The organism is Sphingomonas phyllosphaerae (assembly GCF_036946485.1).
Classification (GTDB): Bacteria; Pseudomonadota; Alphaproteobacteria; order Sphingomonadales; family Sphingomonadaceae; genus Sphingomonas; species Sphingomonas phyllosphaerae_E.
In genome coordinates, this window is the sequence record NZ_JAQIJA010000006.1 from 1 (window position 1) to 57186 (window position 57186).

Genomic DNA, 57186 nt, shown 5'->3' on the forward strand with positions numbered 1-57186 from the left:
GGACTGACGGTAGAATGGGTGCTCGACACTCACCCCCATGCCGATCATTTCTCGGCCGCGCCCTACATCGCGGGCAAGACCGGGGGCCGGACCGCGATCGGCGCGAAGGTCGTCGATGTGCAGAAGCTCTGGCAGACGATCTACTGTCTGACCGACCTGCCCGTCGACGGCAGCCAGTGGGACACGCTGTTCGCCGATGGCGAGGCGTTCCAGATCGGCTCGCTCGACGCCCGCGTGATGTTGTCGCCGGGGCATACGCTCGCCTCGATCACCTACGTCGTCGGCGACGCCGCGTTCGTCCATGACACGCTGATGGTGCCCGACAGCGGCACCAGCCGCGCCGACTTCCCGGGCGGCGACGCGGGCGCGCTGTGGCGTTCGATCCGGACGATCCTCGACCTGCCGCCCGAGACCGCGACCTATGTCGGTCACGACTACGGCAAGGACAGGCGCGAGGTGGTCGGCCGATCGACCGTGGCGGACCAGCGTCGCGACAACATCCATGTGCATGACGGCATCGACGAGGCGACGTTCGTCGCCACCCGTGAGAAGCGCGACGCGACCCTGCCGCTCCCGGACCTGATGCTCGCTGCGCTCCAGGTGAATATCCGCGGCGGCCGCCTGCCGGAAGCGGAAGCTTGCGGCACAGCGTTCCTCAAGGTGCCGCTCAACCACTTCGGCGCGGTCAAATGACCGAACCGCTACCCACCCACGCCCGGCGACGATGGCGATGCTCAGCGTATTATTTTCGGCATTACCGCCGCGCTGCTCGTCCTCGTCGTCACCTACAAGGTCGGTCAGTCTGACGCGCCAGTGCGGGCACCGGACGAGGCGGCAGCGGACGCCAGCTTCTCCCCCACCGGCGGAAAGCACCATCCCTGCCGGGCCGGACGGCGACGCCATCCGTCGCGGTCGCCTGATCTTTACCGCCACCTCGGCCGATGCGGCCAGTACGTCGGCAACGGCCTGACATGCAGCAACTGCCACCTCGATGCCGGGCGCAAGGCGGATGCCTCGCCGATGTGGGCGGCCTGGGTCGGCTACCCGGCCTATCGCGCGAAGAACGGCCGGATGAACACGATGGAGGACCGCATCCGCGACTGCTTTCTCTACTCGATGAACGCGCCCGCCTCGAAGGCCGGCACCCCGCCGCCCTACGGCGACGATATCTACCGCGATCTCCAGAGCTACTTCGCCTGGCTCGCGACCGGCGCGCCGTCTGGCAAGCTGCTGCCCGGTCGCGGGTTCGTGAAGCTCGCCGCCACTCCGCTTGGGCACGATCCGGCTCGCGGCGCGACAGTGTTCGCCGGCCAGTGCGCTTCGTGCCACAGCGCGAACGGGCAAGGAGAGGCGAACCCGGACGGCACCTACACTATCCCGCCGCTATGGGGGCCACGCTCCTACAACTGGGGCGCGGGCATGACCGGGGTGGCGTCCGCGGCCGGGTTCATCAAGGCCAACATGCCTTATGGTCAGGGCAACACCCTGACGGACCAGCAGGCGTGGGACGTCGGCGCATATGTCGATAGCCGCGAGCGCCCGCGTGATCCGCGGCAGTCCGCTACGGTCGCAGAGGCCCGGGAGCAGTTTCACGCCAAAGGCGATTATTACGATCAGACGGTCGACGGGAAAGTGCTCGGAGGAAGCTGACCGGATTTCTCTGGCCGCGATCGTGCTGCCCGGACTGGGGAATGACCGGGAACGGTCGGGCCTTACGGAAAATGATCGAATTTCGGGAATGATCGGCGGTGGCGAGCATTCCGAGGGGTTAACGTTACGACCTTGATTTCACGGTCGCCCGATCGGCTATCCGTGCTCGGCGCTGGCGGATTTTCCACGGCACTGCGACCATGACAAACACCATCAAGCCGACAAAAATCCAAACCTGATCGTTCATGCCCTGCAACCACGCGATGCAGATGACGCAAGGCACCGCGATTATCGGCGTGATCTTGGTAGACCACCAAAGGACCGCCCCCCACCCTGGCCGATCCCAGACGCTCTTATCGAAGTTGAGCAGTATGAGCGTTGCCAAGACCTTCGCACCTAGTGTGACAGCCACGATCCAACTCAGAAGATCGAGTAACGTGGAAAAGCCGAACGTCATCATTGAAGGATGATGCAACGGCGGGAGGTGTGTAATAAGGTGTCGCCTTCGCTATGCGCCGTCGCTCTCCCGCGCTTCCCGATTGGGAACCCTGCCAGGGAAACACGCCACTTCAGCGCGGCGAACAGACGGGCTTGCCGGCGGGATCGAGCAGCGGTTCCCGTTTCACCTGCCCGGCAGGCGTCGTCCCCCGATAGACGGCGCATCCATTCGCATCGCGCTCGATGCGGGCATCCCGATAGCGGAATCGTGCTTCCGCGGCCTGGAAGGCCGTGACCTCGGCGCTGGGGAGCGCGTCGTTGCCATAGGGGTGCTGGGCGGGCAGCATGTCGTTGCCGTAGGGACGCCCGGCGGGACGGTTCGTCGCGCAGGCAGACAGCGCCGCAATCATGGCGAGAGGCAGGACGGACTTCATGGTTTCTCCATATCGTGGATGCCGGAAACGCTGACGGCGCTTGGATATATCCTGCCCGGACGGCGATCGGGTAACGGACGGTCACGGCCGCGCGCCCAGCGCCGCCATCATGCCGGGCGCCGGCACGCAGCGCTCGGCTTCGATGTAGGCGAGCAGCGCCGTGATGCCGCGGTCGAACACCTGCGGCTGCGGCGCCCGGCGGAACACGCCGCCCGTGACCCACGGCGCGACCTGTTTCCACGCCGCGGGCATGTCGAGCGCGCAAGGGGCGGGCTTGCCGTTGGCGGCGCGCTTCCAGCTCCAGTAAGTCCAGCCGACCACGCCGGGCGTCGCCTCGATCATGCGGATCGTCTGCGCGGTGGTGGCGTCGTCGGCCATGCCGAACTCGCCGACCCACACCGGCGCGTTCAGGCGGCGTGACGCCTCGGCGGCGGCGGACAGCCGCTCGGCGCGGCGATCGAACGGGAACGTATAGATGTGGGTCGAATAGCCGACGTTGCGCCCTAGCGGCCGCGTGAACACCGACAGGTCCGAGCCGAGCCTGTTGCCCTCCACCCAGATGATGTGGTCGCGGTCGACCCGGCGGATCGCGGCGATGAGTTCGCGATAGGCGGCGACCAAAGCCGCCCCCGAGGGCGCACTGGGCTCGTTGATGAGGTCGTAGCCCGCGACGGTGTCGTCGCCGGCATAGCGCCGCGCCACCTCGGTCCAGAGCGCCACCAGCCGCATCTGGTGGCGGCGATCCTTCCAATAATCCGCCTTGCCGAGCGTGGTGTCGGCGGTGAGGAGGCCGGCCTGCGCGCCGGGCACGGCATGCATGTCGAGGATGACCTTGAGGCCATGCCCCCTGGCCCAGCCGAGCAGCCGGTCGATATGCCGGAAACCCTGGCCGTCGCAGGCCAGACAGTCGTTGTCGGTGACGAGGCTGCGCCAATTGATCGGCAGGCGAATGACGGTGAAACCGGCGCGCGCCATCGCGGCGATGTCGCCCTCCTTGATGAAGGCGTCCTGATAGCGGCGGTGGAAGCGGCGCGCCGCGTTCGAACCGGATACCTGCGCGACGCGATCGAGTATCACGCTCTCGCCGCCGATCAGCGTGCCGCCGAACATCCAGCCTTCCCACAGCAGCCAGTTGCCGACGTTGACGCCGCGCAGCGCGACCGGCCGGCCGGCACCGTCGACCACGGCGGTTCCCTCGATCTGCCAGGGCCGGGCCGAGGCGGCGGCGGGCGCCGCCAGCAGGATCGCGCCGGTGATCAGGGCAGCTATACGACAAGTCTTCATATCGACCTCCGTCGCCATTATATGAGCAGTCATGAACCATAAAGCAATGGGCGAGGAAAGGCGATCCCGCGATCTGCGCGTCCGGCGCACCCGCCGGCGGCTTCGCGAGGCATTGGTCACGCTGCTCGCCGACCACGAATTGTCCGCCATCACCGCGCGAATGGTCGCCGACCGGTCGGGCGTGGGCTATGCGACCTTCTTCCGCCATCATGCCGACGTCGAGGCGCTGCTGTCGGACGTCGCCGCGACGCTGATCGCCGAACTGGCGCCGCCGATGCTGGCGCTGGGGGCGGCCGGCGACGTCCGCGGCATCGTCGACGCCATCGTGCGCTTCGTCGACGCCAACCGCACGACCTGCACGGCGCTGCTGGTGGCCGCCGCCGACGCCACCCGCCGCGATCTGCTCCGCCTGGCGCTCGCGGCGGCCGAACAGGGCACCGCGCCGGTGCCCGCCTGGCTGCCCCGCCCGCTGGCGCTGATCCATCAGGTGAGCGCCACATTCACCGCGGTCGGCTGGTGGCTCGAACATGCGCCGTCGCTGCCGGTCGCCGAGGCCGGCGAGATCATCTATCACCTGGCGTTCGAGCCCACGGCACCCGCAATGCCACCGGGGTAACCATGCCCGGATTCCGGTCATCGACACGCAGCATGAGGAATAGCCGGTACGACGATCACGACTTTCGAGGCATTCCCACAAGGATGGTAAATCGGGAAGCTGCGCGAAGCGTACCGACAAACAGCACGTCTGGACGATACCTAGGTGGATACATAGGTTATCATAGGAGGGCCGAGCGAACGGTTGAATAATTAGCGCGGAGTTACGATGGCTGGACAGACGAAACGCGATGCGGAACTGCTGGCTCTGATACGTGAGGCTGATCGCCTTAAAGTGCTGCGGATCAATCATCAGGGCCGGCTTGTCAGCATGACCAAGGCTAACGAGCTGCATGTCGAAGTCCTGGCTGGTGCCTTGCTCTGCGCTGTTGAAGCGGACGATGTAACGAAGGAAGGGTGGCGCTAAAGGGGCGCAGAGTTCTTTCGCGAACGTGAGCGCCGACGTTCTAGCGTGCAGCCCTCAGACGGGTAGACGGGGCGCTCGAATTACGCCGCTTCTGATATTGCAGCCTGTTCGGCCTCGATGCAGGCAAGCGCCAGCACCATAACCATGCGATCACCAAGCATGACGATGCCTTCGATCGCATCGCGGGTACGCGGATCGCCGCAGTCGGGGGGCGGCTGCATGGTGTCGCGGTCGACCATGACGATGTCGCTGACCGCATCGACGATCAGTCCCTGAAGCTGGCTCCCGAGCTGCACGACGATGATGACGTGGCGCGATGATGGCGTGGTCGCGCCCCAACCTAGGAGCATCTTGAGGTCGAGCACGGGCAGCACGACACCACGCAGGTTGACGACGCCGCAGACGTGGGCCGCCGTGTTGGGAAGCGGGGTCGCCGCCGACCAGGCGCGGATCTCGCGGATCGCCATGGCGTCCACGCCGAGCATCTGGTCGTCGAGCTGGAAGGTGATGAGCTGCTGGGTCATGATGTGCCCCTTCAGAACTCGGACCAATCGTCGGCAATCGCGGTGTTGCCCACTGTCCGTGGCACCGGCTTCACGATCCGACGCGCGGCCGACGCGGCGCGGTCCTGAAGCTGGTGGACAGGCGAGGCGACTGCGACCGGTGCATCGCCGGTGCGGAAACGCGCGATTTGGCGGGTGAGCCCGTCCGCCTCGGCGGCGAGGCTGCGAGCGGCTGCGGTCGCCTCCTCGACCATGGCGGCGTTCTGCTGGGTCACGCCGTCCATCTCGGCGACGGCGGTGTTGACCTGCTGAAGCCCGGTCGCCTGCTGCTCGGTCGCCCCCGTGATCTCGCCGACCAGAACGCTGACCTCGCCGATCTTGCCGATGATGTCGTTGAGCGCCGTACCCGTCTCGCCGACGAGCCTTACGCCTGCGGTCACCTCATCGGCCCGATCTTCCACCGGTACCGTCACATCCATCCGGCCCTTGCCAAGTTCGCCAAGGGCTGCGGTCATCGCCGAGACGGGCTTGGCGACCTGCCGAACCAGCGTCATCAGGATCATGCCCAGTGCTACGAAGCACGCGAGCACCGCGCCGATCAGGAGCAGCCGGGCATGCGCATAAGCCGCATCGCCCTGGTCGCCCGCGGCCGTGGCCATATCCGCCTCAAACTTCGCCAGATCGCCCGCCGTCCTGGACGCATCATCGAAAGTCTGCTGCGATTTGCCGCGCATCAATGCGGTCGCCTCGGCGTTCTTGTTCTGGCGCGAAAGGGCGAGCAGCGCCTGATCTTGCTGAAGATAGGCATTCCACTGCGAGCGGAACTTGCCAAGCAGGGCACGGGCTTCCGGACGACGAAGTTTCTCGTCAAGAGCCTTGAAGTCCCTATTGAACCGCCCCGGGTTTGCCGGAGGCCATGGGTTGTGAGTTACGCTGCCATACCGATGATGTCCGCGGCAGCATAATATCCCTCTTCGGCTTCGGCAGGCGGGATGTTGCCGATGGGTTCCAGCAGCCGGCGATGGTTGAACCAGTCTACCCATTCGAGCGTGGCGTATTCGACGGCTTCAAAGCTGCGCCACGGTCCATGCCTGTGGATCACCTCGGCCTTGTAGAGGCCGTTGATCGTCTCGGCCAAAGCGTTGTCGTAGCTGTCGCCGACGCTGCCAACCGATGGCTCTAACCCGGCTTCGGCGAGGCGCTCGGTGTACTTGATGGACACGTATTGCGACCCCCGGTCGCTGTGATGGATGAGACCGCCCCGATGGGCCGGCCGGCGATCATGGAGAGCCTGCTCCAGGGCATCGAGGACAAAGCTGGCATGCGCCGTTCTGCTCGCCCGCCACCCCACGATCCGCCTGGCGTAGGTGTCTATGACGAAGGCGACGTAGAGGGAAGCCCGCCCAGGTCGCGACGTAGGTGAAATCCGACACCCACAGCATGTTCGGCGCTGGCGTGTAGAACCTGCGGTTGACGTGATCCAGCGGGCACGGCGCTGCCTTGTCGCTCATCGTCGTGCGAACCGGCTTGCCCCGGATCACGCCCTGTAGACCCATATCGCGCATCAGCCGCTCGATGGTGCAGCGGGCGACCGGGAAGCCCTCGCGCATCATCTGCCGCCAGACCTTGCGGACGCCGTAGACCGCGAAGTTCTCAGCGAACAGGATTCATCCGCATGATTCCGTCCGGCAGCGGCGCGCGGCGACGTGGCCGCTGGCGCTTTCGGAGCGCGTGCCGTCGCTGAAGATGCTCGCCGGGCCGGACGTGCCGGCGCGTTCGCCGCAGGTCGCTCTGAGCTGGTGCATGTCCTGGAGAATCGGCCAGAGCTGCATCCCATAGCCCCCCATCAGCCCCATCGCGCGCTCCACTGGATCGAGGCGGCCGAGCGCGGTGCCGGATCGCTCCTTCAGGTCCGCGAACCGGAAGTCCGACGCGGACGTGCTGTCCACGATGCGCGGGCTGTCGAGAAAGTGGGTGTGGCACTTAGCCGATGCCAGCACGCCCGCGGCCTCGCGATCAGACTTGCGGAGCTGATGGTTGGCGACGCGCGCGTCAGCAGCGCCTATAACGGCCCGATCCGGATCGTCATCAGATGTGATCTCCACGCAACATAGTTGCAAAAACTGGTTCGCGTTGAACTGAATCAGGATGAGCCGGGTTGTGCCCACCACGAAGGGGAAACGACAGGAGGAGACATGCGGCATGTCTTGGTGATCGAAGACCAGTTTTTGTTGGCGCAATGCTACAAAGACCTCGCGATCTACGCGGGCGCGTCTTCCGTTGAGATCGTCGCCGACGAGGCGGCGGCAATCGAGGCGGCGAGGCACCATCCTCCAACCGTCATCATTTCCGATGTAGACTTGGAGAAGGGCGGGCGCGGGCCAGATGCTGTCGCGCGCATCCATGCATTGTGCGGCACGGTGCCGGCAATTTTCGTCACCGGCAATCCCGAAGACCCTGACGCGCGGGCGCTAGCGACGGCGATCCTCACGAAGCCGTGCACCGCCGACCAATTCGCGCGGACCTTCAACACGATCGCGGCCGATCGCTGGAGCGGTCGTGGCGCGTCGAACCGTTCAGCCGGCCGCGGTATGCGAAGGGGCGATGCTGACGCCGGCTGAGATGCGCCTTGTCACCAGCGGCGCTCGGCAATCTGGTGCGCTTCCAACTCATGCCCGGCCACCGATATAACAGTGTCGAAGTGCCGACCCTGATCGACAGTATCGCCTTCGCCGGGCTGATTCCCGATAAGGCTTTCGATAACAACGCTCTCGTCGCCGAACTCAACGATCGCGGCGCACGGATCGTCATCTCGCAGCATCCTGCCCGCGCGCAGAATGCGGCAATCCGGAGCAAGGCTGACGTGGAACAGCGGCTCACACTGCCGCTCGCCCAGGCTTCGTCGGCTTCCGGGCCGGAAGTGATGACCGACCCGCCAGGACGGACCAGTGCCGCAAAATGCGGGATCATGGCCCGCTGATCGTCGCAACCGAGATGGAAGAAGCTATGCTAGGCGATGATGCCGTTGAACCGGGCGGGGAAATCGAAGCGTCGCATATCGTTCACCAGCCAAGTGCCTTGGGACAATGTCCACGCCGGTGACGGCGAATCCGTGGCGCAGTAGCTTGGCGTCCAGCGAGCCAGGCCAAAGCCGTGCGTTTGTAGAGCGGGATGATGGCACTTGCGCCAGCGATCGGATCATTCACGTTTTCGGTCGCCGGGGCTCGCACGACGCGCCGGTCAAGCACCTGTTGTTGGCCGCTGATCTGGCCCCCGTTTCACCGGACGGGTTCAAGCGGTTGCAGAAACCAATGCGCGATGTTCGCGCGGTGAACGCATTTTGAGTCCTGAATGGGGGTGGTTGTCGTTATAGTCCTCGATCCATCCGGCAAGGGATGTCAACGCGGTGGGAGCATCCGGCAGCGGCGAGACGCGGACGTAATCGCGTTTGAGGGTATGGACGAAGGCCTCCGAGATGCCGTTGGACTGCGGGCTGCGGACAGGGGTGAAGCAGGGCTTGAGACCGAGTTGCCGGGCAAAGGTGCGTGTTTCGCGGGCGGTATAGGCCGAGCCGTTATCGGACAGCATCTCGACCGGCACGGGCGCGCGCATGGTGCCGAAGCGGGTTTCCACGGCTTCCAGCATGATGTCGCGCACGTCCGAACCGCTGATGCCCGCATTGGCGACCGCACGCCAGGTGATGATCTCGCGGTCATGGGCGTCGATGATGAAGGCGCCGCGCACGACCTCGCCGTTCCAGCAGGTGAGCTCGAAGCCGTCCGAGCACCAGCGCAGGTTTGAGCGGATCGTCACCACGACGCCGTCATGGCCATGGTCGGCCCGCTCGGTGTAGCGCCGCGCCAGCAGCAGGCGATCCGCCGCCATGATGCGATAGACGCGCTTGTGATTGACCGGCGCCAGTCCTTCGGCGCGCTGCTGTCGATTGAGGACCGCCGCGATGCGGCGGTAGCCGTATGTTGGCCGCTGCGCGGCGATTCTGGCGGATGCGGGGCAGCAGATCCGCGTCGCCGGCCCTGGTGTACGGCCCGCGGACCCGGGTGCTGCCGGCCAGGCGGTCGTACACGGTTGAGCGACCGACGCCGAGCGTGCTGGCGACCAGGCTCACCGGATGCTCTCCGGCAGCTGCGAGTGCATGAGCAAGCTCGCTTTTTTTGGGCGCGAGCGCTCCAGCGCTTCCTTCAGTATCTCGACCTCCAGCGTCTTGCGACCGAGCTGGCGCTCCAGTTCGCGGATGCGGGTCGCCGTGAAATCGGTGCGGCCGTTGCGAACATCGTCGATCAGCGACTTCAGAGATTCGCGACCAGCGATGTTGAGGCCGCTGCGCCCCTCATCAGCATAGGTGCGCACGATGTCGAACCCACGCCGCGCTGCATATTCGCTGATCGCGTCTGCCTGATTCTCGGTCGAGTAGCGTTGATGATCGGTGGACATGCGAACGTAGCGAGCGGCCCGCGTCTTAGCCGGCGGCCCACTATCAAAACCTTCAGACCGCTCCGCTGCTGCCACGAGAATGTAGCTCTGCTGTGTTGGATTAGGCCAGCCGTATCCCGTGCAAGAGGGGATGTCTTGGACCATGAAGGCGCGAACTTTTCAGTCCCACCGTGACGGGGCGCCACATTCGACGCTCGATGCCGCGATGTTCGCGCGCGAGATCGCCGCGGCGCTCGCCGTCGAATTTGGCGACCGGCCGCATAAGGTGAAGGAGCTTGCTCGGATTACAGGTTGCAACGAGCGCACCGTCAAGAACTGGTTCCAGGCGCGCAATAGCCCCAGCGGCGAGTGCCTCGTCACTTTGATGCGCCATTCCGACCAGGTGCTTCGGCTTGTCCTCCGCTACGCGGACCGCGACGATCTTCTCCGAGTGATTGACGTTTCCGAGGCGAAGGCACGGCTTGCCGAGGCCGTGACTACCTTGGACGGCCTATTAGACGGTCGCGAAGAGGGATTTAGAGGGGAATAGCGTAGACATAGTGCTCATCCGGGTCTGGCGCGGCCCGCCACCCGGTCCTGTCTCATCGCCTCAGAGCGACGTCTCTCAAGAATTTCCGCGGGAAACTGGGCCGTTCTCACGCGACCCCGTACCGCCGAGAATTGCCTGATAACCGACCTTCCGGGAAGGACAGGGCGCTTTCTCCGCGCCGCCGGGGGGCAGTACCAAGACCACTGATCCGCTGTTTGCCCGTGCTCCCTGTTCGGCGATGGTGTCGGTAATCGGCACCGACCGAGCTCAATCCATCAGCCTTCCTCCGCGCGCTTTACGCCGGTACAAGGTGCTGCGATCGGAATTCTGTGTTCCCTGATCTTGAGCGATTAACAGGGAATAGGCGCCGGGAACAGGCGACGTGCTCATCTCCGCGCCGTCAAAACGCGAGCTTTTCCGCGGCTTCCAAAGTCAAATTCCCTGCTGTCGATAACAGGGAATTGCGTGGGCCGAACAGGGAAGAAAGTCGATGCAAGAAGGGAGCGGCGTATCCAAAGCAGAGATTTGGTCGGAAGAGGTGAACCTAACTGTTCGTAAGTGCAAGCGATTGACAACAAAAGTAATACGTCATTATCGCTCGCTCGCCCTGATTGCCTTTTCATCTTGGTGGTGGCATAAGGGGCGCTGGAGTTGAACCTCCGCCCGAGCAGCATCGCCTAACGGTACAGCAGCATCCGGGATCACTTTGGGATGCATGGCGAACAGCTTGCATCCCGCCTGCTGAACAACCGACCGGTTGGGCAGGCGAGTGATCGCGCCTGTCTGCTGACGCCCGGTCCTCGTCCCGTCCTTCCGCCATACATGAAGGACGAACCATGAAGACCTCACCTCGCTCTCGCAAAGGTACCGGCGCTGCTGCAGATGATGCCGCGCTACGCGATCTGTCGCGAGCCATCGAACAGCGGCTCGGACCCATCGAATATCGCCGGCTGAAGGACGTCATCCCCTATGCGGGGAATCCGCGCCAGCATCCCGAACGCCAAATCGTGCAGCTCATTGCGTCGATACGCCAGTTCGGCTTCACCATGCCGCTTCTCGTCGTGGAGGCCGGCGAACTCATCTGCGGCCATGCCCGGCTTGAGGCTGCCCGCCGTCTTGGCATGGAGGACGTGCCGGTGCTGGTGGCTCGTTGCTGGAGCAAGGCGCAGATCAAGGCCTATCGCCTCGCCGACAATCAACTCGCGCGCGCGGCGACGTGGGATGAAGACCTGCTGCGCCTCGAGATTGCAAGCATCATCGAGTTGGACGAGACACCCATCGAGATCCTCGGCTGGTCGACAGGCGAGATCGACGTGCTGTTGGACGGGGCAGGGGTCGGGGACGATCCCTCCGACCCGGATTATGCGCTGCCCGAGCCGCCGACCACGCCGGTGGCGCAGCCCGGCGATCTTTGGCTGCTCGGCCGCCATCGCCTGCTATGCGCGTCATCGCTTGAGCCATCAAGTTGGGAGCGGTTGATGGCCGGCAACGTCGCAGCCATGATCCTGACCGATGCCCCGTACAATGTCCGCGTCAACGGTCATGTCTCAGGCGGTGGCCAGCATGCCGAGTTCGCGATGGCATCCGGCGAGATGAGCGAGGCCGAGTTCATCCGCTTCAACGTGTCGTATCTCGCCAATATGGCAGCGCATCTGAAGGATGGCGGGATCGCCATGGCGTTCATGGACCATCACCATCTGTTCGAACTGATGACGGCGGCGCGCGAGGTCGGGTTCAAACACCTCAACCTGTGCGTCTGGGCGAAGACGAACGGCGGCATGGGCAGCCTGTATCGTAGCCAGCATGAGCTCGTGATGGTGTTAAAACACGGCACGGCCCCGCACACCAACATGGTGGAACTCGGAAGGCATGGCCGCTACCGAACCAACGTCTGGAGTTGCGCTGGCGCCAATGCGTTCGGTGCGTCACGCGACGCTGACCTTGCCGATCATCCGACGGTCAAACCGGTGGCGTTGCTTTCCGAAGCGATCCGCGACGTGACCCGGCATGGCGAGATCGTGATCGATGCGTTTTCGGGCTCGGGCAGTACGATCCTCGCCTGCGAACGCACCAAGCGCGTGGGCTACGCCGTCGAGATCGAGCCCAGGTACATCGACGTCGCCATCCGGCGCTGGGAGGCGATGACCGGCGGCAAGGCCTTACTCGAGACCAGCAGCGAAACCTTCGATGCCACGGCGCAGCGGCGCGCGAACGAACGGCTCGTCACTGCCTGACATTAACCGATGTGCAGCCGGTCGTGCCCCAGCAAGACGGCGGGCACGATTGTCATCGCTTCAATGATGGACGATAAATCATGCCCGAACTCTTGCATTCGCACGCCATTACTGCGGCTAACCCCGTTCCAATGAACCGCCCGGACATCGTTGCGCGCATCCGCACGCGGCAATCTCCTGTCGCGGCGCCGCGGCCATCCAACGATGTTCCGGCGCAACCCGCTGTCGCCAAGGCTCAAGGTGCACAGCCGGCAGATACTGCAGCCGGCAGCCACGCCGGTGAAAGCTACGAGGTCGGTTACAAAATGCCTCCGAAGGAGACCCGCTTTAAAAAGGGCCGCTCGGGCAATCCGAAGGGCCGCCCCAAAGGGGCTCGTGGTGTCGATGCGGTGCTGAAGGAGATCATGAACGAGAAGATCGCGGTCAAGACTGCGGGCGGGCGTCAGACAATGCGCCGCAAGGTCGCCATGTTGCACCGCGCCGTCGATCTCGCGCTCGCTGGTAACACGCGCATGATGGAACTCATCTTGCGCCGGTTGGACAGCGCCGAGACGCGCGAGCTTGCTGACGTGATCCGCAACGATGCAACGACGGCGTCTGCGGCTGCTGCCGTTACATCTTCGCAGCCGCCGGTCGACTTCGACGAACACGACGAGGCCATCCTTTCAGCGCTGCGCGATATGGTTGCTGCTGAGCAGGGGACGCCGTCATGACGCGGCTGAACGATCTCCATGCCGCCGGCATGCGGCAATATTTGCCGCTATTTCTCATGCGGGTCTACGGCGACCTCCATGCGGGCGCCGAGCCGCTGACGCTCTCTTGGTATTTGCGGGCGATCACCCATGCACTGAGCGATGCATGCGAGACGTCGGGTGCCCGGCTTGTGATCACCGTACCGCCGCGGCATCTCAAATCCATCGCAGCGTCGGTTGCACTGGTCGCCTGGCTGCTTGGCCGGGATCCGACGCGGCGGGTCATGGTCGCAACCTACAGCCAGGACCTCGCCCGCCTCCACGCGACCCAGTGCCGCGCGATCATGCAGACGGACTGGTATCGGAAGCTCTTTCCAGGAACGGTCATCGCCGATGACGGCAACCGCATGCTCGAGATCGTCACCACCAAAGGCGGCAGCCGCAAGGCCGTCTCGGTGGGCGGCAGCGTCACCGGCCACGGTGCGGACGTCATCATCGTCGATGACTGCCTGAAGGCGGATGATGCACGCAGCGCTGCCAAGCGCGAGGAGGCAAAAGACTGGTTCAACGGCACGCTCGCAACGCGACTTAATACACCTGGCGGCGGCGCCATCATCTCGATCTCGCAGCGCCTGCATGAAGATGATCTTGCCGCGCACCTGCTCGACAAGGGCTACGCGCATCTCTGCCTGCCGGCCATCGCGGAGCGCGACGAACACCTCGCTATCGGCAAAGGCGTGTTCCACCATCGCCGCGTCGAGGAGTTGCTTGACCGGCCAGGCCTGACCCGGGAAATGCTCGATGCCCAGCGGCGCAACCTCGGCCCGCAGGTGTTCTCCTCGCAATACCAGCAAAACCCGGTCGTGCCCGAGGGCAATGTCGTCCAGCTCCACTGGTTCGGAAGCTATGAGGGTGAGATTGATCGCAACCGCTGCTTCAAAGTCGTGCAGAGCTGGGACACGGCGCTGAGCGATGCGCCGGGTGCAGACTATTCCGTCTGCACCACCTGGGGATATCTCCATGCTAAATGGCATCTTCTCCACGTGCTGCGCCAGCGGCTCGCCTATCCCGATCTCCGACGTGCGGTGCTGCGGATGAACCGGCAGTGGCAACCAGACGAGGTCATCATCGAGGATGCCGGTACCGGCAAAGCGCTTTGGCAGGAATTCCGGGCCGGTGGCGAACTGCGCCCGATCATGTGGAATATGACGCAGGACAAGGAAAGTCGCCTTGTCGGTGTCACCGCCCAGCTTGAGGCAGGCTTGTGTGTGTTGCCGACCGATGCGCCCTGGCTGGAGGACTTCCGCCGCGAAGTGCAAGCCTTTCCCCATGGCCGTCACGACGACCAAGTTGATAGCATGACCCAGTTCCTCGAATATCATATCCGCAAGTCCCGCTTGCTTCTCGTCGAGCGGGACGAAACCGGGCGACCATTGCGCATCAACAGACCGAGCCGGATCACCCGACGTTGAGCCTGCCGCTGGTCAGCTGTTGTCGGATCCGCCGCGCGGCAGGCCGTCCGGGTAGGTTTCGCCAAAGGGCCGCCATTGCGCGGCAGGATCCATTGTCAGATACTCGAACCACAGGTCCCCGGTCCCATGGGCGTGGACCAACGCGCGCCATGGCTCGGGTCGTTCGAAGCGCTCGTGCAGCAGACGATGGCACGAGCGGCAGACATGATAGGCAAGCAGCGGCTGACTATAGTCCTCGTCGTGCAGCCACACTGGGTTTTCGGAGCCGGGTGCCGGCGTGCAGCGGCAGATCAAGCAGGTAGCGGGTCTTGGTATCGCCCCAGTACGAATGGCGTCGCGCTGAATTTGCAGCGTGGCAATCCGCTGTTCCGGGCTCCAGCCATTGTACCAGCCCATCTGTTGACGTGGGTTCAACGAGCGCGCTCGACAATGAGGCGGCGGCCGGTGGCGGTATCAAGGTCGAGACGGGGTACGTCGCTCTCCAGTACCCTGGCCATCGCCGGTCCTATGCCGCCGAGCACAATGCCGTTGACGCGGGTGATGACCATGCCGGGCGCGAGGCCGGCACGCTCACCAGGGCCACCGGCCACCGCCGCAACAACATAAGCGCCCTCCGGCATGCTCCTGATCGTGAGTCCCAGTGCGGTTACGGATAAGTCCGGGGATACGTCCATCAGCTTTGCGGGTGGCAGCATGCCTTTTTGGACCAGCGCCTCGCACATCACGTTGACGAGACTGTTGCTCTCCCTGCCGCTAATGTCGACCGTCTTCGCCGCGTCATGGTCAATGACCACCACGAAGTTGACGACCGGATAGCGGTCCTCAACCGGGCTGGCGGCACGCAGACGACCGCAGGACAGGTAGCCAGGGAAGCGCCCCTTGTGGCGCCATCCGCCCTCCATGTAGCCGTTCGGCCATTCGATCGACCAATTGCCTACGGCGGGCAGTCTGCTGCGGATTTTGGGATCTGCAAGCCGGGCGCGCACTGCCGTCTCGCCAAGTTCCTTGTAGCGGGTCCAGTCCGGCTTAGGGCCATAAACATATATGTCTCTGGCTATCGCGGGCGTTGCCAGGGCAAGCCACGACAGCGCCGCGAGGACTGAAGAGCGGCTCATGGCTTGCTCCCCAGCTTGATGATTCTGCCACCGACAAGGGCCAGCGCCGCATTGCCGCCGGCTGCGTCCATGACCTTCAGCATCGCATCGCCCATGCCGGCAAGCGGGATGGCATTGACACTGGTGATGACCATGCCGGGGGTGAGCGCTGCAGCGGCGGCCGGCGAGCCGGGCGCAACAGCGGTGATATAGGCGCCATCGGGCATTGCGCGGAGGGTCAGACCCGACGCATTGCTGGTCGTAGCTGCGGGGCTGCTGCCGGCAGCGGATAAGGCCGTGGTGTTGGCCGCTTCGGGCAGGCGAGGCAGTAGCCCTGCCGCCACTGCCTTGTTGCAGCTTTCTGCGATCATACCGCCGGCACGGGTGTCGAGTTCGGCGAAGATTACCCGGTCATAGTCGATGACCGTTACAAAGGTGACCGCGCCGGCATATCCGCCCATCCGGTTGCGGGCGTTGACCGTCCCGCAGGCGACGTAGCCTGCGACCCGGCCTTGCAGGAACGGCTTCCATTCGCCCTTATGATATTGGCCGAGCCAAGTGATACGCGCAGACTCCGGGTCGACCAGCCGGCGTGCGATGTCGGCTTCGGCGATGGTGCGATATTGCTCCCACGTCGGGGCTGGGCCGTAGAGATGCTCGACCTTGTCCCTGGCGATGACGGGCGCGGCGATGAGCGTCAGCGCTGCCCCAAGCAGCAGATGCGGTGTCCGCGTCATGCCGCGAGCTCCCGCTCGGCCCCGAGCAGCCGGGGCCGCAGGCTGTTGACCATCTGGTTGGCGATACGCGCCATCCAGTTGCGTTGCTCGGCCTCTGCCGCGTCATCCCAAGGCGCAGGCGAGGATGTCGTCAGGACGATCTCCGGTGCATCGCCGAACCGCCAATCGGGGGGAGCGAGGCCCTGCCGGGTGAATTCCGCGTCGATGCCCTCGCGTTCTGCTGCCAGGCCTTCGAACAGTGCCCGGCCTTCGGCGTTCGGAAAGCGGACCTGGGCGCCGATGTCGCCCGCGCTGCTGCTGCGATAGACGTTGACGTAGAGGCCTTGCGGCAGCGGCACCCGTATCCAGCCGGTGCCGCCGCTGCGGGCGGGCGGCTGTCCGGGGTCGTCGAAGCGCATCTGACCAAGCAGGCGGTCGACGAAATTGCGCCATCTCGCGCTCGCATCGCTAGCGACGCGCGGCAGCGGCGAGGCGGCGCGAACGTTTTCGGTGGGAATCACCGCGGTGTCTTCGATGGTGATGCCGGCCACCTCGCTGCGGATCACGTGGCGCTCGATGACCGTCGTTTGGGCGAGCAGCCGCGCTTGCATGATGAGATGTTCGGTGCCGGCGGCATCAATGTGGCGGTATTCGGCCATCTCGATGAGGCCGAAGTCGAATGCGAGGCCAGGCTGATTGCGGAGATATTCACCGATGCGCTTCGTGCCCTCGGCGATGCCGTCGCCGACGACGAGCAGGAGGAAGCGCCCGGCGGCAAGATCACGGGCAACCCGGTCGACGAAGTCGGCTTCCGGCAAATTGCCCCTGGCCTCCTGTGCCAGCGTGTAAAGAACGTTGCCCTGGCGGCGGGTGGCGATACTGACCTGTCGCTGCAAATCCTCGTAGCTGAAGCGGGCAAGCTCGCGGGCATAGTCGAGGATCTGACCGACGACCTCTCGGCGAGCTTGCGGGTTGCGCCAGAGCTTGCACTCGACGACGACCAGCCGGCCGTTCTCGTCGATCAGGAGGACGTCGACGAAGCCGACGCCGGGAATGGCGAGCTCGCGGGTGACGGTGGTGAGCCGCCCGTAGCTTCGATCGAGATCGTGGACCGGAAGCAGCCCGGGATGCGCAGCGATAAGGTCGCGCAACGTCGCCTCGCGTCGCGCTTCGCCTGGCGGCACGCGGTGCACCACCTGCGTTGCGTCATCGTCTATCAAAACCAGCGTCATGGCGCATGTCTCCCTGTCGGGTGCGCCGCTTTCGCCGATGGCTTCCTCGTCGCACCTATGTCCTCTCGGAGCGACGGCCCGAAGCCGGATGTTGGAAACCTGTTACGCACAGGCGCATGCGCCTTTACCGTTGCCGGCTGGACATGCGCGCATGCCACCCGGCCCCGACAATGGTCGTGACCGAGCATGCGTAAAGGGGTTTCCACGCCCCACCCCCCGGCTTTCACGAGGGGCAGGACCGTGATTGCTCTGGTTGCGCCAGCAGGCAAGTGGAATGTGGGCAGATGCTGCGGAAAAGGACGGCAGGCGCGGACAAGCAGGCGGTCGCACGAATGACAATGCCGCTCGCGGGCGGACGGCATCGTGTCGGACAGCGAAAAGGATCTTAGGCCGATTGCGCGCGCCCGCAGATTGGACGTTGGCTCCTTATCGGCGCGCGCCCGTCGGCAACAGCAATGCCTTCTGCGCCTGCCAGTCGGTCGGCAGCGGATCGCCGAGCGTGAGGCTGGCAACCGTCACGCCCGCACGCTGCCGTCCAACGAGAATGGCCGCAGTGACCGCGGGCGCTAGGAAGGCGAGGCGAACCACGCGGCTGAGATAGGACGGGGTGACGCCCTCCTGGGCCGCCAGCGCGCTCGTGTTGATCGTGCCAGTTCGCAACGTCGCCCACCATCCGCGTGCCTGGATAAGCAAGCGGATTAGGGTCGGGTCGGGTTTGCCGGCCGGGACCGCGCCACTGTCCTGTACAAGCCGGAGCGCTCGACCTGACCGGGTGAGGCGGGCCGGACAATGCAGTTCGATCATGTCGGCGGCCTGCGGATAGCGGTCGGCTTCCAGGGTTGCGGCCAGGGCAACGCCGTCGATGATGATCGTGACCTCGCTGGTCGTCACCTTTACCTGCCGCACGAGCTTTTGCAGGGCAGGGGAGCGGCGTTCGCTGAGCGAGCCCGCGACAGCCTCGCAGCGCCGATGAAGCGGCGCGATATCGTCTGCGCCGAAGTCGAGCTCGGCGATCGCGGCCAGCGCTAACGGGTCGCTGAACATCGCAGATGTTTGTTCGACGATGAGGGGTTCGATCTCACGCGCGGGCAGACGAAGGCCGGTATCGTTGAGCCCCCGGTGCAAAGCTCGGCTGACGTAATAGCGGTGCCTGACCTTGCCCTTGTTGGCGTGTGTCGCGATCAGCGGTTCGCCGGCAGCGTCGACGATCTTACCGGCTAGCAGGCTGGGGCTTGCCGCGCGGACCCGGGTCCGGTGGCCCTGGACGTTGCCAGCGAGCAACTCCTGCACTGCCTCAAAGTTGGCGATGTCGATGATGGCGTCATGTTGACCGGGGTACACGTTTCCTTTGTGAGGGATGCGGCCGGTGTAGATGACGTTTTTGAGAATTGCGTAAAGGTCTCCGCGGCTGAACTCGCGCCCGCCGACCGGCTTGCCGCCAAGCGTCACGCGTTTGGGCAGCATGATCCGCTCGGCCCGGACTTCCGCCTCCAGGGCCGGTACGCTGCCGACCCGCAGGTATCGCGCGAAGATGTCGCGGATGAGGGCGGCCTCCTCGGGAATGATCGTCAAGCTGCGGTCACGCGGCGCATAGCCCAGAGGCGGATTGCCGCCCATCCACATGCCACGCGCTTTGGAGGCGGCGATCTTGTCGCGGATGCGCTCGGCGGTCACTTCGCGCTCGAATTGCGCAAACGAAAGCAGCATGTTGAGCGTCAGCCGCCCCATGCTTGTCGTGGTGTTGAACGACTGCGTCACCGAGACGAAGCTCGTGCCCGCCGCATCGAACGTTTCGACGAGCTTGGCGAAGTCGAACAGCGAGCGGGTCAGGCGATCGACCTTGTAGACGACGATGATGTCGACGCGTCCCGCCGCCACCTCGGCGAGTAGCCGCTGCAGCGCCGGGCGCTCAAGCGTACCGCCGGACAGGCCGCCATCGTCATAGATGTCGGGAAGGGCGGTCCAGCCCTCGCTCGCCTGACTGAGGATATAGGCAGCGCAAGCCTCGCGCTGCGCATCGAGGCTGTTGAAGCTCTGCTCTAACCCCTCGTCGGACGATTTGCGCGTGTAGATCGCACAGCGCACCGTTTTCATGCCGCCACCACCTTCTTGAGACCGAAAAAGGCGGGCCCCGACCACCGTGTGCCGGTGATGGCGCGGGCCACCTCGCTGAGCGAACGCCACTCGCGCCCATCCCAGCGGATGACCTCATCCTCGCCGACTTCGACGACATGCACCTGACCCTGCCATTCGCGCACCAGCCGCATGCCGGCACGAGGGCATGCGGTGCGAGTGCGCCCGCGGGCGAGCTGTTCGAGCGCCTGGGTGGTCGCGCGCGTCAGCCCGCCCTCGCGCCGCGCCTGGATTTCCCAGGCGAGCGCGAGGCGCAGCATGTTGGTGCCGACCTTCGGCACGGGCGTGCCGACCAGCCGTGTCCAGCGGACACGCAGGTCGCCGAGCGCGAGCGCATCGAGCGCGGCGACCTCGTCGGTGACCGTCATCACGCCGCCTCGACGATACGGTAACAGGTCGTGCCGTCACGCTTGCCCTTGGTGATGGTGTGACCCTTCTTGCGTAGGCCGGTCAGCGCGGCACGCGTCGTGTGCGGGAGCCACCCGGTCTCGGCGATGAGGTCGGGAAGGGTCGCGCCGTCGGGGCGGGTGAGCAGTGCAATGACCGCGGCCGTCTTGCTCGATGCGCGTGACGCCCGCGGCGCGTCTTGCGCAGCCGTGATATTAGCCGCCTTCTTGTCAGCCTCTGCCGCGCCCGCAGCCGCTTGGTCCGCAAGGTCAATACCGATGGCAGCGCCACCGGCGGGCGTGATAAACACGCCATTGGCCATGTCGTCTCCGCTGCGACGCGCCGCGGCGAGGTCGTTCGTCTCACGCTCTGCAGCAAGGCCATGTTTGATGAGCGCGGTTATCGCCTTCGCCGTGCCGCCGCCAGGCTTAAGCGAAGTGGGCAGGGGCAGCAGGCTGCCGCTGTCCCGCTGCGCGGCGGTGCTGAGCAGGACGCGCTGGGTGTCGCTGAGATTGGTCATGATGCTGGTCCTTCGTGTGCGGAGCAGCGCCGTGCCGCTCCCACCAGCCACAGCCCCGGCGAGAGGCTCATCCGGGGCAGGCAGGCGAACCACCCGCCGGTCGTCCTGTATCGCTGCTGTCGCTCCGATGCCGCCGGAAGTCGACCGGTCGTGAAGTGCTTTCCTCGGAATTCAATTGGTGGATTCTGGTGGGAACCAGCCAGTCCGGTTACGGGTGCTTAGAGGGCTAGGCGGACGCTTGTTCATCCGAACAGCAACGACAGCTATGCGCTCCAAAAGTGGTCTTTAACCCACCGCGTCTTCGGTCTCGAAAGCAGACAGGGCCCCTCTTACACGCCCGTTGTCGCAGCGCGTCGCCTGTCATCACCAAAGACGCTGCGTGAAAAATCAGCCGATCCGGTGTGAACTAGCGCGTCTATCTGGCTGCGCCCTGAAAAGATGCTAGGCTCATCTCCAGCAGGGGGATGTGGCATGGTTGGATACGAGTGCCCGAAACAGACTGTATCATCGACGTCGCGATTGCGCTTGTGCCGCGCATTGCTGACCTTCGCTGAGACTTCATTCTGTGCGGCGGAGAGATGATGCAGTCCGTACCCATCACGCGTCACTTTACGGCCCTCCCTTCGCCTTATCAGAATGAGGATGTGCCGCTTGAGGACATGTGGCCCAGCTTGTCGCATGGCGGACGCAAGCGGTGGGACACGCTGCTGGAGGAATATCGCGTCGTCATCCTGGCCGATGCAGGGGCAGGCAAGACCCATGAGCTTCGAACCACCGCCGAGCGCCTCGTTGACGCCAACAAGCCGGCGTTCTTTCTTAGGCTCGAGGATCTCGGCTCGAACTTCAGCCAAGCTTTTGAAATCGGCACTGCCGAGAGTTTCGACAGGTGGTTGGCTGGGACCAGCGAAGCATGGTTCTTTCTCGATTCTGTCGATGAGCTGCGCCTGTCGGAGCCTCGCGCCTTTGAGGCGGCGATCCGACTATTTGCGGCTCGGCTGCAAGGCGCGCTCCAGCGAGCCCATATCTACATCACCAGCCGACCCTATGCTTGGCGCGCGTCCCTCGATCGCGCGCTCATCACAGAAATTTTTCCCCACCAGCCTTTGCTCGAGCAGGGACTCGGCAGCGTCGAGGACGACCAACTCGACGGCGCGGAGGGGCTAACTGGCGGCGCCGTTGCGCCGGTAGAACGCGCGCCGGCGTCCAGGTCGGACGGCAATGAGGACGAGATATCGGACGATGCCGACGGCTCCCGATCCGGCTTGTCAGTCTATCTGCTTGCGCCGCTCAACGACATCGACATTCGTCAATTTGCCGCCGCGAGCGGCATAACTGACCGCGACGCTTTCCTGGCGGCCCTGGAACACAGAAATCTCCTTCCGCTGGCACGCGCGCCGTTCGACCTAGGCGACCTGATCGCCACTTGGAAAGCGAACGGCGCGCTGGGTAATCGTCTCGAGGTTTTGCAGGGCAGCGTTTCGCGGTTGCTGGCGGCGAACTTTTCCGATGCCGACCGTGAACCGGCTCACGCGGCGGTGCGACTGCTGGCCGTGGCAGCGAGCTTGACGGGTTTGTCCAGCATCCGATTGCCCGGTGTCGGTAGCGTCCAGGCGATCGATGCCGAGCCTCTGCTGGTCGGATGGAACACTCGCCGGATTGAGCAACTTCTGACAAGCGGCGTGTTTGGGGACCCGATCTTTGGCGAAGTCCGTTTCCGCCACCGTGAAGTCCGCGACCTTCTCGCCGCAGAATGGGCGGAGACAGTATTCGGTCGCAGCGCGGGGCGCGCCGAGATCGAGCGGCTGATCTATGCTGCTCCCTATGGCGTCGACATTCTCACTCCCCGCTTGAGGCCGCTCCTGCCGTGGCTGATCGTGTTCGACGCCGTGGTTCGCGACCGCGTCCTGACGGCGCATCCTGCAGTCGCCATCGAAGGCGGGGATCCGGCGAGCTTGCCGCTAGCGCCACGCCAGGCGCTGCTTTCGACGCTGATGGAGCATGTGGTCGATCCCGCATCACTCCTTAGAGGCCTCGACAATGCCGCGATCGCCCGCATCGCGCAGGCTGATCTCGAAGACTTCGTTCTCGCACTGGTCGAGAAATATCTGGCCAACGATGACGCCATCTTTGTCCTCGGGCGACTGGTCTGGCAAGGCAGGCTAGCCGCATGCCTTCCTCCGTTGATCGAAGTGGCGACTGATTCGGACCGCGGCATTTACGCGCGGCTGGTGTCGATCCGCGCGGTGATGACGATCGGCACGCGCGACCAGATCCACCTGCTCTGGGATGCAATCAATACTGGTTCGTCGGCCATTCCGCGGCGACTGCTGGCCGAACTCGCCGAAAATGCAGCGGTTGAGAACCAGACGGTCGCTCTTTTGCTTGCATCGATCGAGCGCCTCGAACCCCATCAGCAATTCGAGGCGACGGGCTTGACGCAGGCCGTTAATCGCTTCGTGGAGCACGCCGAAGTGGATGGAACGGATGAGTCTGGCGGTGCCCTTGGCCTGCTGATCAAGGGGCTGCAGTCCCTGTTCGAGCAGCCACCCTATGTGGAGCGCGGGGAGTGCCACGTCTCGAAAGAATATCAGTGGCTGATGAGTCCGGCGCTTCACGTCGTGGAGCGGCTGATTGAAGCCCGCTCGCCGGCCGCGCTGTCCGCTGATTCGCTAGCGATTCTTGCCGGGGTGCCAGCGCTGCGCTTTTGGCGGCAGGACGATTATCAGGACCGTAAGTCGAAGGTCGACGTCCTGGTCCCGGGCTGGCTTGAGCTCAACGACGCTCTGTTCTGGCATACCGTCGACGCCTACCGGGCCGCCAAGCAAGCCTCGGGCGGGCAGTTGACCGACGACTGGCCGATCACGTTCATCGGGCATTTCTGGAGTTTCGACGCAGCGAGCTTCGCACGGACATTAGCGTGGGTAACGACGCGCGACGATGGCGACGATAAATTGGTAGCCCTCGCCCGCAGCTTCACGACGTTCGCGCAGAATGAGCGACCAGATGCGTGGCTGACCGCGATGCGCGATGCTGTTGCCGGCGATGCATCGCTTGGTGCGGCTCTGGCGATCAAGCTCGATCCGCCAGAGTCGGAGACGTTTCGCGAGCACCGGAAGTGGGAGCGCAACCACAAGCGCGAGCTTGCCAAGCGCGATCGCCGCGACAAGCGCGACAAGGGGACCTTTGTCGCGGAAATCACCGCCAATCCCGCCATGGTCCGCAATCCGCCCGGCGTAAAGCGCGGACAATTTGCACGCATCCACTATAATCTGCTGCGCGAGATCGAAGGTGAGGGATTGCGCCAGAACCGGGCGCAGGGCGCCGACTGGCAGGCGCTGGTCCCGCAATATGGTCGCGAGGTTGCCAAGGCCTATCGCGACGCCGCGATTGCCTATTGGCGCGGCTACAAGCCGGGTCTGCGATCGGAGGGGAACGATATTAACCAGATCCCCTACGCCCTGATCTTCGCGATGGCCGGGCTCGACATCGAACTCTCGCGAATGGGCGCGGCGGCGGCGCTCACTGCAGCCCATGCGCGGCGCGCCTTTCGATACGTCATGTGGGAACTGAACGGCTTTCCGCGTTGGTTCGAGGCCCTTTACCGCGCGCGACCGAGGATCGGCTTCGACTTTCTTTGGGCCGAGATCCTTTGGGAACTCCGCAACACCCCGCCCAACGAGACGCTTCACTATGCACTGAGTGACCTCGTCTATTATGCGCCCTGGCTGCACCGGGAATTCGGCGACGCATTGCTCAACTGGCTCCGGTCCAACCAGGCTCCCAGCCTGACAACGCTGCGCCACGTGCGAACGATCATCATGAGCGGCAAGGGCGCGAGCGACGCCGACGTCGCACTGCTCGCGCGACAAAAGCTTGGCGACCCTGAAACGCCGGACGACCAGAAGCCAACATGGTACGCGATGTGGGTCGACAGCGAGCCGGGAGCCGCGATTGCTTCGCTGGGCGATCTGTTTCGAGCGGGAACACTGGCCGATCACCTCCAGTTCGCGATGGCGTTCATCGTCGCGCTGCTCGGCGGACGCGATGATGGGAGTGCGGCGAATGGGTTTGGCAATTACAAATCACCTACCTATCTCAAGCAGCTCTATTTGATGATGCATCACGAGATTCCGGTCGAAAACGATCTTCGACGTGCTGGCACCGGCGTGTTCTCGCCAATCTTGCGCGACGACGCCCAGGACGCGCGCGAGCGGCTTTTCGAGCTCCTCAACGAAATCAGCGGGGCCGTCTCCTATGATGCGATCCTTGAGCTCGCCGAGACCCATCCCGCCGTTCGATACCGAATGTCGATGGCCGCCGCAGCGTATGCCCATGCGGTCGCGGACGGTGATATTGCAGCATGGAAGCCGGGTGAAGTCGTCGCCTTCGCCCGCCGCATCGAGGCGTTACCCGTGCTGACAGGAGGGGCAAGTGCAGCAGATTGACCGTCCGGACGAACCCCCCGCCGCTCTCATGTCACGCGCAGCGCAATCGGGTCGGGAACGAATGCGCGAATTCTTTTCGCTTCCGGCAAAGCGACGCGCGCAGACACCGGTTCCGCCGCCGGGCCTGCGCAGCGACGATAGCGATCTTGTCACCGCGCTGGCTCGAATGTCGTACGGCCGCTGCGCTTTCTGCGAGGCTGAGGACGAGCTAGTTGCCCATCGTTTGCGGCCCGCCGGAAACGCGTTGCCGCAACGCGAGGACAGCCGGAACACGAGCCATCTCTATTATTTGTGGCTCGGCGATGCTTGGCAGAATTTTTTTCCGATCTGCCGCGGCTGCATACCAAAAGAGCCACAATTTCCTGTTGCGGGGGAGCGCGCCAAGCTTCCTCAAGGACCCCAGCTTAACAATTATCTGGAACGCGGCGGTGGTGTGTGGCCGTCCTACCCGCCGAAGGAGGAGCCGCTGCTGCTCGATCCGGTCAGCGACACGGGCTTCGAGCGACATCTCATCCCCAAGCTGAACGGCGAAATCGTCGGAGAATCGCGGCGGGGCGAGCTCACGACGGTCATCTATGAGCTAAACCGCGACGATCGAAAGGGCCAGCGCTACCAAACCTATGCCGCGCGGATCGACCGGCTCCTGTCAATGGTCCGCAATGAGCCAGAGGAAACGCAGGGCAATGACTGGCAGCACCTGTTCGATTTCCAGAGGATGGAATTCGGCGGCAGCTGGTTCCTGATGCTGCGGCGTATCGCGCGCTGGGTCGGCGGATCGAGGGGCGTGAAATGGCGCACGTCGCGTGCCCATATTCGGACCTTCTTCTTGAAGCTGTCTGCGACAAGTGATGCGCCCGATCGCGTGCGCGACGCGCTTGCCGCGATCGCGCGTGAGGATGAAGGCTTGCGCGCGGGTCGGTGGCGGCTAGCTGCGATCTATTCGCTGCGGACGCCCATCGCCGCAGTGGAGATCTCCAATTTTAAAGCGATCGAGAGGCTCCAACTCCGATTCACCGCACCGCCACCACCCGATCTCGATATGCCGGGACCAACGGCGCCATCACTCGTCATTCTCGGCGAGAACGCCACCGGCAAGAGCTCAATTCTCGAAGCCATTGCTCTTGCGCTGACCAGCGGGCCGGCGCGCACCGCGCTCGAATTGCCTTGGTCGCAGCTTGTGCTCGATGCCTCGCAAATGGGGGGAGACCGTAAGACGAGTCCTAAGCGCGCGGATATCAAGGTCACCCTGGTCAACAACCAGTCTATCAGTCTGACAATCGATCAGGGCTCGCCGATTGTGAGAAGCGAGTTCGGCAATCAACAGGTTCCGGTATTCGCCTATGGTGCGTTCCGCCGATATCTTATCCAGTCACGCCGTTCCGCGCCTCACAAGCACATCCGCAACCTGTTCGACGGGAGCACGCTGTCCAACCCCGAGCCGTGGCTCAAAAGCCTGCCCGCGGACACTTTCAATCTGGTGATCCGGACGCTCCACGACTTGCTGTCGATCGAGGGCGCATTCGATGTGATCCAGAAAGTCGGCAGCCAGCTGCGGATGGTCACCTCGATCACCGATCCCGATGGCCAGGTGCGCTACAACAAGGCACCGCTGCAATCGGTATCGTCGGGCTACCGATCAATGCTGGCCATGGTGTGCGACATCATGCGTGGTCTGCTGGACCCGCAAGTCTATGAGAAGTTCGAGAGCTTCGAGACCGCGCAGGGCATCGTGCTCATCGATGAGATCGAGGCCCATCTGCATCCACGCTGGAAAGTCCAGGTGATGACCAGCCTGCGCAAAGCCTTGCCGGGAATGACTTTCATCGTCACCACGCACGATCCGCTGTGCCTGCGCGGCATGAGCAACGGGGAAGTCTGCGTCCTCCAGCGCGTGGCGTCGAATGACAGCGACCAGGCAAGCAATCTGCCGATCCTCGTTGAACAGATGGCGGGCCTGCCGGAAGTCGCCAACATGCGCATCGAGCAGCTGCTGACCTCGGATTTCTTCCAGCTACTGTCGAGCGATGACGCAAGTTCCGATCGCCGGCTCGCGCACATCGCCGAGTTGATCCGAAGCAGGGAAGACAAGAGCCTGCAGGGCACGGATGCCGTGGTCCTTCAGAAATTCGAAGAGGACATCGCAATGGCGCTGCCGGTGGGCTCCAGCGAAGTCCATCAACTCGTGCAAGGCGCGGTAGCAGAGTATCTGCAGAAGCGCCGTGATGCGAGCAGCAAGACATTGGCAAAACTGCGAGACGACGCGAAGGCCGAGATCCTGCGCGCGCTCGAGACGCTCTAACCGTGCGCAAGGTCGCACGCGATGCGGTGCATGCCCCTAAGTCCCTCCTGCCAGGGGAGGCGGGACCGAAGGAATTGCTTGCCGCCGTGGAGCATCGCGGCAAACCACAACCGAAAAAGGCGTTCGAATATAAGGCATATAAGCGTGCTGATGTCCGGCGCGCGCTTGAACAGCTCTTCCACGGCAAATGCGCTTACTGCGAAACATCCTACTCCGCGACCGCGCCAGTCGATATCGAACATTATCGCCCGAAGGGCGCGGTTGCGGAGGATCCGGCGCATGGCGGCTATTGGTGGGTCGCCATGGACTGGGACAATCTCCTACCCAGTTGCATCGACTGTAACCGGAAGCGCGGGCAGCGGATCTTCGAGGTCTCTACCAACCTCGAAGAACTTGCGCGCACCTCCAAACCGATCAGCGGTCAAGCTGGCAAAAAGGATAGTTTTCCACTCGCCGGCTCGGGTGCGCGGGCAGTCTACAACGCAATGGACTTCAGCGACGAACATGCCCTTCTGCTGAACCCGTGTCGCGACGACCCGGCCAGTAGCCTAGCCTATAGCTTTGATCCCAAATACCCCGCCGGGTTAATACTTCCTGCTGGCGACCAGCCTCACGCCGAGCGCGGCGCTGTGTCGATCCAGGTCTACGGTCTCAACCGCCAGAAGCTGGTCGAGGATCGCACGCGGTTGTTGCGCCGTCTTGAATATCTCGGGGACATGGTGATCGATCTGGCCTCGTCGATCCAGGAACTGGAAGACCCCGCAGTCGCAGCGACGCTCGCCGGAACACCCGCCGCGGGTGTCGCCGCCCGCCTAAGACTTCTCCGGGATCGCACCCTCGCCGAGATCAAGGCCACGACCGCCGATGACGCGCCATATTCGTCCATGGCGAGAGCCTGGTTCGGCCGGTTCAAGACGCAGTTCTTGACGGCGTGACGTTCATCCTGCATCCACTTGCCAAAGATTCCGGTAAGCATCGGATCGAGGCGGTGAACCTGGCGCCAAATTTCATCGATCATGAGCTGCGATGATCGTGCGCGCTTGCCGTCACGCATCGGCGTGCCAAACTGTCGCGCATAGAGGCCTTGCGCCACGAGTGATCTCAATGACCGCTTGAGCGATAGTGCCGTTAAAACCGGTTAGTCCGCTGCCGCCTCAGTTCAGCCGTGACGCAGCATCTGAGCGATTGACCGATTTTGGGCGGCGCTCAAACGGCCGTGAATGACGGCTTGTGGGTCTTTTGAGTGGATGGGCGGCCTTCCGAACCGGTTTCGAACAGCCTCTTCAAAACTCGAGCATCACGGCGTCATCGCGGACCGTCCCGCCCCTGGCCTCGCGATCCACGATCACGACGCGGGCATGCGCGCGATGGAAGCGACGGAAATCGGCAGCAGCCGCGCGGTCGGCGAAGACTACTGCGGTCTGCGCATCGGCGGGCGCAGTCAGTGTCCCCGGTGGCGGACCCTCGTGCCAGCCGTTTGAGAGCGCCCAGTCCGAGACGATGGAAGAGAAACTGCGTCCAACGTATTCGAACCCGCTACCCCTTTCGGGGATCATGGCTCCGGTGATCCCGCATTCCACGCGGCCCGTACCATCCGCGTGAAGCGCGAAGTATTCGATGCGGGCGCTCTCCAGATCGTCGCGCACGAGCTCGCGGCAGGCGTCAGTCAGCTGACTGGAGAGAGGACGTGGGGCGCCTGCCACCGCTCTTATGAAGCTAAAGTCGGTCTCGGTCCCATCCGTCCGGATGATCCAAAACCCGAGGGTGTGGCCGCCGTTGGTAAAGTTCCTCCGAACTTCGAAGCGTCGGACGCCGACACCCTCCTTCGCTGGGCCGTCGGCGACCAAAAGATCGTGCCGTCGAATTAGGGCGAGCAGATCGTCATGATCCGTTTCGGCGGTGACAGTCCCTCCGACGGGATATCGGTCCCGGATTTCCCTGAAATAGATCTCCGCGGCCTTCTGGGACGGCCACATGCGGCCGTTGTCGAGACTTACAGACTTCTTCGGCATCGCGACCCAACTTGGTTAACGTCCCAGCACCATAGCCGCCTTGACGGGATCATCAAACGATCGGCATCATGCGCTTAGGTGGTGAACCGCCTACCGGTCGGAAACTCGCCTTTATGCCATTCGACAGCTTGATCGATCCAGCGACGGCCTCCGATGCAGGGGGAGTTGCCGGACGACGCGGGCAGAAGCACCAGGACCACGTCGCAGCGAGCTACGTCATCGCGATGCTATCGGATCCGGGCATTGCGCAGATCGAATGCGAGACGGCCGACGACATAACCATCCGCCGCTCGGCTGCCGACGGCGGGACCGACAATGAATATGTGCAGGTAAAGACGACCGACAATGAGGACAAGTGGACGGCGACGGCGCTCCTGGCGCGCGAGGATGGCAGGGAGGGGAGCTCGATCGCCGAACGCTCGCTTGCCTGCGACGCCCACCCGGGCGAACCGTCGTTCCGCATAGTCACGAATCGGGAGCCGAGGGGCAACCTTGCCTCGTTCAAGAGGCCTCCTGGTTCGAGGTCCCCCACCGACGCGGCCCTCCAGGCCGCCAGCGCATCAATCGCCAAGAGGTATCCCAGCTTCAGGTCTATCAACGGCCGTAGCCTCGGCGACTGGTGCGACAGGCTCCTGTGGGAGGTGGAGCCGGATCTCGCGAGGCTTGCAGACCGGAACACGCTGGAACTGCACAAGCTCGCGAACAAGCAGGGCGAGCGACCGAGCACCGTCGACGTGGAGGCGGCCTACGGACAGCTGCTGAACATTGTGATCGACGCGGGCGATGCGTCCCGCGTCCTCACACCCGAACGCAAGCGCATCTCCCGGGAGGCTGCCCGGGCATGGTGGCGAGGTCGCATCGCCGCCTTCGCGGCGGAGACGCGGAGGACCGTCAAGGTCTACCGCGTGAGAACGGACGAGTTCTTCTCCCGCTTCATGCTCTCCGACGAGAGCGCCATCAGCCGCACGCTCGCTGCCTACGACGTCGAATACGACGGCGAGCGCTGGCGCTCCGAGGAACTCGTCCGCCACCTCATCGACTGGATACCCGAGGTGGTGCTTCCGCCCGAGATTCTGGCGACCTTCGACCACCTGTCCGCGCGCGCCGTTCTGTCACGGGCGATTAGGGCCTGCGACGCGCGGGGCGCGCTGCCGACGCAGGAGCTACTGACCGAGCTGATGCTCCATGCCATCCTCAGGCACCACCACGGTTCGGAGCCGATCGCCTGTAAGATATTCCACATGAGCGGAGGCCTGATGACGTTCGGAAGCGCGCACATTGTCTTCGATGATGCCGGCGACCAGCTTTGGCTGGGACAGACCAGGGTCACCGTCGCGGCGGACAGGGCCGCCCTTCCGTCCGCCGTGGCCGCGAGCCTCAAGGCCTCCCTCGATCGGAACGTGCTCAGGGAGGAACGGGAGATCATACTTCAGCTGCGCCACCCCGCCCATCTTAGCGATCACGAGCTCGGCAGATCCATGGCGGCGCACGGCAGGGTCGACGACCTACTGGCCGTCCTCCACGTTCCCCTGTTGATCGCCTACGACAGCGCGACCCTAGGCCGCGGCTTCTCGGCGGATTACCTCGAAGGGCTGCGTGCCGAGGCCGAAGGCATATACGAGAAGCTAAAGGCGGAACTCCACGTCGACTTCGGGGATGTCCGCATCCACATCTTCCTGATCCCCGTCGAGTGCGCCGCCACGCTCGCCCGGGCGTTCGAGACGGCCCTGAGAGCCGGTCGATGACCCCCGAGGAAGCAAGGGGGGCGCTAGCCGGCGACCGCATCTCTCCCGAAGACACCTTCGGAGTGCTCCGGACGATCAGCGCGCTGGCGAACGACAGCGGCCGGCAGTCCACCGCGAGAGACCTCGTGATCCGAGCGCTCGCGATAAGAGATCGAATTCGACCGGACTTCATCCCGCTCCTCGACAGCCTCGTCCGCGTCGTCGGCCTGATTCCCTACGCCGATCCGGAGCAGAACCGGTCCATCGACGACTTCTACGTGCTGGAGGCCCATCGTGCGCCTGTTCCGGACGGCGACCTGCTGTTCCATACCCTACAGCTGCAGATCTTCCACGACCTCCTGCGCAGGCGCAACGTGGTCCTCAGCGCGACGACAAGCGTCGGGAAGAGCCTCGTCGTGGACGCCGTCATCGCCACGGGCCGCTTTCGGCACATCGCGATCATCGTGCCGACGATCGCGCTAATCGACGAGACGCGTCGTCGACTGGGGGGACGCTTCGCGGCGAGCCATGATATCATCACCCATCCCAGCCAGACTCCGGATCCCCACCGACCGGCCGTCTTCGTGCTGACCCAAGAACGCGCGCTGGCCCGAGACGACCTGGGATCGGTCGAGTTCTTCGTCATCGACGAGTTCTACAAGCTGATCGTCGGTGACAAGGACCCGGATCGCGCCGTGGACCTCAATCTGATCTTCGCGCGGCTGGCGGGACAGGGAGCGCAGTTCTACCTCATCGGTCCGACGGTCGGCGCGGTGGTCGGCATAGCCGCCCGCTACAATCCCGTATTCGTTCCATCCGAATTCTCGACCGTCGCGCTCGACATCGTCGAATTCAGCTATCCGGACAACAGCGACGAGCGGAAGGACAAGCTGATCGAGCTGTGCTCCGACCTCGAGAGTCCGACGCTGATCTACTGTCAGTCCCCGCCGCGGGCCAGCCTGCTCGCCGAGCATCTGCTCGCGCACGGCTCCTTCGAGCTGAGCGAGGCGACCGCCGACGCCGTGGACTGGCTGCGGCGCGAATATCCGGGCGAGTGGATACTAACTAGGGCGCTCGAACGAGGTCTCGGAATACATCACGGGAACGTCCCCCGCGCAATCCAGCAATACATGGTTCGCGCCTTCGACGCGGGCGACATCCGGCACATCATCTGCACGTCGACCCTCATCGAGGGTATCAACACCGTGGCGGAGAACGTCATCGTTTACGATCGTCGGGTGAAGACGACCGGTTTCGACAACTTCACGTTCCGCAACATCGCAGGACGTGCCGGCCGCATGCGTCGATACTTCATCGGCAAGGTGTTCGTTCTGGAAGCCGCTCCCGCCGACGAGGCGCTATCCGTCGACGTCGCCGTCGGCCGACAGGACGAGAACACCCCCGCCTCCCTCATCCTGGAACTACCGGAGGAGGAGCTGACGCCGGTATCGAAGGCGCGCGTCGGCGAAATCATCGCGTCGAGCCCTCTCTCCATCCAGACCCTCCGTCTGAACCGGCACATTGAGCTCGGACGGCAATACGCCCTCCACGACGTAATTTCGAGAGACATCGTCCTGCTCGAGGACGCGCTCGTCTGGTCCGGAATGCCCCAGCCCTTCCAGCTGAGGATGGTCTGTGAACTCATACACGACCACCTCGATGGGGCCGCGCTGAGCCAATACGGCATCAAGAGCGGGAAGGCGCTCAAGGCGGAGCTCGACAGGCTCCGCGTCGCGAAGACCTTTCGCTCCTACATTGATCACCGCTTGGAGAACAAATCTGAATATCAGACGACAAGCGAGTCCGTCGAGAAGACTTTGCAGTTCATGCGGCGGTACGTCGGCTACACGTTTCCTCGCAGTTTGATGGCAATCAGTCACATACAGGCAGAAGTGCTGACGCGCGCCGGGCGGACGACGGTGGGAGACTACAACCTGCTGGCCTCTCGAGCGGGGAGCCTGTTCATGAACGCGAACGCCTTCGCGCTGGACGAGTACGGAGTCCCCCCGGAAACCGCGCGGAAGCTGGCCGCCGCCGGGGGCGACCCCGAGACGCTGAACGACGCCCTGGTGCTCGCCGTTGCAGCTTTACGTCTACCCGGGATCGATCTGCATCCCTTTGAACGCGAGATTATCACCGATCTTCAAAAGACGCTTTCACCAAGACAGGTGGCCAAGTAAGATCAGAATAGGCGCGGAGCGTCCCGGGGAAGGGCCAACGTCGCTGAAGCGGTCGGGGTACCGATCATTGCGAGTGGGATTTGACGGCGCCCGATGCCGTATCTCGAGCAACATGCTCTCCTGCTCACATACCATATTTTTGGATCGCGACTGCGTTGCTGAGGGAGACTGCCCCTAATGGATCAGCTCGGATCCGCCGCTAGCGACGAGCGGTTTGGCGGTTGCCCCGAGTAGATGAATGGGCGTCCGGTTCTGGGAAGGGGCTAAGCCGCGCTCGGCGTCCGGGTGTGGGTCTCCTAGGCCGTTACCGCGGGCGGCGGACGACGGCCTCTTCCCGGCTCATCGTAAGATGATCAGACCAGGAGGCATCAGGAAACCGAGCCTGCATTTCCCGTGCTTCCGACCTCCCCAACCGCGACGCGGCTCCGTTTTATCGAGAAGCTTTGGGGAAGGCTGCAAGCTTCGGAGTACCGGTCCAGATTGTAGGGGAAGTCGCCGATCAACCGCTGTCTGGGCGCCTCGGCGGGGAACTGGCGGTCGAGGATGTTGTCGGCAACGACCGACCGCAAACCACCGTGCTTGAGCAGGCCACGACGTCGCGGACGCGCCCTCAGGCCATGCATGCGCATCGGTCGTTTGATGCGGTATCAGGCCAGCCTGAACATAGGAATCTGCAAGCTTTAAGGCATCTACCAGCTCAAGAATGATGGTCATGATGGCGCCGAACTAGCAAGATGCTGTTGCGGCGGTTGAGGGAGGACTGTTCGAAGTTCATGCCAGTGGCGATAGCGGAGGGCACGCACGAGCGCTTCATCAACTGCTGATAGGTGCAGGCCCGGTGACAAGCGGATAAGATTTTTAGCGGCCTGTTTGAGCCGCGCTAGGTGTGCGTGACAGGCGGGGGGCGGCGGTGGCTTGGGCAAGGTTTTGCTGGTTGATGAAGGTGTTTCGTGCGGTGAGATGCTCGTCGCGTGTCGCTTCCTGAGCCGATAGGACGGGTGTTACGCACGCATCGGTGTCGCGGAACAGCTGTATCCAGTGGTCACGGGGAGCGGTCAGGAACGTGTTTTCGAGCGTTTCGGTCGTCTTCGGCCAATCCTGTTCGCGTTGGGACAGGCCGGTGTCGGTCAGGCCTAGAATGTCGAGCAGTTGCGACCAGAACGCCGGTTCGATCGCGCCCACGGCGACCTCGCGATCGTCCGCGCATTTGTAGGTGCGATAGAAGGGTGCGCTGCCGCCGAGCATGTTGTGCGCGCGGTCGAGCGAGAGGCGGCCGGACGGCAGCAGGCCGGTGAACATCGTCATGAGGTGGCTGACCCCGTCGACAATCGCGGCGTCGACCACCTGTCCTTGCCCGGATCGCTCCCGCTCCCACAAGGCGGCGAGGATGCCGAAGGCGAGGAACATCGATCCGCCGCCGAAATCGCCGACCAGGTTGAGCGGCGGAATCGCGCGGCGGCCCGGTTCGCCGATCGCGTCCAGTGCGCCGGTCAGCGCGATGTAGTTGATGTCGTGCCCGGCGCGGCGCGCCAGCGGACCGTCCTGTCCCCAGCCGGTCATCCGGCCATAGACCAGCGCAGGATTGCGTGCGAGCACCACCTCCGGGCCGAGGCCGAGCCGTTCCATGACGCCGGGCCGGAACCCCTCGATGACCACGTCGGCACGGTCACACTGGTCGAGCGCGGCGGTGCGTCCGGCGTCGGTGCGGATGTCGAGCGTCATTGTGATGCGCCCGCGATCCATGATCGGGTTGGGCCAGCCGTTGCCGCCTTCGCGATCGATGCGGATCACCTCGGCGCCATGATCGGCGAGCATCATCGCGCAATGCGGGCCCGGCCCGATGCCGGCGAACTCGACCACGCGCAGCCCGGTGAGCGCGCCCATCTCAGGCAGCCGCGCGGAAGCCGGAGAGCCGCGCGGCGATGATCGCCTCCGCCTCGCCGACGATCCGCTCGATCAGCTCGCGACAGGTGGGCACGTCGTGGATCAGCCCCTGCACCTGTCCGGCCCAGACCAGCCCGGCATCGAGATCGCCGGTCTCCAGCGCGATGCGGCCCTTCGCACCCGATACGAGGGGGCGAATGTCCTCGAACACCGCCTCGGGTTGCGAGGAAATTGCGACCACCTTGTCGGACACGCTCGTCCTCGCGACGCGCCCGGTATTGTGGAAGCGGCGGAAGATCAGGTTCGTCGCACGCTCGTCATTGGCGACAATCAGCTGCTTGACCGCGTCGTGGATCGGCGCCTCGACCGTCGCGCAGAAGCGCGTCCCCATGTTGATCCCCTCCGCACCCAGCGCGAGCGCCGCGACCAGCCCGCGCCCATCGCCGAACCCGCCGCTGGCCAGCATCGGTACCGTCACCTTGTCCGCGGCGGCAGGGATCAGGATCAGCCCCGGAATATCGTCCTCGCCGGGATGGCCGGCGCATTCGAAACCGTCGATCGAGATCGCGTCGACGCCCATCCGCTCCGCCGACAATGCGTGGCGGACGGCTGTGCATTTGTGGATCACGGTCAGCCCGTGCGCCTTGAAATGCTCGACATGCTCCTGCGGACGATGTCCGGCGGTTTCGACGATGGTGACGCCCATGTCGATGATCGCCTGCCGGTATTCGGCATAGGGCGGGGGGCTGACCGAGGGGAGGATGGTCAGGTTCACGCCGAACGGCTTGTCGGTGAGCGTCCGGCAGCGCGCGATCTCACGACGCAAATCGTCAGGGGTCGGCTGGGTCAGCGCTGTCAGGATGCCCAGCCCGCCGGCGTTCGAGACCGCGGCAGCGAGTTCGGCGCGCCCGACCCACATCATCCCGCCCTGAACGATCGGATGTTCGATCCCGAGCAGCTCGGTAATGCGTGTCCGCAGCGCCATCACAGCGCCTCGACGATGGTCACGTTGGCGATCCCGCCGCCTTCGCACATCGTTTGCAGGCCGTAGCGCTTGCCACGGGCACGGAGCGCGTGGATCAGCGTCGTCATCAGCTTGGTGCCGCTTGCACCCAGCGGATGGCCGAGCGCGATCGCGCCGCCGTTGACGTTCAGCCTCGCCGGGTCCGCGCCGACGTGCCCGGCCCAAGCGAGCGGCACCGGCGCGAACGCTTCATTCACCTCGTAGAGGTCGATCGCATCGATCGACAGCCCGCTCTTCTTGAGCGCCTTGTCGGTGGCGAACAGCGGCTCCTCCAGCATGATGACCGGGTCGCCCGCGGTGACGGTCATGTCGACGATCCGCGCGATCGGGGTCAGGCCGTGTTCCTTGAGCGCGCGCTCGCTGACGACCAGCACGCCGCTCGCCCCGTCGCAGATCTGGCTGGCGTTGGCGGCGGAGATGACGCCGCCCTCCGCCAGCAGCTTCACCGCGCCAATGCTCTCCAGCGTCGCGTCGTAGCGGATGCCCTCGTCGCGGACGTGCGGTTCGCCATCGACCAGCACCGGGACGATCTCCGCATCGAACGCGCCCGCCTCGGTCGCGGCGGCGGCGCGGCGGTGGCTTTCCAGCGCGAAGCGGTCGAGCGCGACGCGGTCGAAGCCGTGCTTTCGCGCGATCATCTCCGCGCCCTTGAACTGGCTGAATTCCGCGATGCCGAAGCGTGCGGCGATGCTTTCGCTGACCGGGCCGATGCCGATCCCTTCCTTCTGGTGAAGCGACAGGTTCGAGAACATCGGCACGCGCGACATGCTCTCCGCGCCCGCCGCGATCACCACGTCCTGCGTGCCCGACATGACCGCCTGCGCAGCGAAGTGGATCGCCTGTTGCGACGATCCGCACTGGCGGTCGATCGTTACGGCGGGAACGCTGTCGGGCAGTTTCGAGGCGAAGACGACGTTGCGCCCGAACGCGAAGGACTGCTCCCCGGCCTGCGTGACGCAGCCGAGGATCACGTCGTCGATCGCCGCCGGGTCGATGCCGGTGCGATCGACCAACGCGTCGAGCACCGCCGCGCCGAGATCGGCGGGGTGGACGCCAGCCAGCCGGCCGTTGCGGCGGCCCCCGGCGGTTCGGACGGCATCGACGATATAGGCTTCGGCCATCGGATCAGGCTCCTTCGAACGAGGGTTTGCGGCGCGCGAGCAGGGCGGCGATGCCCTCGCGCGCTTCGGCTTGGTCGCCGGCGACGGCGATGGTCGCGGCTTCGCGATCGAGATGATCGGAGAAGGTGGCGGTGGCGCCGTCGAGGATCAGGGCGCGCGCCGCGCCGATCGCCGCGGTCGGTGCCGCCACCAGCCGCGCAGCGAAGTCGGCCACGACGATGTCGAGGTTGGCGTCGTCGGCGAGGCAGGTGACCATGTCCAGCTGCGCTGCCTCTTCCGCCGAAACACGCTGGTTCGTGAGGATCATCGCCTGCGCGCGGCGCAGACCGACGATGCGCGGGAGCAGCCAGCTCATCCCGCCATCGGGCGTCAGGCCGATCGCGGTATAGGCGGCGGTAAAATGTGCGGAGCGTGCCGCGATCACCACGTCGCCGAGCAGCGCCAGACTGAGGCCCGCCCCGGCGGCGGGGCCGTTGACCGCCACGATCAGCGGCTTGGGCATCGTGGCCAATGTCCTGAGCGCGCTGTGGAGCGTGTCGGCCAGCGCGCGCAGGAACGCGTTGGCCGCATCGCCCGCCGCGGCCATCGCGGAGACGTCACCGCCCGCGCAGAACAGTCGGCCAGCGCCGGTCAGCACGACGCAGCGGATCGCGGGGTCGGCGGCGACGTCCGCCGCGACCTCGGCAAGCCGGTCCGCCAGCGCGGGATCGATGGCGTTGCCGCTTTCGGGACGGTTCAGCACGATGCGCGCGACCGCGCCGTCGCGGTGCAGGAGGACGGTGGTCATCGACAGGCCTCCATCGCGTCAAGGGCCAGACGGGCGACCTGCGGAAAGCTGGCGGCGCGGTTGCGTGCGTGCGCGGAGGCGGCGGTGCCGCGGATTACGCGGCCCTTGATCCCGTGGAAGATTGCCGCCAGCCGGAAGAAGTTGAACGCGACGTAGAAGTCGTAGTCCGGGATCGCCGCGCGCCCGGTGCGCGCGCAATAGGCCGCGATATAGTCCTGCTCGGTCGGGATGCCGAGCGCGGCGATGTCGGCGCCTGCAAGCCCCGCGACGATCTCGGGCGGCATCCGGTACATCATCGCGTGATAGGCGAAGTCGGCGAGCGGATGGCCGAGCGTCGACAATTCCCAGTCGAGCACCGCGAGGATGCGCGGTTCGGTCGGGTGGAAGATCATGTTGTCGCAGCGGAAATCGCCATGGACGATCCGCGTTTCGTCGTCGGTCGGGATGTTCGCAGGCAGCCACTCGACCAGCGCGTCCATCGCGGGGTCGCACCCGGCGTCGGTGTCTTCGCGATACTGCCGGGACCAGCGCGCGATCTGCCGTGCGAAGTAGTTGCCGGGGCGGCCGTAATCGCCGAGCCCGACCGCTTCGTAATCGACGCCGTGCAGCGCCGCGAGCGTGGCGTTCATCGCGTCGAAACAGGCGGCGCGATGCTCCCGCGACACGTCGGGGAAGGTGGCGTCCCAGAAGATGCGGCCCTCGACCAGTCCCATGACGAAGAAGGGCGTGCCGATCACGTCGTCGTCTGCGCAGACGCCATGGATCGGCGCGACCGGGACAATCGTCTTCGCCAGTGCGGTGAGGATGCGCGCCTCACGCAGCACGTCGTGCGCGCCCTTCAGCAGCGAACCGGGCGGCTTGCGGCGCAGCACATAGGCGGCGGTCGGGGTGTGCAGCCGATAGGTCGGGTTGGACTGGCCGCCCTTGAATTGCTCGACCGTCAGCGGCCCTGCGAAGCCCACGACATGCTCCGCCATCCACGCGGCGAGCGCGGCTTCGTCGAAGCGATGCGCGTCGCGGACCGCGGTAGTGCCGGCGTTGGCGGCCTGGCTGAGCGCGCCGGTCATCGCCCGGTCCATGCGGGGGTGCGCTTTTCCGCGAACGCCGCCGGTCCCTCCACCGCGTCCTGCGACGTCATCATCGCGGCGATGGCGGGATACTCCCATTGCTCGCGCAGGAAACGTTCGGCTGGGGTGTCGAGCCCGCGCAATACCGCTTCCTTGGTGGCGCGCACCGCCATCGGGCTGCACGCGAGGATCTCGGTTGCCCAGCGCCGCGCCGCCGCCAGCATGTCGCCATCGACGACCTCGTTGACGAAGCCGAGCCGCTGGCCTTCCTCCGCGCCGACGCGTCGCCCGGTCAGCATCATCCCCATCGCATTCTTGAGGCCGACGACGCGGGGCAGCCGCTGCAACCCGCCCGCCAGTGCCGCCAGCCCGACGCGTGGCTCGGGCAGCGCGAACGACGCCGAGCGTGCCGCGACGATCAGGTCGCAGGCCAGCGCGATCTCGAACCCGCCGCCCATCGCGACGCCGTTGACCGCGGCGATCACCGGCTTGGCCATGTCGAAGCGCGCGGTCAGCCCGGCGAAGCCGGTCGCCGGGGTCGACATCCCGCCGCCCGACGCCTGCTGCTTCAGGTCGTGGCCGGCGCAGAACGCCTTCTCGCCCGCGCCGGTGATGATCGCGACCCATTGTTCGGGATCGGCGGCGAAGGCGTCGAACGCGGCGGCGAGTTCGTCATGTGCAGCGGCGTTCAGCGCGTTGTGCGCTTCCGGCCGGTCGATCGTGACGATCGTCAGCCGCCCCTCGCGCGTGACCTTGATGTAGCGGTACGTCATTTCGCGTCCTTCCGGTCGCGCTTGATCTTCTTGGCGAGGCTCCATTTGTGGACCTCGGTCGGGCCGTCGTAGATGCGGAAGGCGCGGATTTCGCGAAACACCTGCTCGACGATCGTGTCGCCCGTTACGCCCGTACCGCCCATCACCTGGACGCAGCGATCCGCGACGCGCATCAGCGCCTCCGACACCGCGACCTTGGCCATCGAGCTTTCCGCGCCGCCGTTCGCGCCGCCGTCGAGCACGTCGGCGCACCAGTCGACCATCAGCTCGGCCTGTTTCAGGTCGATCAGATTGTCGGCCAGCATGAAGCCGGCGCCCTCGTGGTCGATCAGCGGCTTGCCGAACGCGTGGCGCCGGCACGCGTAATCGGTCGCGATCTCGTTCGCGCGGACGCACGCCCCCAGCCAGCGCATGCAATGCGACAGCCGGGCGGGGGCGAGGCGGATCTGCGCGTACTTGAAGCCCTCGCCGCTGTGCCCCAGGATCTGGTCGGCGGGGACGCGGAGGTTGTCGATGCGTACCACCGCATGGCCGCCGGGCATCGAGTTGTCGATCGTGTCCAGCACGCGTTCGATCACGATCGCCGGATCGGGCAGGTCGACCAGGAACATGCACGCGCCGTCATTCGACTTCGCCATGACGATCCCTATCGCCGCGCCGTCCGCGCCGGTGATGAACGCCTTGCGCCCGTCGACGACCCAGTGATTGCCATCAAGCGTGGCGGTGGTCTGCATCATCGACGGGTCGGAGCCGGCACCGCCGTCCTCGGCGGGTTCGGTCATGAAGAACGCCGACCGCGCCTCGCCGCGCACCAGCGGGTCGAGGAAGCGGCGCTTCTGTTCCGGCGTGCCGACCTTGCCGAGCAGGTACATATTGCCCTCGTCGGGCGCGGCGGTGTTGACCGCCAGCGGGCCGAGTGGCGACAGGCCGGACTGGCGCAGGACATATGCCGTCTCGCGCTGCGTCAGGTGCGTGCCGTCGGGCAGGATGTGCGGGGTCAGCACCCCCGCCGCGCGCGCCTTCTCGCGCAGTTCGGTGACCAGTTCATCGCTCGGCCCGTGTGCGGTGCGGCGCGGGTCGTGTTCGTAGGACACGACCACTTCGCGCACGAACGCCGCGACCCGCGCGCCGATTTCCTCCGCGCGCGCGCTCATCGCGGCGCCATGCGGATCGCGCCGTCCAGCCGGATCGTCTCGCCGTTGAGCATCGGGTTGGTGACGATCGCCTCGACCAGCCGCGCATATTCGTCGGGCTGCCCGAGCCGCGAGGGGAAGGGCACCTGCGCGCCGAGCGAGTCCTGCGCCTCCTGCGGCAGCGTCGCGAGTAGCGGCGTCCAGAAGATGCCCGGCGCGATCGTCATCACGCGAATGCCGTAGCGCGCCAGCTCACGCGCGATCGGCAGCGTCATGCCGACCACGCCGCCCTTCGACGCGGCGTAGGCGGCCTGGCCGATCTGCCCGTCATAGGCCGCGACCGAGGCGGTGTTGACGACCACGCCGCGTTCCTCGCCGACCGGATCGGCGGCGTGCAGCGCGGCGGCGAACTTCGACAGCACGTTGAAGGTGCCGAGCAGGTTGATGGTCATGATCTTCGCGAACGACGCGAGCGGAAGCGGCTGGCCCTCGCGATCGATCACCTTCGCAGGCTGTCCGATCCCGGCGCAATTGACGAGGATGCGGGCCTTGCCGTTGACCGCCTCGGCCTCCGCGATGGCGTTCGCGACCGCGTCTTCGTCGGTCACGTCGACGCGCACGAAGTGGCCGCCGATCTCCGTCGCCAGCGCCTCGCCCATGTCGGCGTTCAGGTCGAAGATCGCGACCTTCGACCCGGCCGCGGCGAGTCGCCTCGCGGTGCCGCCGCCCAGCCCCGAAGCGCCGCCGGTGACGATGGCGGCCATGCCCTCAATCCGCATATCCCACTCTCTCCTGTATATTTTCGTTCGTCAGAGGCCGCGTGCGATCACCATTCGCTGGATGTCCGACGTGCCCTCGTAGATCTGGCAGACGCGCACATCGCGGTAGATCTTGGCGAGGCCATATTCCTCGAGATAACCGTAGCCGCCGAGCGTCTGGATCGCGCCCGAGACGATCGCCTCCGCCGCTTCGGACGCGAACAGCTTCGCCATCGACGCCGCCTGTAGCGCGGGTTGCCCGGCATCCTTCAGCGCGGCGGCGTGCAGCACCATCAGCCGTGCCGCCTCCAGCCGCGTGGCGAGATCGGCTAGCCGGAAGCCGACCGCCTGATGCTCGATGATCGGCTTGCCGAAACTCGCCCGGTCGCGCGCATAATCGATCGCAATGTCGAGCGCCGCCTGCGCCATCCCGACCGACTGCGCGGCGATGCCGATCCGCCCCGCCTCCAGATTGGACAGCGCGATCGCATAGCCGCGCCGCTCCGCGCCGAGCAGCGCGTCGTCGGGGACCATGCAGGCGTCGAAGCGCAAGGCGCAGGTGTCCGACGCGGCCTGTCCCAATTTGTGCTCGACCTTGTCGACCGAATAGCCTGGCGTGTCGGTCGGCACGAGGAACGCCGACATGCCCTTGCGCCCCGCCGCGGGGTCGGTGACCGCGATCACCATCGCCACCTTGGCGATCCGCCCCGAGGTGATGAACTGTTTCGCGCCATCGAGTTGCCAGCCGCCCGCGACCCGCGTCGCGCGGGTGCGCAGCGCGGCGGCGTCCGACCCGGCATCCGCCTCGGTGAGCGCAAACGCCCCGATGGCGTCGCCGGCGATCAGCGGGGGCAGCCAGCGCTCGCGTTGCGCGGGGGAGGCGTCCTTGAGCAGCCCCGACACCATGATCGAATTCTGGATCGACACGATCGTCGACAGCGCGCCGTCGGCGGCGGCGATCTCGATCAGCGCGAGCGCATAGGACACGTAATCCGCCGCCGCGCCGCCCAGCTCGGCAGGCGCGGTCATTCCCAGCAACCCCATCGCGCCCAGTTCGCGGAACAGCTCGGGCGGGAAGCCGCCCGCTGCCTCATAGGCGGCGCCGTGCGGGCGCACCTGTTCCTGCGCGAAGCTGCGCACCGTGTCGCGGATGGCGGTCTGGGTCTCGGAAAGAATCATCTACCGTTCCGACTAAATGCTACTGATGAGTAGGTTGCGTTCCCGCGGGTCGGGTGTCAATAGTCCGGCATGGCCAAAACGATGCCCGCCGAGCCGCCATCGCCGTTCCCCGACCGTGCGCAGCGGCTTGCCAGCCGCGCGGCGAAGCGCGACGCGCTGTTGCTGGCGGCGGTCAGGATGTTCAACGAACACGGCTTTCACGCGACGTCGCTCGATGATGTCGCGGCCAGCCTGGGCGTGTCGAAACCGACAATCTACCACCACCTCGGCAACAAGGATCAGGTGCTGCTGGAATGCGTGTCGATCGGGTTGGGGCAGTTGCGTGAGGCGGCGGCGGTCGCGGCGGCGGAGCCGGGGCGGGGGATCGACCGCCTGCGCGACTTCCTGATCCGTTATGCGCGGATCAACATGGACGATTTCGGACGCTGCGTGATCCGCACCGGCGACGAGGCGCTGTCGCCCGACAGTGCAGCGCGCTTCCGCAGCCTGAAGCGTGAGATCGACGATGCGCTGCGCGACCTGATCGCGGCGGGGATCGCGGACGGATCGGTCGTGGCGGATGATCCGAAGTTGCTGGCGTTCGCGCTGGCTGGCGCGCTCAACTGGCCCGCGCGCTGGTTCGTGCCCGGCGGTACGCTGGGCGCGACCGAGGTGGCGGAGCGGATGGTCGCGATGTTGATCGAGGGGGTCGCGCCGCGCTGACGATTGTTCGTCGCGCGCGCCGATTTCGACATTTCTTGCGCGGCGATTGCCGCCGGTCCGCACGCGTGGTTCCTCCGGGTACAAAATACGATGGAGAGGACAGATGCACCCGGCTGAACATGCCGTCCGGTGGCCGGACAAGGCGGCGGTCGTCATGGCCGAGAGCGGCGATCGCCTGAGCTATCGGCAACTCGACGAACGATCGAATGCCAGTGCGTGGCAGTTGCGCAGCCTGGGGCTGAAGCACGGCGACGTCGTCGCGACGCTGTTCGCCAACGCGCCGGAGGTGTTCGTGTTCGGCTGGGCCGCGCAGCGCACCGGGCTGTACCAGACCGCAATCTCGAACAAGCTGAGCGCGCGCGATATCGCCTATATCCTTGGTGACTCGGGGGCGAAGTTGCTGGTCGTATCGCCCACCTGCCGCGATCTGGCGCGCGAGGCGCTGGCCGGGCATCCCGAACTGGCGGCGTTCGTGTGGGACGGTGGTTACGACCGGTTCGGCGACTGGTCCGCGGCGGTGGCGGGGCATCCGGTTACCCCGATCGCCGACGAGAGTGCGGGGACCGACCTGCTCTACTCGTCGGGCACCACCGGGCGGCCGAAGGGCGTGATGCCCGAACTTCCCGACGGGCCGATCGCGCACGAAACGCCGCTGACGCGGATGGGGGCGGGGTTGTACGGCATGGATGCGGGGACGGTCTATCTGTCGACCTCGCCGCTCTACCACGCCGCGCCGCTGCGCTGGGCGATGACGGTGCAGCGGCTGGGCGGCACGGCGATCGTCATGGAGCGGTTCGAGCCGGAGGCGACGCTGGCGCTGATCGAGCGGCACTGCGTCACCCACGCCACGTTCGTGCCGACGCATTTCGTGCGGATGCTGAAACTGCCGGAGGAGGTGCGTGCGCGTTACGATCTGTCCTCGCTGCGGGCGGTCGTCCATGCCGCCGCGCCGTGCCCGGTGCCGGTCAAGCGGGCGATGATCGACTGGGTCGGGCCGATCCTCCACGAATATTATTCCGGGACCGAGAGTTGCGGCATCACCGCGCTGTCGAGCGAGGAATGGCTGCGCAAGCCGGGATCGGTAGGACGCGCGGTGCTGGGCACGTTGCATATCACCGACGATGACGGGAACGAGCTGCCGGTCGGGGCGACCGGCGACGTCTATTTCGGCGATGGGCCAGCCTTTCGCTATCTCAACGATCCCGCAAAGACCGCCGCGGCGCACGACCATCGCGGCTGGGCGACGCTGGGCGACGTCGGGCATGTCGACGAGGACGGCTATCTGTTCCTGTCTGATCGCAAGAGCTTCATGATCATCTCCGGCGGGGTGAACATCTACCCGCAGGAGATCGAGAATCTGCTCGTCACCCATCCGGCGGTCGCGGACGTCGCGGTGATTGGCGTGCCGTGCGAGGAGATGGGGGAGATGGTGCTGGCGGTGGTGCAGCCTGCGCCGGGTGTCGTGGCCGATGACGCGCTGGCTGCGGAGTTGCGGGCGTTTGCGCGGGTGGCGCTGGGGGGCGTGAAGACGCCGCGGCGGGTTGACTTCGTCGCCGAGCTGCCGCGTGAGCCGACTGGGAAATTGGTCAAGCGCACGCTGCGGGAGCGTTATCTGCGCCCGCAATGACGTGAAGTCAGGTGGTCGCGAGCTCCTTTAGCGTGCGGGTCTTGTTCGCCAGCACCTCCGCTGAAATGCGCGCGCCAGCGATCACCAGCGCGCGTCCCTGCACGTAATCGCGAACCGCATTGACCGCGTCGATCGCGATCACCCGGCCCTCGCGCAGATAGACGATCGAGAAGCTGCGCTCCGCCGGCACCCCGCGCACCACCGCCTGGTCGAAGCCCGACGACAGCCCGACCGTCTGTAGCTTCAGGTCGTACTGGTTCGACCAGAACCACGGCACCGCGTCATACGCCGCCTCGCGCCCGATGATCGCGCGTGCGGCGACAGTAGCCTGGTCGGTGGCGTTCTGCACGGATTCGAGACGGATCGTCGCGCCGTCTGCAAAGCGGTTCGCATGCGCGGCGCAGTCGCCGATCGCATAGACATGCGGCAGGGTGGTGCGACAGCAGGCGTCGACCGCAACGCCGTTTCCGGTTGCCGCGCCCGCATCGGCCAGCGGCGCGATCGCGGGGACGATGCCGATGCCGACGATCACCATATCGGCGCGCAGCACCTCGCCGCTCGCCAGCCGGACGCCGGTGACGCGGGTCTCGCCCTCGATACATCGCACCGCCGCGCCGAGCAGCACGCGCACGCCATGCGCGCGGTGTTCGCCCTCGTAGAAGCGCGACAGCGGTTCGCCCGCGACCCGCGCCAGCACACGGTCGAGCGCCTCGACCAGCGTCACCGACTTGCCGAATTTGGTCAGTGCCGCCGCCGCCTCCAGCCCGATATAGCCGCCGCCGACGATCACGACGTCGCGGGCGTCGGGCAGCTCCGCGAGCAGCCGGTCGACGTCCGCGCGCGTGCGGACGGCATGGAGGCCCGCCAGATGATGCCCCTCGCAAGTCAGCCGCCGCGGCTCGCCTCCGGTCGCCCAGATCAGGTCGCCATAGCCGATCACCTGCCCGTCGTCGGTGTGGACCGTCATCGCGGTGGGATCGACCGCCACGACGCGCGTGCCGGGCAACATGGTGACCTGTCGCTCTTCCCAGAAAGCGGCGGGGCGGATCAGGATGCGGTCGAACGGCTTGTCGCCGGCCAGATATTCCTTCGACAATGGCGGGCGTTCGTAGGGCAGGTCGGGCTCGGCACCGACGATCGCGATCGTGCCGGCGAACTTCTCCTGTCGCAGCGCGATCGCCGCCGCGGCCCCGGCGTGGCCGCCGCCGACGATCACGACGTCGAAGCGAGTATCGGTCATGGGATCAGCACCACCTTGACGCAATCGCCGCGCTTCTGCGCGTCGATCGCCGCGTTGATCTCGGCCAGCGGGAAGGTCGTGACCAGCCGGTCGAACGGGAAACGCCCGGCGCGATGTGCCGCGATCAGCTCAAGGATGAAGGTCTGCGGATCGCTGTCGCCCTCCATGATTCCGACCACGCGCTGGCCGTAGGTGATCATGCCCGCGATGTTGATCGCGACGGCGTCCTCCGCCTTGGGCGGCACGCCGACCAGCCCGAGCATCCCGCGCGGGGCGAGCGCAGCCAGCGCCGCCTCGATCGCGGCGACCCGCCCGCTGGTATCGAAGGCGAAGTCGACGCCGCCGGGCAGGATCGCGCGGATTGCTGCGGTGACGTCGCCTGCCGCCGGATCGACGACATGCGTCGCGCCGAGGTCGAGCGCGAGTTGTCGGCGCGCGGCGACCGGTTCGACCAGCACGATCGTCGCGCAGTCGCGGATCACTGCGCCCATCACCGCCGCGAGCCCGACCGGCCCGCCGCCGACGATCGCGATCGACGATCCCGCCGGGCACGCCATCGACCGCATTACGCCGCCCGCGCCGGTCTGGAACCCACAGCCCAGCGGGCCGAGGATCTCCAGCGGTGCATCGGGGTCGACGACCTTCACGACGTTGCGCGCCCGCACGACGGTGTACGCGGCGAAGCTCGACTGGCCGAAGAAGTGCGAGGACACCGGCGTGCCGCCAGCCGAGAAGGCCGTCGACCCGTCCTCCAGCCGCCCGCCGGCATAATTGAGTGGCGGGAAGTCGCTGCAATAACTGGGCAGCCCGTCGTCGCACCGCGCGCAATGCCCGCAGCTGGAGAAGCCCAGCACCACGCGGTCGCCCGGCTGCAATCCCGACACCTCCGCGCCGACCGCCTCGATGACCCCGGCGCCCTCATGCCCCAGCACCGCGGGGAGCGGATAGGGGACGAACTGGTCGCGGAACACCAGATCGGTGTGGCACAGCCCGACGCCGACGATGCGGACCAGCACCTCGTCCGCGCGCGGCGCCGCGACGTCGAGCGTCTCGATCGTGAAATCGGCATGCGGCTGACGCGCGACGGCGGCGATGGTCTGCATGAACGTCCCCTATTGGATGGTCTGTCGCCAGCCGCTCGGCGTCTGGCCGGCATATTGGCGGAAGGCACGGGTGAAATGGCTCTGGCTGGTGAAACCGAGCTGGTCGGCGATCGCGGCGATCGACAGGTCGGACGCGCCGAGCAGGTCCTGCGCCCGTTCCAGCCGCGCCTTCATCACATATTGATGCGGCGTGATGCCGGTCGCCTTCTTGAAGACGCGGCAGAAATGCGAGGAGGTGAGGCCGGCGCGCGCGGCGAGCGCCTCCAGCGTGTGCGGCTCTTCCGGCCGCGCGAGGATCTCGTTCATGATCTGGTGCATGCGATAGGCGGAGAAATCGGCGCTGGGGAAGGCGTGATCCCCGCTCGGCGTCGTGCCGCGTAGCGTGTGCGCCTTCAGCGCGTCGAGCAGCGTGCCGATATACGACACGCGCTCCTGCGTCGGGGCGGCATAGAGTTCGCCGAGGATCTGCCGCGTGAGCGCGATGCCGAGCGGATCGGCGAAGGCGAAGCGCATAGCGCGGAATTGATCGACCGCGCTCTGCTGCGTCAGCTCGGCGACCGGCACCGACACGGTCACGACGTCCAGCTCGCCATCGATCCGCCAGCCGGTGCTGACCCCCGCCGGCACGATCGTCGCGCAGCCGGGGATCGAGCGCGACTGGCTCCAGTGATCCGCCTCCCACAAGCGGGTGTCGGGCTTTCCGCCGACATGCACGACGAAGACCGGATCGACCAAAGCGGGCAGTTCGTAGCTGCCGATGAACTGCCGCCAGCGTGCGAATTGCCACGCGCCGATGTTCACGCTGCGGTCGGGCGCGCGGCCCAGCGTCCTGGTGATGATGTTTTCGTTGCTGGGCACCGCCGACACCTCCCTCTCCCTTATGCAGGCCGCAGGATGACGTCGAGGTTCTTCAGGCCGTTGATGAAGTTCGACCGGAACCGTCGCGGCGGCGCTTGCACCTCGAACGACGTAACACGGTCGGCCAGCATGTCGAAGGCGATCCGCAGCTGCATTTCGGCCAGCCGCGAACCGACGCAGACATGCTGGCCCGCGCCGAAGCCGACATGCTGCGCGCCCTTGCGGCGGACGTCGAAACGGTCGGCGTCCGGGAACACGTTTTCGTCGCGATTGGCGGAGATGTACCACAGCACGACCTTGTCGCCCTTCGCGATCTCCTGCCCGCCCACTATCGCGTCGGCCATCGCGGTGCGGCGCATGTGCATGACCGGGCTGGCGTAGCGGACCATTTCGGGCGCGGCGGTCTTCAACACGTCGCGGTCGGTGCGGACCGCCTGCCATTGTTCGGGGTGCGCGGAGAAGGCGGCGACGCTGTGGCTCAGCGAGTTGCGCGTCGTCTCGTTGCCGCCGACCAGCACCAGGATCAGATTACCGATGAAGTCGCGGAACGGCACCGGCACGCCATCGATCTCGGCATTGGCGAGCAGCGAGGCGATGTCGGACGTCGGCTCCGCACGTCGCGCCTCGAACAATTCCTGTCCGAAGGCGAAGAACTCGCCCAGCGTGGTGGCCATCGCCTCCGGGCTCTGGCGGAACTCCGGGTCGTCCTCGCCGACGAAGGCGTTGGTCCAGTCGTACAGCTTCGGCCACAGGTCGATCGACACGCCCAGCAATTCGGCGAGCGTCATCAACGGCAGTGGCGCGGAGAGCAACGGGACGAGGTCGACCGGCTCGCCCAGCGGGATCTCCGCCACCAGCCGCGTGACGCGTTCGCGGATCCGCGTCTCGATATCGCCGAGCCGCGCGGGCGACAGCGCCGGCATCACGAACTTGCGATAGCGGGTGTGTACCGGCGGATCGCGGGAGATGAACGGGATGCCGATCGCCGAGTCGCCGGCGCCGGTCAGCCCGACCTCGTTTTCGTTGAAGATGCGGTGGCCACCATTCTCGTAGGCGGAGGAGAACAGGAGCGGCTGGCGCGATACCTCGACGATATCGGCGTGGCGCATCACCGACCAGAAGCCGGCGCCGTCGGCTTCGGGGTTCCAGTGGACGGGATCGTCGCGGCGCAACTCGGCGAACACGTCCCACGGCACCCCGGCTTCGTAGAGCGCAGGGTCCTTCAGGTCGGGCGTCAGGATCGTGGCCATCAGAACGCCACCCGGATCGAGCCGCCATAGGTCCGCGGCGTGGAGGGGATCAGGAAGTTGTACGGGAAGCCCGCGCCGCGCAGGTCGAGGCCATAGGCATAGATGCGCGCATTCAGCAGGTTGTTGGCAAACGCCTTGAAGGTGAAGCGCCCGGTAGTCAGCGCTGCGGTGAGGTTGACCTTGGCATAGCCTTCCTGCTGCAATTCGCTGTTCCGCTGCCCGGTGCCGGCGGCGTTGATGTCGTTGAACGGCGAGAAATATTGCCGCGAGAAGTATGCGACGCTCGGCGAGATCGTCAGCCCGTCGTTGCCGTTCCTGAACAGCGACAGGTCGAACCCGCCCTGCGCGGTGAAGCGCGGCGCGAACGGCAGGTCGTTGCCGTCGAGCACGGTGTTCTGGAGGGTCAGCGACTTGTAGGTCGAGTGCAGGTAACCCGCCGCGGCGGTGACCGCGATGGCGGGCGACAGTCGCCAGCGTGCCTCGGCTTCGGCGCCGTACACTTGCGCCTTGGGCGCGTTGACCAGGAACGACACCGGGCCGGGGCGCGTGTCCTGCACCTGCTGGTTGCTGTAATCGTAGTAGAAGCCCGCCGCGCTGAGCGTCAGCGCATTGTCGAAGTAACGGCCCTTCAGCCCGACCTCGTACGCGTTCACCCGTTCGGGCGCGATGTAGTTGATGCCCGCCGACGAGGTATAGCCACCGCCGTTGAACGCGCCGGAGCGATAGCCGCGATTGTAGCTGGCATAGAGCAGCGTCCCGTTGTCGAACGTATAGGCCAGCGACACGCGCCCGGTCAGCGCATTGTTGCGTCCGTCGAGATCGAAGCGCGCATTCGGATCGTAGGCGCAGGTGCCCGCGACGCCGGGGCAGGGGACGGTGGTCGCCAGCGGGGTCTGTGGTCCGCCGATATCGCCCGCGAACAGATATGCCTGTCCATCGCGATACTGGCTGCGATCCCACGTATAGCGCGCGCCGAGCGTCAGGGTGAGCTTCTCGGTCAGGTCGTAGTCGCCCTGCGCGAACACCGCGTACGAGCGTCGCACCTGCCGGTAATGCTGGAAGAAGCCGCCGTTCACCCCCGGCCCCAGCGCCTGCCCGATGTTGAAGGTGTTGTCGGTGGTGACGGTGTCGCGACCGTAGAAGACGCCGCCGACCGCCTTCAGCCGGTCGCCGCTGTAGTTCAGCCGTGCTTCCTCGCTGAACTGCCCGAACTTCGACTGCCAGTTGATGTCCAGCACGTCGAGCGGCGAGCCGTCGGCGGCCTGTTGCAGGTTCTGGCGCCCGCCGTCGCCCGAGGTGATCGAGGTCAGCGTCAGCGTCGGCGACAGTTCGTAGGCGATCGTCGCCGACGCGCCATACGCCTGTGTGCGGTTCAGCCCGATGCGGTTTTCGTCGACCTGAAAGAAGCCGAGTCCGGTGCGATACGCCTCGATCCCGTGCACCGCGGCCTGCGTTCCGCGGTCGCGCCCGCCATAGGCCTTGATCTTGATGTCGAGCGGCCCGTCGCCGGGGCGGATGCGCAGCGTCGCGCGGCCCTGCAACGTGTCCTGCGAATTGGGGTCGCGCCCGCCGCGGAAGACGTTGTCGATCTGCCCGTCGCCCTTCGCGTAATTGGCGGCGACGCGCAGCCCGAGCTGATCCTCGACCATCGTCGTCTCGATCGCACCCTGCGCGGTGAAGGTGTTGAAATTGCCGTAGCCGGCCTCGGCATAGCCTTCGTTGCCGTGCAGCGTCGGCGACTTGGTGATGAAGTTGATCGCGCCGCCGGTGGTGTTGCGCCCGAACAACGTCCCCTGTGGGCCGCGCAGCACCTCGACGCGCTCCAGATCGAACAGCCCCATGCCGTGCGCGGTGCGGCTGGCGAGATAGACGTCGTCGACATAGACGCCGATCGGCGATGCCTGATTGGAATTATACTCGTTCGCGACGCTGATCCCGCGGAGCGAAAAGTTCGGCTGCGTCGCGCCATACGGGCTGCTGACCTGAAGGTTCGGTACCGCGGCGGCGAGGTTGGCGGAATTGGTGATGCCCTTGGTCGTGAGCGTGTTGCCGCCGATCGCCGAGATCGCGATCGGCACCGACAGGATCGATTGTTCGCGGCGCTGCGCGGTGACGATGATGTCCCCCTCGGCGCCGGGCTGATCGGGGGCCGGGCTCCGTTCGGTGGCGGCGGGTTCCGCCGTCTGCGCCAGGGCGAGCGCAGGAAATGCACAGGCTGCTCCTGCGAGCAGCGCCGCGGTGATCTTGGCCATGTCAGCCTCTCCTATGGTGGGGAGGCTCTGTGCCGGCCTCTTCCCTGTCATGGGGTGTAGCGCGTCGGGGGCGCGGCTGCTTTGCACCGCCTTGCGCGGCTTTTTGACAAATCCTGCGCGCGGTGAGGGGCGCGCGGCGATTTCTGCTAGCGGAATGGCGACGCGTTCCGCGATGGACGGAGGCGCAGCGCAGGAGAGCGAGATGGGTTTCGACGGTCCGTTCACGATGACGATCGGCGGTCGGGCGGTGGCGGGCGACGCCACGTTCGACGTGGTCAATCCCGCGACCGAGGCGGTGATCGGCGCTGCCCCCGACGCGACCCGCGCGCAACTGGACAACGCGGTCGCCGCCGCGCGTGCTGCGTTTCCCGGCTGGGCCGCAACCCCAATCGCAGAGCGCCGCGCGCTGATCGACCGGCTCGGCGATGCGGTGATGGCGGAGATCGACGGGTTCAAGCGGCTGCTGACCGCCGAGCAGGGCAAGCCGCACGCCGATGCGCAGAACGAGATCGGCGGCGCGGCGCTGTGGCTGAAGGGGGCGGCGACGCTCGACCTGCCCGTCACCGTCAACGAGGATTCCGCGGACCGCTACAGTGAGACGCGACACGTCCCGATCGGCGTGGTCGGGGCGATCGCGCCGTGGAATTTCCCGATAGTGCTGGCGATGTTCAAGGTCGGGCCGGCGTTGCTGGCGGGCAATACGATGGTGCTGAAACCGTCGCCGTTCACCCCGCTGACCACGCTGAAGTTCGGCGAGCTGGCGGCGACGATCCTGCCGCCGGGTGTGTTGAACGTCATCAGCGGTGGCGATGCGCTGGGGCCGTGGCTGACCGAACATCCCGGCATCGACAAGGTCAGCTTCACCGGATCGACCGCCACCGGACGACGCGTGATGCAGAGCGCGTCGGCGACGCTGAAGCGGGTGACGCTGGAACTGGGCGGCAACGACCCCGCGATCGTCCTGCCCGACGCCGATGTCGCGGCGGTGGCGGAGAAACTGTTCTGGGCGGCGTTCGCGAATAACGGCCAGATCTGTATCGCGACGAAGCGGATGTACGTCCACGAGGATATCTACGAGCCGCTGAAGGAGGCGCTGGTCGCCTATGCCGCGACGGTGAAGGTCGGGGATGGATCGGAGCAGGGGACGCGGCTCGGCCCGATCAACAACCGTCCGCAATATGAGCGCGTACTCGACCTGATCCGTGATGCGAAGGAACGCGGCTACACCTTCCTGACCGGCGGGGAGGCGAGCGGGACGCCGGGCTATTTCGTGCCGGTCACGATCATCGACAATCCGCCCGAGGACAGCCGGATCGTGCAGGAGGAACAGTTCGGCCCGGTCCTGCCGCTCCTGAAGTTCCGCGACGTCGAGGATGCGATCGCGCGCGCCAACGCCAGCGATTACGGGCTCGGCGCGTCGGTGTGGGGCAGCGACGAGGATGCCGCCTTCGCGGTGGCGGAGCGGATCGCCAGCGGTACCGTCTGGGTCAACGAGACGCAGCATTTGACCCCGCTCGCGGCGTTCGGTGGCGTCAAGCAATCGGGCGTCGGGGTCGAGGGCGGTGTCGAGGGGCTGCTGGAATATACGAACGTGAAGACGCTGGTTCGCCGACGCCAGTGAGGTGGCTCGACGTACGGTTTTCCGTCCGTCGACGTCGACACGCCCGCCTGATCTAATCGCCCCGCTTCAAGGAGGGTGCGACGATGCGGTTCGGCGGCAAGGTGGTGATCGTGACCGGCGGTGGGTCGGGGATCGGAGAGGCGACCGTCCGGCGGTTCGCGGGTGAAGGCGCCTCGGTGGTAGTCGGCGATGTGCGCGCCGAGGCGATGACCCGCGTGCTGGGCGAGCTAGGCGACGATCGTCATCTCGGCGTGGTCGTCGATGTGATCGACCCCGCCGCGATCGAGCGGATGATCGAACAGGCGGTCGCGCGGTTTGGGCGGATCGATACGCTGGTCAACAATGCCGGCATGGGATCGTTCGGGCGCGTGACCGAGATCGACATGGCGCATTGGGACGAGGTGATGCGCGTCGACGTCGCCTCGGTCTTCTGGGCCAGCCGACAGGCGATCCCGCATCTGGCGCGTACCGGCGGGTCGATCGTCAACGTCGCCTCCGCCTCTGGCATGGCCGCCGATTACGGGTTCGCGGCGTATAATGCGGCGAAGGCGGCGGTGCTGAACCTGACGCGTGCGATGGCGATCGACCATGCGCCGCAGGTGCGCGTCAATGCGGTCAGTCCGGGCTTGACCGCGACCCCGCTCGCCACCGGGCTGACCGGCAACCCGGCGGTGATGGCGGCGTATGACGGCGTGTTGCCGATGGGGCGGCCGGCGGCGCCCGCGGAGATCGCGGCGACGATCGCCTTCCTCGCCTCCGACGACGCCGCTTATGTGAACGGCCATAATCTGGTCGTCGACGGCGGGATGACCGCGCACACCGGGCAGCCGAACTTTACGCGGCTGCTGGGCGAAGCGAGCCATCTGGCGGGCGCGGAGAGCGCCGTTCGTCGTTAATGCAGCCGCGCCGTATCGGTGCCGACCATCGCCGCGACCAGTGCCGAGCGGTTGTGGATCGACAATTTGGCGTAGATCCGGCGCAGGTGGTTTTCGACCGTATGTTCGGCCAGCCCGACCAGATAGGCGATCTCCTTGTTCTGTTTGCCCTGGCAGACGAGGGTCGCGATCTCCGCCTCGCGCGGGGACAGGCGGCCGAGTACCGCAGGCGCGGCGTCGGTGCGGTCGAAGTAACCGGCGCGCAGGCTGTTGAGGCCGTTGGCGTGACGCAGGACGTCGCGCAACATGAAGCTGCCGACCATGTCCTGCAGGCGGCGGGTCAGTGCGTCGAGCCGCGCCGCCGCGCCGCCATCAGGCGGCATCGCGGAGCGCCGGTAGTGATAGCCGATCGTGGCGTAGAGCCCGGACAGCAGCCGCCGCGTCGAGGCGCCGACGACATGGATGTCGTGTTCGTACATGAAGTGCCAGTAACGCGCCGGCGTCGCGCCCGACCGTAAACGGTCATCCTGTGCGAGCAGCACGCCGTCATAATCGGCGAGATCGTCGCGTTCCTTGATGGTCGGGTGCGTGAAGGGATCGTCGTGGAAGATCGTGTGCCGTTCGTAACGGTCCTTCGTCTCCGCGGAGATGTTGTGGTGGAACAGGTGCGACAGGCGCGGGGCGGCGCCGGTGCGGTCGCACAGGAAGATCGACGCGCTGTGCAGGCCGCAGCTGTCGATGATGTGGCGGGCGAAATCGCGCACGTCGCCCGGCAAGGTCGCTTCCATCGCACTCTCCTTCGCATCGCCCGTTATGGCCGGGTCGATGGCTAGCGTCGCAGCCTAGCGCGATTGTCGGCACGCGGCCAGCGTCACCGTGCGGCGCCGTTGACGGATTCCCGTCAACGGCTCGTGCCGCCGCGACTTACGGATATCCGTCCGTGCCCGCCCGGCGCCCACTCCGATAGCATCGCGACCAGAAACGAACGGGAAGAGGATCGACGATGGCGGAGGCGGATCATATCCACGCGGCGACGGACGGCGGCACGGCGGTGGCCCGCGCCATGTCGGCGGCGGGCGTGACGACGATCTTCGCGCTGCATGGCGGGCATCTGGACGCGGCGTTCAAGGGGTTCCTCGACGAAGGCATCACGCTGGTCGATACGCGGCACGAGGCGTGCGCGGGCCATGCCGCGGAGGGCTGGGCTCGCGTTACTGGCGGGCTGGGCGTATGCATGATCACCGCCGGGCCGGGCTTCACCAATGCGCTGACCTCAATGGCGAACGCGCGGCTGGACGGGGTGCCGGTGCTGTTCATGGCGGGCGCGCCGCCGCTGCGCGAGGAGGCGCTCAACGTCCTTCAAGGCGGGGTCGACCAGATCGCGATGGCGCGCCCGGTCGTGAAGCACGCCGTCCGCATCACCGACCCCGATCGTATCGCGGACCAGATCGCCAACGCGATCACGATCGCGCTGGGCGGGCGTCCCGGCCCGGTGTTCGTCGAGTTGCCGATCGATGTACTGGCTCGCCCGGCGCGGCTGCCCGCGGTGCTGCCGCGCCCGGTCACCGCGGCACCGACCGCGCCGTTGCCTGCACAGGTCGAGCAGGTCGTGCAGCTGCTGGAGCAGGCAAAGCGCCCGGTCGCGATCCTCGGATCGCTGGCGCGGTATCAGGCGACGCCAGCGCAGGCCGCGGCGTTCCTCGACACGCTCGGCATCCCGGTGGTGCAGTCGAGCCGCGCGCTCGGCCTCGTCGATCCGGCGCATCCCGGCTACGCGCACGATCCGGGCGCGATCGCCGCCGCGACGGCGGGCGGCGAGGCGCCCGACCTGATCCTGATGCTCGGTTCGCGTTTCGGGCTGTTCCTCGCCGGACGCACGCGCGCCTTCTTCCCGGACGATGCGACGATCGTGCAGGTCCATGCCGATGCCGCGGAATTCGGCCTGATCCACGCCCCCGCGCTGGCGACGACCGCGCATGTCGGGGCGTTCATGGATGCGGTGGCGGCGGCGTGGGACCGGTCCGCGGACCGCTTCCACGACTGGCGCGACACGATGCGCCGCGCGTCGCAGGCGATCGGCGGCGAGTTCAGCGAGGAGACGCGCTCGGGCAAGCTCAACCCCTATTTCGCGGCGCGCGCTGCGGTGGATGGCGCGCCCGCCGACACCAGCTTCGTGCTGGAGGGCGGCGAGGCCGGGTTGTGGGCGGGGTATCATGCGCGCGTCGCGCATCCCGGCGGGGTGTTGACGTTCGGGCAACTCGGCGCGCTCGGCACCGGCTTCGGTTTCGCGCTGGGTGCGGCCTACGCGCGGCCGGGCAAGCCGGTGGTGCAGATTACCGGCGACGGCGCGGTCGGTTTCCACTTGCAGGAATTCGAGACGATGGTGCGGCAGCGGTTGCCGATCGTCACCGTGGTGCTCAACAACAGCTGCTGGGGGCAGTCGATCCACGGGCAGCAGATCCTGTACGGCGAGAATTACAG

General features: G+C 65.8%; 48 protein-coding genes and 4 pseudogenes (1 of these 52 only partly in view). 20 read left to right on the top strand and 32 right to left on the bottom strand.

Features of this window, described 5'->3' with window-relative positions; all coding sequences use genetic code 11:
• Both PGN16_RS15895 and PGN16_RS15900 read left to right on the top strand, forming a co-directional pair.
• On the top strand, positions 1-693 hold a 693-nt coding region (locus tag PGN16_RS15895; protein WP_335310369.1), incomplete at its 5' end, for an MBL fold metallo-hydrolase.
• Positions 694-813: 120 nt separating this feature from the next.
• On the top strand, positions 814-1650 hold the full coding sequence (locus PGN16_RS15900) for a c-type cytochrome (RefSeq protein ID WP_335310370.1): 837 nt from the start codon (positions 814-816) through the stop codon (positions 1648-1650).
• A gap of 124 nt (positions 1651-1774) precedes the next feature.
• Here the strand turns inward: PGN16_RS15900 and PGN16_RS15905 are convergent, their stop codons facing one another.
• The 3 genes from PGN16_RS15905 to PGN16_RS15915 form a co-directional block, all read right to left on the bottom strand.
• A complete protein-coding gene (locus PGN16_RS15905; protein ID WP_335310371.1) occupies positions 1775-2107 on the bottom strand; it encodes a hypothetical protein in 333 nt (110 codons plus the stop codon).
• Positions 2108-2219: 112 nt separating this feature from the next.
• Positions 2220-2522 (bottom strand): hypothetical protein, encoded by a 303-nt coding sequence (locus PGN16_RS15910; protein WP_335302108.1) that lies wholly within the window; start codon positions 2520-2522, stop codon positions 2220-2222.
• Between the two features lie 81 nt (positions 2523-2603).
• Complete coding sequence (locus tag PGN16_RS15915) at positions 2604-3806, bottom strand: glycoside hydrolase family 5 protein (protein WP_335302109.1); 1203 nt, start codon at positions 3804-3806, stop codon at positions 2604-2606.
• A 31-nt stretch (positions 3807-3837) separates the two neighbouring features.
• Between PGN16_RS15915 and PGN16_RS15920 the strand changes: the two genes are divergently transcribed.
• Both PGN16_RS15920 and PGN16_RS15925 read left to right on the top strand, forming a co-directional pair.
• A complete protein-coding gene (locus tag PGN16_RS15920) occupies positions 3838-4422 on the top strand; it encodes a TetR/AcrR family transcriptional regulator (protein WP_335302110.1) in 585 nt (194 codons plus the stop codon).
• 207 nt (positions 4423-4629) lie between these two features.
• A complete protein-coding gene (locus tag PGN16_RS15925) occupies positions 4630-4827 on the top strand; it encodes a hypothetical protein (protein ID WP_335302111.1) in 198 nt (65 codons plus the stop codon).
• An 80-nt stretch (positions 4828-4907) separates the two neighbouring features.
• Here PGN16_RS15925 and PGN16_RS15930 read toward each other — a convergent pair whose 3' ends face one another.
• The 4 genes and pseudogenes from PGN16_RS15930 to PGN16_RS15945 form a co-directional block, all read right to left on the bottom strand.
• Positions 4908-5351: a chemotaxis protein CheW gene (locus tag PGN16_RS15930; protein ID WP_335302112.1), complete on the bottom strand. Its 444-nt coding sequence runs from the start codon at positions 5349-5351 to the stop codon at positions 4908-4910.
• A gap of 11 nt (positions 5352-5362) precedes the next feature.
• Complete coding sequence (locus PGN16_RS15935; RefSeq protein WP_335310372.1) at positions 5363-6373, bottom strand: methyl-accepting chemotaxis protein; 1011 nt, start codon at positions 6371-6373, stop codon at positions 5363-5365.
• Positions 6259-6985, bottom strand: a pseudogene (locus tag PGN16_RS15940) (IS3 family transposase); the annotation flags it as partial. The gene PGN16_RS15935 and the pseudogene PGN16_RS15940, both read right to left, overlap by 115 nt.
• Before the next feature lie 108 nt (positions 6986-7093).
• A pseudogene (locus PGN16_RS15945) lies at positions 7094-7393 on the bottom strand (TraM recognition domain-containing protein); the annotation flags it as partial.
• Positions 7394-7525: 132 nt separating this feature from the next.
• On the opposite strand from PGN16_RS15945, the gene PGN16_RS15950 reads away from it, so the two are divergent.
• Together PGN16_RS15950 and PGN16_RS15955 are read left to right on the top strand one after the other, a co-directional pair.
• Positions 7526-7951 carry a response regulator gene (locus PGN16_RS15950; protein WP_335306915.1) on the top strand — a complete coding sequence of 142 codons (426 nt, stop codon included), beginning with the start codon at positions 7526-7528 and terminating at the stop codon, positions 7949-7951.
• A gap of 8 nt (positions 7952-7959) precedes the next feature.
• Positions 7960-8310 (top strand): hypothetical protein, encoded by a 351-nt coding sequence (locus PGN16_RS15955; RefSeq protein WP_335310373.1) that lies wholly within the window; start codon positions 7960-7962, stop codon positions 8308-8310.
• A gap of 311 nt (positions 8311-8621) precedes the next feature.
• Here PGN16_RS15955 and PGN16_RS15960 read toward each other — a convergent pair.
• Positions 8622-9863 (bottom strand): annotated as a pseudogene (locus PGN16_RS15960) (IS3 family transposase).
• A gap of 61 nt (positions 9864-9924) precedes the next feature.
• Here PGN16_RS15960 and PGN16_RS15965 point away from each other — a divergent pair.
• The 4 genes from PGN16_RS15965 (at position 9925) to terL (ending at position 14709) form a co-directional block, all read left to right on the top strand.
• On the top strand, positions 9925-10311 hold the full coding sequence (locus tag PGN16_RS15965; protein WP_335302116.1) for a homeobox domain-containing protein: 387 nt from the start codon (positions 9925-9927) through the stop codon (positions 10309-10311).
• 836 nt (positions 10312-11147) lie between these two features.
• On the top strand, positions 11148-12545 hold the full coding sequence (locus tag PGN16_RS15970; RefSeq protein ID WP_335310374.1) for a site-specific DNA-methyltransferase: 1398 nt from the start codon (positions 11148-11150) through the stop codon (positions 12543-12545).
• Between the two features lie 80 nt (positions 12546-12625).
• A complete protein-coding gene (locus PGN16_RS15975) occupies positions 12626-13258 on the top strand; it encodes a DUF5681 domain-containing protein (RefSeq protein ID WP_335310375.1) in 633 nt (210 codons plus the stop codon).
• Positions 13255-14709, top strand: a complete 1455-nt coding sequence (gene terL, locus PGN16_RS15980) for a phage terminase large subunit (RefSeq protein WP_335310376.1) — start codon at positions 13255-13257, stop codon at positions 14707-14709. The genes PGN16_RS15975 and terL overlap by 4 nt, the downstream gene beginning before the upstream one ends.
• 12 nt (positions 14710-14721) lie before the next feature.
• Here terL and PGN16_RS15985 read toward each other — a convergent pair whose 3' ends face one another.
• The 7 genes from PGN16_RS15985 to PGN16_RS16015 form a co-directional block, all read right to left on the bottom strand.
• Positions 14722-15105, bottom strand: coding sequence for a hypothetical protein (locus PGN16_RS15985; RefSeq protein WP_335310377.1), 384 nt, complete (start codon positions 15103-15105; stop codon positions 14722-14724).
• A gap of 14 nt (positions 15106-15119) precedes the next feature.
• Entirely contained in the window at positions 15120-15824 is a 705-nt protein-coding gene (locus tag PGN16_RS15990; protein WP_335310378.1) for a hypothetical protein, read from the bottom strand.
• Positions 15821-16540 carry a PDZ domain-containing protein gene (locus PGN16_RS15995; protein ID WP_335310379.1) on the bottom strand — a complete coding sequence of 240 codons (720 nt, stop codon included), beginning with the start codon at positions 16538-16540 and terminating at the stop codon, positions 15821-15823. Before PGN16_RS15995 ends, PGN16_RS15990 begins: the two co-directional genes overlap by 4 nt.
• Positions 16537-17751 (bottom strand): hypothetical protein, encoded by a 1215-nt coding sequence (locus PGN16_RS16000; RefSeq protein ID WP_335310380.1) that lies wholly within the window; start codon positions 17749-17751, stop codon positions 16537-16539. Before PGN16_RS16000 ends, PGN16_RS15995 begins: the two co-directional genes overlap by 4 nt.
• Positions 17752-18177: 426 nt before the next feature.
• The gene (locus PGN16_RS16005; protein WP_335310381.1) at positions 18178-19845 is read right to left on the bottom strand and encodes a recombinase family protein; all 1668 of its coding nucleotides are present in this window, start codon (positions 19843-19845) and stop codon (positions 18178-18180) included.
• Positions 19842-20252: a DUF2924 domain-containing protein gene (locus tag PGN16_RS16010; RefSeq protein ID WP_335310382.1), complete on the bottom strand. Its 411-nt coding sequence runs from the start codon at positions 20250-20252 to the stop codon at positions 19842-19844. Before PGN16_RS16010 ends, PGN16_RS16005 begins: the two co-directional genes overlap by 4 nt.
• Positions 20252-20791 (bottom strand): DUF3489 domain-containing protein, encoded by a 540-nt coding sequence (locus PGN16_RS16015; RefSeq protein WP_335310383.1) that lies wholly within the window; start codon positions 20789-20791, stop codon positions 20252-20254. The genes PGN16_RS16010 and PGN16_RS16015 overlap by 1 nt, the downstream gene beginning before the upstream one ends.
• A gap of 581 nt (positions 20792-21372) precedes the next feature.
• Between PGN16_RS16015 and PGN16_RS16020 the strand changes: the two genes are divergently transcribed.
• The 3 genes from PGN16_RS16020 to PGN16_RS16030 are packed head-to-tail and all read left to right on the top strand — an operon-like array spanning position 21373 to position 28470.
• Positions 21373-25236 (top strand): hypothetical protein, encoded by a 3864-nt coding sequence (locus PGN16_RS16020; protein ID WP_335310384.1) that lies wholly within the window; start codon positions 21373-21375, stop codon positions 25234-25236.
• Entirely contained in the window at positions 25223-27535 is a 2313-nt protein-coding gene (locus PGN16_RS16025) for an AAA family ATPase (RefSeq protein WP_335310385.1), read from the top strand. The genes PGN16_RS16020 and PGN16_RS16025 overlap by 14 nt, the downstream gene beginning before the upstream one ends.
• Positions 27536-27537: 2 nt before the next feature.
• The gene (locus PGN16_RS16030) at positions 27538-28470 is read left to right on the top strand and encodes a hypothetical protein (protein ID WP_335310386.1); all 933 of its coding nucleotides are present in this window, start codon (positions 27538-27540) and stop codon (positions 28468-28470) included.
• A 348-nt stretch (positions 28471-28818) separates the two neighbouring features.
• Here the strand turns inward: PGN16_RS16030 and PGN16_RS16035 are convergent, their stop codons facing one another.
• A complete protein-coding gene (locus PGN16_RS16035; RefSeq protein WP_335310387.1) occupies positions 28819-29547 on the bottom strand; it encodes a DCL family protein in 729 nt (242 codons plus the stop codon).
• A 113-nt stretch (positions 29548-29660) separates the two neighbouring features.
• Between PGN16_RS16035 and PGN16_RS16040 the strand changes: the two genes are divergently transcribed.
• Positions 29661-31292 carry a HamA C-terminal domain-containing protein gene (locus PGN16_RS16040; protein WP_335310388.1) on the top strand — a complete coding sequence of 544 codons (1632 nt, stop codon included), beginning with the start codon at positions 29661-29663 and terminating at the stop codon, positions 31290-31292.
• A complete protein-coding gene (locus PGN16_RS16045; RefSeq protein WP_335310389.1) occupies positions 31289-33451 on the top strand; it encodes a DEAD/DEAH box helicase in 2163 nt (720 codons plus the stop codon). Before PGN16_RS16040 ends, PGN16_RS16045 begins: the two co-directional genes overlap by 4 nt.
• A 482-nt stretch (positions 33452-33933) precedes the next feature.
• Here PGN16_RS16045 and PGN16_RS16050 read toward each other — a convergent pair.
• The 10 genes and pseudogenes from PGN16_RS16050 to PGN16_RS16095 form a co-directional block, all read right to left on the bottom strand.
• A pseudogene (locus PGN16_RS16050) lies at positions 33934-34098 on the bottom strand (IS3 family transposase); the annotation flags it as partial.
• Between the two features lie 211 nt (positions 34099-34309).
• Positions 34310-35335 carry a CaiB/BaiF CoA transferase family protein gene (locus PGN16_RS16055; protein ID WP_335310390.1) on the bottom strand — a complete coding sequence of 342 codons (1026 nt, stop codon included), beginning with the start codon at positions 35333-35335 and terminating at the stop codon, positions 34310-34312.
• A 1-nt stretch (position 35336) separates the two neighbouring features.
• The gene (locus PGN16_RS16060) at positions 35337-36320 is read right to left on the bottom strand and encodes an NAD(P)H-dependent flavin oxidoreductase (protein ID WP_335310391.1); all 984 of its coding nucleotides are present in this window, start codon (positions 36318-36320) and stop codon (positions 35337-35339) included.
• A complete protein-coding gene (locus PGN16_RS16065) occupies positions 36320-37480 on the bottom strand; it encodes an acetyl-CoA C-acetyltransferase (RefSeq protein WP_335310392.1) in 1161 nt (386 codons plus the stop codon). The genes PGN16_RS16060 and PGN16_RS16065 overlap by 1 nt, the downstream gene beginning before the upstream one ends.
• A 4-nt stretch (positions 37481-37484) precedes the next feature.
• Entirely contained in the window at positions 37485-38267 is a 783-nt protein-coding gene (locus tag PGN16_RS16070; RefSeq protein WP_335310393.1) for an enoyl-CoA hydratase/isomerase family protein, read from the bottom strand.
• Positions 38264-39334, bottom strand: coding sequence for a phosphotransferase (locus PGN16_RS16075; RefSeq protein WP_335310971.1), 1071 nt, complete (start codon positions 39332-39334; stop codon positions 38264-38266). Before PGN16_RS16075 ends, PGN16_RS16070 begins: the two co-directional genes overlap by 4 nt.
• Positions 39331-40107: an enoyl-CoA hydratase-related protein gene (locus tag PGN16_RS16080; RefSeq protein WP_335310394.1), complete on the bottom strand. Its 777-nt coding sequence runs from the start codon at positions 40105-40107 to the stop codon at positions 39331-39333. The genes PGN16_RS16075 and PGN16_RS16080 overlap by 4 nt, the downstream gene beginning before the upstream one ends.
• A complete protein-coding gene (locus tag PGN16_RS16085) occupies positions 40104-41261 on the bottom strand; it encodes an acyl-CoA dehydrogenase family protein (RefSeq protein ID WP_335310395.1) in 1158 nt (385 codons plus the stop codon). Before PGN16_RS16085 ends, PGN16_RS16080 begins: the two co-directional genes overlap by 4 nt.
• Positions 41258-42019 (bottom strand): SDR family NAD(P)-dependent oxidoreductase, encoded by a 762-nt coding sequence (locus PGN16_RS16090; RefSeq protein WP_335310396.1) that lies wholly within the window; start codon positions 42017-42019, stop codon positions 41258-41260. Before PGN16_RS16090 ends, PGN16_RS16085 begins: the two co-directional genes overlap by 4 nt.
• A gap of 30 nt (positions 42020-42049) precedes the next feature.
• On the bottom strand, positions 42050-43177 hold the full coding sequence (locus PGN16_RS16095) for an acyl-CoA dehydrogenase family protein (protein WP_058756357.1): 1128 nt from the start codon (positions 43175-43177) through the stop codon (positions 42050-42052).
• Positions 43178-43246: 69 nt separating this feature from the next.
• Here PGN16_RS16095 and PGN16_RS16100 point away from each other — a divergent pair, with 69 nt between their 5' ends.
• A complete protein-coding gene (locus PGN16_RS16100) occupies positions 43247-43879 on the top strand; it encodes a TetR/AcrR family transcriptional regulator (protein WP_058756356.1) in 633 nt (210 codons plus the stop codon).
• Between the two features lie 103 nt (positions 43880-43982).
• Positions 43983-45506 (top strand): acyl-CoA synthetase, encoded by a 1524-nt coding sequence (locus PGN16_RS16105; RefSeq protein WP_058756355.1) that lies wholly within the window; start codon positions 43983-43985, stop codon positions 45504-45506.
• 7 nt (positions 45507-45513) lie between these two features.
• Here PGN16_RS16105 and PGN16_RS16110 read toward each other — a convergent pair whose 3' ends face one another.
• From PGN16_RS16110 to PGN16_RS16130, 5 genes are read right to left on the bottom strand one after another with little or no spacing between them, the layout of a single operon-like run.
• Positions 45514-46746, bottom strand: coding sequence for an NAD(P)/FAD-dependent oxidoreductase (locus PGN16_RS16110; RefSeq protein WP_335310397.1), 1233 nt, complete (start codon positions 46744-46746; stop codon positions 45514-45516).
• A complete protein-coding gene (locus PGN16_RS16115; RefSeq protein WP_335310398.1) occupies positions 46743-47849 on the bottom strand; it encodes an NAD(P)-dependent alcohol dehydrogenase in 1107 nt (368 codons plus the stop codon). The genes PGN16_RS16110 and PGN16_RS16115 overlap by 4 nt, the downstream gene beginning before the upstream one ends.
• A 9-nt stretch (positions 47850-47858) precedes the next feature.
• Positions 47859-48707, bottom strand: coding sequence for a helix-turn-helix domain-containing protein (locus PGN16_RS16120; RefSeq protein WP_083500466.1), 849 nt, complete (start codon positions 48705-48707; stop codon positions 47859-47861).
• Positions 48708-48727: 20 nt separating this feature from the next.
• Positions 48728-49957 carry a cytochrome P450 gene (locus PGN16_RS16125; RefSeq protein ID WP_335310399.1) on the bottom strand — a complete coding sequence of 410 codons (1230 nt, stop codon included), beginning with the start codon at positions 49955-49957 and terminating at the stop codon, positions 48728-48730.
• Positions 49957-52209, bottom strand: coding sequence for a TonB-dependent receptor (locus PGN16_RS16130; protein WP_335310400.1), 2253 nt, complete (start codon positions 52207-52209; stop codon positions 49957-49959). Before PGN16_RS16130 ends, PGN16_RS16125 begins: the two co-directional genes overlap by 1 nt.
• A gap of 202 nt (positions 52210-52411) precedes the next feature.
• On the opposite strand from PGN16_RS16130, the gene PGN16_RS16135 reads away from it, so the two are divergent.
• Both PGN16_RS16135 and PGN16_RS16140 read left to right on the top strand, forming a co-directional pair.
• Entirely contained in the window at positions 52412-53830 is a 1419-nt protein-coding gene (locus PGN16_RS16135) for an aldehyde dehydrogenase family protein (RefSeq protein ID WP_058756367.1), read from the top strand.
• Between the two features lie 83 nt (positions 53831-53913).
• Complete coding sequence (locus tag PGN16_RS16140) at positions 53914-54726, top strand: SDR family NAD(P)-dependent oxidoreductase (RefSeq protein ID WP_058756349.1); 813 nt, start codon at positions 53914-53916, stop codon at positions 54724-54726.
• Here PGN16_RS16140 and PGN16_RS16145 read toward each other — a convergent pair.
• Positions 54723-55493 (bottom strand): helix-turn-helix transcriptional regulator, encoded by a 771-nt coding sequence (locus PGN16_RS16145; protein WP_335310401.1) that lies wholly within the window; start codon positions 55491-55493, stop codon positions 54723-54725. The genes PGN16_RS16140 and PGN16_RS16145 overlap by 4 nt on opposite strands.
• Before the next feature lie 215 nt (positions 55494-55708).
• Between PGN16_RS16145 and PGN16_RS16150 the strand changes: the two genes are divergently transcribed.
• On the top strand, positions 55709-57186 hold the 5' portion of the coding sequence (locus PGN16_RS16150; protein WP_335310402.1) for a thiamine pyrophosphate-binding protein. The gene runs 247 nt beyond the window's last position; 1478 of the gene's 1725 nt are visible here — the first part of the coding sequence; its start codon is at positions 55709-55711; the stop codon falls past the right edge of the window.

Excerpts from the sequence above, each read along its gene's own strand:
- PGN16_RS15910 (WP_335302108.1), bottom strand. The coding sequence starts at position 2,522 with ATGAAGTCCGTCCTGCCTCTCGCCATGATTGCGGCGCTGTCTGCCTGC.
- PGN16_RS15905 (WP_335310371.1), bottom strand. The coding sequence starts at position 2,107 with ATGACGTTCGGCTTTTCCACGTTACTCGATCTTCTGAGTTGGATCGTG.
- terL (WP_335310376.1), top strand. The coding sequence starts at position 13,255 with ATGACGCGGCTGAACGATCTCCATGCCGCCGGCATGCGGCAATATTTG.
- PGN16_RS16065 (WP_335310392.1), bottom strand. The coding sequence starts at position 37,480 with ATGGCCGAAGCCTATATCGTCGATGCCGTCCGAACCGCCGGGGGCCGC.
- PGN16_RS15930 (WP_335302112.1), bottom strand. The coding sequence starts at position 5,351 with ATGACCCAGCAGCTCATCACCTTCCAGCTCGACGACCAGATGCTCGGC.
- PGN16_RS16095 (WP_058756357.1), bottom strand. The coding sequence starts at position 43,177 with ATGATTCTTTCCGAGACCCAGACCGCCATCCGCGACACGGTGCGCAGC.
- PGN16_RS15995 (WP_335310379.1), bottom strand. The coding sequence starts at position 16,540 with ATGACGCGGACACCGCATCTGCTGCTTGGGGCAGCGCTGACGCTCATC.
- PGN16_RS16085 (WP_335310395.1), bottom strand. The coding sequence starts at position 41,261 with ATGAGCGCGCGCGCGGAGGAAATCGGCGCGCGGGTCGCGGCGTTCGTG.
- PGN16_RS16075 (WP_335310971.1), bottom strand. The coding sequence starts at position 39,334 with ATGACCGGCGCGCTCAGCCAGGCCGCCAACGCCGGCACTACCGCGGTC.
- PGN16_RS16100 (WP_058756356.1), top strand. The coding sequence starts at position 43,247 with ATGGCCAAAACGATGCCCGCCGAGCCGCCATCGCCGTTCCCCGACCGT.
- PGN16_RS16135 (WP_058756367.1), top strand. The coding sequence starts at position 52,412 with ATGGGTTTCGACGGTCCGTTCACGATGACGATCGGCGGTCGGGCGGTG.
- PGN16_RS16145 (WP_335310401.1), bottom strand. The coding sequence starts at position 55,493 with ATGGAAGCGACCTTGCCGGGCGACGTGCGCGATTTCGCCCGCCACATC.
- PGN16_RS16005 (WP_335310381.1), bottom strand. The coding sequence starts at position 19,845 with ATGAAAACGGTGCGCTGTGCGATCTACACGCGCAAATCGTCCGACGAG.
- PGN16_RS16125 (WP_335310399.1), bottom strand. The coding sequence starts at position 49,957 with ATGGCCACGATCCTGACGCCCGACCTGAAGGACCCTGCGCTCTACGAA.
- PGN16_RS15935 (WP_335310372.1), bottom strand. The coding sequence starts at position 6,373 with ATGGGTAGACTGGTTCAACCATCGCCGGCTGCTGGAACCCATCGGCAA.
- PGN16_RS16015 (WP_335310383.1), bottom strand. The coding sequence starts at position 20,791 with ATGACCAATCTCAGCGACACCCAGCGCGTCCTGCTCAGCACCGCCGCG.
- PGN16_RS16105 (WP_058756355.1), top strand. The coding sequence starts at position 43,983 with ATGCACCCGGCTGAACATGCCGTCCGGTGGCCGGACAAGGCGGCGGTC.
- PGN16_RS16130 (WP_335310400.1), bottom strand. The coding sequence starts at position 52,209 with ATGGCCAAGATCACCGCGGCGCTGCTCGCAGGAGCAGCCTGTGCATTT.
- PGN16_RS16010 (WP_335310382.1), bottom strand. The coding sequence starts at position 20,252 with ATGACGGTCACCGACGAGGTCGCCGCGCTCGATGCGCTCGCGCTCGGC.
- PGN16_RS16055 (WP_335310390.1), bottom strand. The coding sequence starts at position 35,335 with ATGGGCGCGCTCACCGGGCTGCGCGTGGTCGAGTTCGCCGGCATCGGG.
- PGN16_RS16000 (WP_335310380.1), bottom strand. The coding sequence starts at position 17,751 with ATGACGCTGGTTTTGATAGACGATGACGCAACGCAGGTGGTGCACCGC.
- PGN16_RS15975 (WP_335310375.1), top strand. The coding sequence starts at position 12,626 with ATGCCCGAACTCTTGCATTCGCACGCCATTACTGCGGCTAACCCCGTT.
- PGN16_RS15965 (WP_335302116.1), top strand. The coding sequence starts at position 9,925 with ATGAAGGCGCGAACTTTTCAGTCCCACCGTGACGGGGCGCCACATTCG.
- PGN16_RS16110 (WP_335310397.1), bottom strand. The coding sequence starts at position 46,746 with ATGACCGATACTCGCTTCGACGTCGTGATCGTCGGCGGCGGCCACGCC.
- PGN16_RS15950 (WP_335306915.1), top strand. The coding sequence starts at position 7,526 with ATGCGGCATGTCTTGGTGATCGAAGACCAGTTTTTGTTGGCGCAATGC.
- PGN16_RS16115 (WP_335310398.1), bottom strand. The coding sequence starts at position 47,849 with ATGCAGACCATCGCCGCCGTCGCGCGTCAGCCGCATGCCGATTTCACG.
- PGN16_RS15915 (WP_335302109.1), bottom strand. The coding sequence starts at position 3,806 with ATGAAGACTTGTCGTATAGCTGCCCTGATCACCGGCGCGATCCTGCTG.
- PGN16_RS16035 (WP_335310387.1), bottom strand. The coding sequence starts at position 29,547 with ATGCCGAAGAAGTCTGTAAGTCTCGACAACGGCCGCATGTGGCCGTCC.
- PGN16_RS16070 (WP_335310393.1), bottom strand. The coding sequence starts at position 38,267 with ATGACCACCGTCCTCCTGCACCGCGACGGCGCGGTCGCGCGCATCGTG.
- PGN16_RS16020 (WP_335310384.1), top strand. The coding sequence starts at position 21,373 with ATGCAGTCCGTACCCATCACGCGTCACTTTACGGCCCTCCCTTCGCCT.
- PGN16_RS15985 (WP_335310377.1), bottom strand. The coding sequence starts at position 15,105 with ATGGGCTGGTACAATGGCTGGAGCCCGGAACAGCGGATTGCCACGCTG.
- PGN16_RS15925 (WP_335302111.1), top strand. The coding sequence starts at position 4,630 with ATGGCTGGACAGACGAAACGCGATGCGGAACTGCTGGCTCTGATACGT.
- PGN16_RS16060 (WP_335310391.1), bottom strand. The coding sequence starts at position 36,320 with ATGGCGCTGCGGACACGCATTACCGAGCTGCTCGGGATCGAACATCCG.
- PGN16_RS15970 (WP_335310374.1), top strand. The coding sequence starts at position 11,148 with ATGAAGACCTCACCTCGCTCTCGCAAAGGTACCGGCGCTGCTGCAGAT.
- PGN16_RS16040 (WP_335310388.1), top strand. The coding sequence starts at position 29,661 with ATGCCATTCGACAGCTTGATCGATCCAGCGACGGCCTCCGATGCAGGG.
- PGN16_RS15920 (WP_335302110.1), top strand. The coding sequence starts at position 3,838 with ATGAACCATAAAGCAATGGGCGAGGAAAGGCGATCCCGCGATCTGCGC.
- PGN16_RS16045 (WP_335310389.1), top strand. The coding sequence starts at position 31,289 with ATGACCCCCGAGGAAGCAAGGGGGGCGCTAGCCGGCGACCGCATCTCT.
- PGN16_RS15990 (WP_335310378.1), bottom strand. The coding sequence starts at position 15,824 with ATGAGCCGCTCTTCAGTCCTCGCGGCGCTGTCGTGGCTTGCCCTGGCA.
- PGN16_RS16080 (WP_335310394.1), bottom strand. The coding sequence starts at position 40,107 with ATGACGTACCGCTACATCAAGGTCACGCGCGAGGGGCGGCTGACGATC.
- PGN16_RS16090 (WP_335310396.1), bottom strand. The coding sequence starts at position 42,019 with ATGCGGATTGAGGGCATGGCCGCCATCGTCACCGGCGGCGCTTCGGGG.
- PGN16_RS16140 (WP_058756349.1), top strand. The coding sequence starts at position 53,914 with ATGCGGTTCGGCGGCAAGGTGGTGATCGTGACCGGCGGTGGGTCGGGG.